The 57,671-nt window shown below is 63.5% G+C and carries 51 protein-coding genes and 1 pseudogene (1 of these 52 running past the window's edge); 31 read left to right on the forward strand and 21 right to left on the reverse strand.

Annotation, left to right across the window (positions count from 1 at the left end):
- Positions 1-68: 68 nt before the first annotated feature.
- From LOC56_RS14810 to murJ, 6 genes are all read left to right on the forward strand, one after another.
- Entirely contained in the window at positions 69-461 is a 393-nt protein-coding gene (locus tag LOC56_RS14810; RefSeq protein ID WP_229953038.1) for a hypothetical protein, read from the forward strand.
- A 53-nt stretch (positions 462-514) separates the two neighbouring features.
- Entirely contained in the window at positions 515-1,537 is a 1,023-nt protein-coding gene (locus tag LOC56_RS14815) for an NADPH:quinone reductase (RefSeq protein ID WP_229953039.1), read from the forward strand.
- Between the two features lie 159 nt (positions 1,538-1,696).
- Entirely contained in the window at positions 1,697-3,235 is a 1,539-nt protein-coding gene (locus LOC56_RS14820) for a sulfatase-like hydrolase/transferase (protein ID WP_229953040.1), read from the forward strand.
- A 101-nt stretch (positions 3,236-3,336) separates the two neighbouring features.
- The gene (locus LOC56_RS14825; protein ID WP_227924133.1) at positions 3,337-3,483 is read left to right on the forward strand and encodes a hypothetical protein; all 147 of its coding nucleotides are present in this window, start codon (positions 3,337-3,339) and stop codon (positions 3,481-3,483) included.
- An 8-nt stretch (positions 3,484-3,491) separates the two neighbouring features.
- The gene (locus LOC56_RS14830; protein ID WP_229953041.1) at positions 3,492-4,640 is read left to right on the forward strand and encodes a N(5)-(carboxyethyl)ornithine synthase; all 1,149 of its coding nucleotides are present in this window, start codon (positions 3,492-3,494) and stop codon (positions 4,638-4,640) included.
- Between the two features lie 45 nt (positions 4,641-4,685).
- Complete coding sequence (murJ, locus tag LOC56_RS14835) at positions 4,686-6,392, forward strand: murein biosynthesis integral membrane protein MurJ (RefSeq protein WP_229953042.1); 1,707 nt, start codon at positions 4,686-4,688, stop codon at positions 6,390-6,392.
- Between the two features lie 69 nt (positions 6,393-6,461).
- Here murJ and LOC56_RS14840 read toward each other — a convergent pair whose 3' ends face one another.
- The 3 genes from LOC56_RS14840 to LOC56_RS14850 all read right to left on the reverse strand — a co-directional run bounded on the left by LOC56_RS14840 (position 6,462) and on the right by LOC56_RS14850 (position 10,388).
- Positions 6,462-7,445 (reverse strand): alpha/beta hydrolase, encoded by a 984-nt coding sequence (locus LOC56_RS14840; RefSeq protein WP_229953043.1) that lies wholly within the window; start codon positions 7,443-7,445, stop codon positions 6,462-6,464.
- Between the two features lie 51 nt (positions 7,446-7,496).
- Positions 7,497-9,173 carry a flavin-containing monooxygenase gene (locus LOC56_RS14845; RefSeq protein ID WP_229953044.1) on the reverse strand — a complete coding sequence of 559 codons (1,677 nt, stop codon included), beginning with the start codon at positions 9,171-9,173 and terminating at the stop codon, positions 7,497-7,499.
- Between the two features lie 123 nt (positions 9,174-9,296).
- Positions 9,297-10,388 carry a PucR family transcriptional regulator gene (locus LOC56_RS14850; RefSeq protein ID WP_229953045.1) on the reverse strand — a complete coding sequence of 364 codons (1,092 nt, stop codon included), beginning with the start codon at positions 10,386-10,388 and terminating at the stop codon, positions 9,297-9,299.
- 136 nt (positions 10,389-10,524) lie between these two features.
- Here LOC56_RS14850 and LOC56_RS14855 point away from each other — a divergent pair, with 136 nt between their 5' ends.
- The 4 genes from LOC56_RS14855 (at position 10,525) to LOC56_RS14870 (ending at position 16,941) form a co-directional block, all read left to right on the forward strand.
- Entirely contained in the window at positions 10,525-11,598 is a 1,074-nt protein-coding gene (locus LOC56_RS14855) for a DNA polymerase IV (RefSeq protein WP_442860111.1), read from the forward strand.
- A 309-nt stretch (positions 11,599-11,907) separates the two neighbouring features.
- Positions 11,908-13,434, forward strand: coding sequence for an amino acid permease (locus tag LOC56_RS14860; protein WP_229953046.1), 1,527 nt, complete (start codon positions 11,908-11,910; stop codon positions 13,432-13,434).
- Between the two features lie 145 nt (positions 13,435-13,579).
- Positions 13,580-15,076 (forward strand): sulfatase-like hydrolase/transferase, encoded by a 1,497-nt coding sequence (locus tag LOC56_RS14865; RefSeq protein WP_229953047.1) that lies wholly within the window; start codon positions 13,580-13,582, stop codon positions 15,074-15,076.
- 182 nt (positions 15,077-15,258) lie between these two features.
- Positions 15,259-16,941, forward strand: a complete 1,683-nt coding sequence (locus LOC56_RS14870; RefSeq protein WP_229953048.1) for an FAD-dependent oxidoreductase — start codon at positions 15,259-15,261, stop codon at positions 16,939-16,941.
- A 90-nt stretch (positions 16,942-17,031) separates the two neighbouring features.
- Here LOC56_RS14870 and LOC56_RS14875 read toward each other — a convergent pair whose 3' ends face one another.
- Together LOC56_RS14875 and LOC56_RS14880 are read right to left on the reverse strand one after the other, a co-directional pair.
- A complete protein-coding gene (locus tag LOC56_RS14875) occupies positions 17,032-17,913 on the reverse strand; it encodes a DUF4352 domain-containing protein (protein WP_229953049.1) in 882 nt (293 codons plus the stop codon).
- A 142-nt stretch (positions 17,914-18,055) separates the two neighbouring features.
- Positions 18,056-18,892 carry a PhzF family phenazine biosynthesis protein gene (locus LOC56_RS14880; protein ID WP_229953050.1) on the reverse strand — a complete coding sequence of 279 codons (837 nt, stop codon included), beginning with the start codon at positions 18,890-18,892 and terminating at the stop codon, positions 18,056-18,058.
- Between the two features lie 249 nt (positions 18,893-19,141).
- Between LOC56_RS14880 and LOC56_RS14885 the strand changes: the two genes are divergently transcribed.
- The 4 genes from LOC56_RS14885 to LOC56_RS14900 all read left to right on the forward strand — a co-directional run bounded on the left by LOC56_RS14885 (position 19,142) and on the right by LOC56_RS14900 (position 22,913).
- Entirely contained in the window at positions 19,142-19,906 is a 765-nt protein-coding gene (locus tag LOC56_RS14885; protein ID WP_229953051.1) for a hypothetical protein, read from the forward strand.
- A gap of 112 nt (positions 19,907-20,018) precedes the next feature.
- The gene (locus LOC56_RS14890) at positions 20,019-21,404 is read left to right on the forward strand and encodes a flavin-containing monooxygenase (protein WP_229953052.1); all 1,386 of its coding nucleotides are present in this window, start codon (positions 20,019-20,021) and stop codon (positions 21,402-21,404) included.
- A gap of 1 nt (position 21,405) precedes the next feature.
- Positions 21,406-22,233, forward strand: a complete 828-nt coding sequence (locus tag LOC56_RS14895; protein WP_229953053.1) for an SDR family oxidoreductase — start codon at positions 21,406-21,408, stop codon at positions 22,231-22,233.
- 92 nt (positions 22,234-22,325) lie between these two features.
- Positions 22,326-22,913, forward strand: a complete 588-nt coding sequence (locus LOC56_RS14900; RefSeq protein ID WP_229953054.1) for a DUF3060 domain-containing protein — start codon at positions 22,326-22,328, stop codon at positions 22,911-22,913.
- A gap of 28 nt (positions 22,914-22,941) precedes the next feature.
- On the opposite strand, the gene LOC56_RS14905 is transcribed toward LOC56_RS14900, so the two are convergent.
- Positions 22,942-23,505: a GrpB family protein gene (locus tag LOC56_RS14905; protein ID WP_229953097.1), complete on the reverse strand. Its 564-nt coding sequence runs from the start codon at positions 23,503-23,505 to the stop codon at positions 22,942-22,944.
- A 117-nt stretch (positions 23,506-23,622) separates the two neighbouring features.
- Positions 23,623-24,723: a fatty acid desaturase family protein gene (locus LOC56_RS14910; RefSeq protein ID WP_229953055.1), complete on the reverse strand. Its 1,101-nt coding sequence runs from the start codon at positions 24,721-24,723 to the stop codon at positions 23,623-23,625.
- A 308-nt stretch (positions 24,724-25,031) separates the two neighbouring features.
- On the opposite strand from LOC56_RS14910, the gene LOC56_RS14915 reads away from it, so the two are divergent.
- Positions 25,032-26,294, forward strand: a complete 1,263-nt coding sequence (locus LOC56_RS14915; protein ID WP_229953056.1) for a DUF3500 domain-containing protein — start codon at positions 25,032-25,034, stop codon at positions 26,292-26,294.
- Here LOC56_RS14915 and LOC56_RS14920 read toward each other — a convergent pair.
- From LOC56_RS14920 to LOC56_RS14930, 3 genes are all read right to left on the reverse strand, one after another.
- Positions 26,291-27,634 (reverse strand): APC family permease, encoded by a 1,344-nt coding sequence (locus LOC56_RS14920; RefSeq protein ID WP_229953057.1) that lies wholly within the window; start codon positions 27,632-27,634, stop codon positions 26,291-26,293. The two genes, LOC56_RS14915 and LOC56_RS14920, sit on opposite strands and share 4 nt — an antisense overlap.
- 142 nt (positions 27,635-27,776) lie before the next feature.
- Positions 27,777-28,199, reverse strand: coding sequence for a nucleoside 2-deoxyribosyltransferase (locus LOC56_RS14925; protein ID WP_229953058.1), 423 nt, complete (start codon positions 28,197-28,199; stop codon positions 27,777-27,779).
- A gap of 101 nt (positions 28,200-28,300) precedes the next feature.
- Entirely contained in the window at positions 28,301-28,792 is a 492-nt protein-coding gene (locus LOC56_RS14930; RefSeq protein ID WP_229953059.1) for a GNAT family N-acetyltransferase, read from the reverse strand.
- A 112-nt stretch (positions 28,793-28,904) separates the two neighbouring features.
- Here LOC56_RS14930 and LOC56_RS14935 point away from each other — a divergent pair, with 112 nt between their 5' ends.
- Positions 28,905-29,606, forward strand: a complete 702-nt coding sequence (locus LOC56_RS14935; RefSeq protein ID WP_229953060.1) for an MSMEG_4193 family putative phosphomutase — start codon at positions 28,905-28,907, stop codon at positions 29,604-29,606.
- A 176-nt stretch (positions 29,607-29,782) separates the two neighbouring features.
- On the opposite strand, the gene LOC56_RS14940 is transcribed toward LOC56_RS14935, so the two are convergent.
- On the reverse strand, positions 29,783-30,430 hold the full coding sequence (locus LOC56_RS14940) for a hypothetical protein (protein ID WP_229953061.1): 648 nt from the start codon (positions 30,428-30,430) through the stop codon (positions 29,783-29,785).
- Positions 30,431-30,499: 69 nt separating this feature from the next.
- On the opposite strand from LOC56_RS14940, the pseudogene LOC56_RS14945 reads away from it, so the two are divergent.
- From LOC56_RS14945 to LOC56_RS14960, 4 genes and pseudogenes are all read left to right on the forward strand, one after another.
- Positions 30,500-30,601, forward strand: a pseudogene (locus LOC56_RS14945) (histidine phosphatase); the annotation flags it as partial.
- A gap of 15 nt (positions 30,602-30,616) precedes the next feature.
- A complete protein-coding gene (locus LOC56_RS14950; protein WP_229953062.1) occupies positions 30,617-31,177 on the forward strand; it encodes a DUF3090 family protein in 561 nt (186 codons plus the stop codon).
- Positions 31,177-31,944 (forward strand): SCO1664 family protein, encoded by a 768-nt coding sequence (locus tag LOC56_RS14955; protein ID WP_229953063.1) that lies wholly within the window; start codon positions 31,177-31,179, stop codon positions 31,942-31,944. The genes LOC56_RS14950 and LOC56_RS14955 overlap by 1 nt, the downstream gene beginning before the upstream one ends.
- A gap of 110 nt (positions 31,945-32,054) precedes the next feature.
- On the forward strand, positions 32,055-32,993 hold the full coding sequence (locus LOC56_RS14960; RefSeq protein ID WP_229953064.1) for a toll/interleukin-1 receptor domain-containing protein: 939 nt from the start codon (positions 32,055-32,057) through the stop codon (positions 32,991-32,993).
- A gap of 54 nt (positions 32,994-33,047) precedes the next feature.
- Here the strand turns inward: LOC56_RS14960 and LOC56_RS14965 are convergent, their stop codons facing one another.
- From LOC56_RS14965 to poxB, 3 genes are all read right to left on the reverse strand, one after another.
- Complete coding sequence (locus LOC56_RS14965) at positions 33,048-33,593, reverse strand: hypothetical protein (RefSeq protein WP_229953065.1); 546 nt, start codon at positions 33,591-33,593, stop codon at positions 33,048-33,050.
- A 376-nt stretch (positions 33,594-33,969) separates the two neighbouring features.
- Complete coding sequence (locus LOC56_RS14970) at positions 33,970-34,245, reverse strand: hypothetical protein (RefSeq protein ID WP_229953066.1); 276 nt, start codon at positions 34,243-34,245, stop codon at positions 33,970-33,972.
- 438 nt (positions 34,246-34,683) lie between these two features.
- Positions 34,684-36,402, reverse strand: coding sequence for a ubiquinone-dependent pyruvate dehydrogenase (poxB, locus tag LOC56_RS14975; RefSeq protein ID WP_229953067.1), 1,719 nt, complete (start codon positions 36,400-36,402; stop codon positions 34,684-34,686).
- 168 nt (positions 36,403-36,570) lie between these two features.
- Between poxB and LOC56_RS16335 the strand changes: the two genes are divergently transcribed.
- The gene (locus LOC56_RS16335; RefSeq protein WP_331460958.1) at positions 36,571-37,161 is read left to right on the forward strand and encodes a DUF3090 family protein; all 591 of its coding nucleotides are present in this window, start codon (positions 36,571-36,573) and stop codon (positions 37,159-37,161) included.
- Between the two features lie 406 nt (positions 37,162-37,567).
- Here LOC56_RS16335 and LOC56_RS14990 read toward each other — a convergent pair whose 3' ends face one another.
- The 5 genes from LOC56_RS14990 to LOC56_RS15010 form a co-directional block, all read right to left on the reverse strand.
- Complete coding sequence (locus tag LOC56_RS14990) at positions 37,568-38,980, reverse strand: pentapeptide repeat-containing protein (protein WP_229953068.1); 1,413 nt, start codon at positions 38,978-38,980, stop codon at positions 37,568-37,570.
- Positions 38,981-39,259: 279 nt separating this feature from the next.
- Complete coding sequence (locus LOC56_RS14995) at positions 39,260-39,784, reverse strand: Pycsar system effector family protein (protein ID WP_229953069.1); 525 nt, start codon at positions 39,782-39,784, stop codon at positions 39,260-39,262.
- Complete coding sequence (locus LOC56_RS15000; RefSeq protein WP_229953070.1) at positions 39,784-40,485, reverse strand: adenylate/guanylate cyclase domain-containing protein; 702 nt, start codon at positions 40,483-40,485, stop codon at positions 39,784-39,786. The genes LOC56_RS14995 and LOC56_RS15000 overlap by 1 nt, the downstream gene beginning before the upstream one ends.
- A gap of 42 nt (positions 40,486-40,527) precedes the next feature.
- The gene (locus LOC56_RS15005) at positions 40,528-41,268 is read right to left on the reverse strand and encodes an adenylate/guanylate cyclase domain-containing protein (protein WP_229953071.1); all 741 of its coding nucleotides are present in this window, start codon (positions 41,266-41,268) and stop codon (positions 40,528-40,530) included.
- A gap of 646 nt (positions 41,269-41,914) precedes the next feature.
- Positions 41,915-43,168 (reverse strand): HEPN-associated N-terminal domain-containing protein, encoded by a 1,254-nt coding sequence (locus LOC56_RS15010; RefSeq protein ID WP_229953072.1) that lies wholly within the window; start codon positions 43,166-43,168, stop codon positions 41,915-41,917.
- Positions 43,169-43,873: 705 nt separating this feature from the next.
- On the opposite strand from LOC56_RS15010, the gene LOC56_RS15015 reads away from it, so the two are divergent.
- From LOC56_RS15015 to LOC56_RS15050, 8 genes are all read left to right on the forward strand, one after another.
- A complete protein-coding gene (locus LOC56_RS15015; RefSeq protein ID WP_229953073.1) occupies positions 43,874-45,343 on the forward strand; it encodes a DUF3375 domain-containing protein in 1,470 nt (489 codons plus the stop codon).
- Positions 45,340-46,107, forward strand: coding sequence for a DUF4194 domain-containing protein (locus LOC56_RS15020; RefSeq protein ID WP_229953074.1), 768 nt, complete (start codon positions 45,340-45,342; stop codon positions 46,105-46,107). The genes LOC56_RS15015 and LOC56_RS15020 overlap by 4 nt, the downstream gene beginning before the upstream one ends.
- A complete protein-coding gene (locus tag LOC56_RS15025) occupies positions 46,104-49,415 on the forward strand; it encodes an ATP-binding protein (RefSeq protein WP_229953075.1) in 3,312 nt (1,103 codons plus the stop codon). The genes LOC56_RS15020 and LOC56_RS15025 overlap by 4 nt, the downstream gene beginning before the upstream one ends.
- A gap of 21 nt (positions 49,416-49,436) precedes the next feature.
- Entirely contained in the window at positions 49,437-49,631 is a 195-nt protein-coding gene (locus tag LOC56_RS15030) for a hypothetical protein (RefSeq protein ID WP_229953076.1), read from the forward strand.
- Between the two features lie 106 nt (positions 49,632-49,737).
- On the forward strand, positions 49,738-50,658 hold the full coding sequence (locus LOC56_RS15035; protein ID WP_229953077.1) for an oxygenase MpaB family protein: 921 nt from the start codon (positions 49,738-49,740) through the stop codon (positions 50,656-50,658).
- A gap of 160 nt (positions 50,659-50,818) precedes the next feature.
- On the forward strand, positions 50,819-52,582 hold the full coding sequence (locus LOC56_RS15040; protein ID WP_229953078.1) for an HNH endonuclease: 1,764 nt from the start codon (positions 50,819-50,821) through the stop codon (positions 52,580-52,582).
- 289 nt (positions 52,583-52,871) lie between these two features.
- Positions 52,872-53,585 (forward strand): VOC family protein, encoded by a 714-nt coding sequence (locus LOC56_RS15045; protein WP_229953098.1) that lies wholly within the window; start codon positions 52,872-52,874, stop codon positions 53,583-53,585.
- A 2-nt stretch (positions 53,586-53,587) separates the two neighbouring features.
- Positions 53,588-54,181, forward strand: coding sequence for a GNAT family N-acetyltransferase (locus tag LOC56_RS15050; RefSeq protein WP_229953079.1), 594 nt, complete (start codon positions 53,588-53,590; stop codon positions 54,179-54,181).
- 17 nt (positions 54,182-54,198) lie between these two features.
- Here the strand turns inward: LOC56_RS15050 and LOC56_RS15055 are convergent, their stop codons facing one another.
- On the reverse strand, positions 54,199-55,092 hold the full coding sequence (locus LOC56_RS15055; protein WP_229953080.1) for a LysR family transcriptional regulator: 894 nt from the start codon (positions 55,090-55,092) through the stop codon (positions 54,199-54,201).
- 208 nt (positions 55,093-55,300) lie between these two features.
- Between LOC56_RS15055 and LOC56_RS15060 the strand changes: the two genes are divergently transcribed.
- Complete coding sequence (locus tag LOC56_RS15060) at positions 55,301-55,999, forward strand: DsbA family protein (RefSeq protein ID WP_229953081.1); 699 nt, start codon at positions 55,301-55,303, stop codon at positions 55,997-55,999.
- Positions 56,000-56,217: 218 nt separating this feature from the next.
- Positions 56,218-57,282, forward strand: a complete 1,065-nt coding sequence (locus tag LOC56_RS15065; RefSeq protein ID WP_229953082.1) for a phosphatase PAP2 family protein — start codon at positions 56,218-56,220, stop codon at positions 57,280-57,282.
- Between the two features lie 35 nt (positions 57,283-57,317).
- Here the strand turns inward: LOC56_RS15065 and LOC56_RS15070 are convergent, their stop codons facing one another.
- Positions 57,318-57,671, reverse strand: the 3' end of a protein-coding gene (locus LOC56_RS15070; RefSeq protein WP_229953083.1) for a beta-ketoacyl-[acyl-carrier-protein] synthase family protein. Its footprint extends 882 nt past the window's final position; the window shows 354 of its 1,236 coding nt (coding positions 883-1,236); its start codon lies beyond the right edge, outside the window; its stop codon occupies positions 57,318-57,320.

Raw genomic sequence — 57,671 nt, forward strand, 5'->3', positions numbered from 1 at the left:
CGGCTCTTTGCAGAACTCGTTGCCGAACCGAGTCAACACCCCCGGGGGTCGGGGGAAATGGGGGAAGAATGTCGCTGAGCACGTCGCGGGTAAGCATCGTTGCGGATCTGCTCTCGTATGGAGAAGACGCCGCTGCACAGTGGGCGTGGGAAGCGCCCCGAGAGGTGCTGGAGGAGGTTCTGACCGTCGCAAGCTGGGTGCTCTACAACGGTCCTGGCCTGGCCGACGGTTCCAGCATGCTGATCAGCAAGGCGGTCGCCCTGGCGGGGGTCTACGTCCACGAATCCCGTCCCCGGGACCTGCACCGCAGGCGAAGGGATTTGAGGCTCTACACTGCCACCGTCGCCAATGACACCCCTTACGCACAGGAGCGCTTCCTCGGCAGCGCTGACTACGATGCCGTCGGCCCGGATGCCCGCAGTTATTGGGGCCAACAGCAGCTGCCGCAGGCGAGCACCTGACCCGATTGTCCGCACCGGGGAATAGAACTCCGCCCGGGTTTCTTGTACCGCCCATGAAAGCAATCGTGTACTCCGCCACAGGCCCCTCGTCCGTCCTCTCCCTCGTTGACCGCGACGCCGCCGCCCCCGGTGCGGGCGAAGTGCGGGTCCGCGTTGCCGTTTCCGGCGTGAACCCCACCGACTGGAAAGCGCGCGCCGGCAGCAGCCTGGCGTTCCCCGAAGTGGTGCCGAACCAGGACGGCGCCGGGATTGTCGACGCCATCGGCGAGGGTGTGATCGATCTGCAGGTGGGCGACCGGGTATGGATTTACCTCGCCGCCCACGGCCGTCCCACCGGGACCGCCCAGGAGTTCACCGTCCTCCCCGCAGACCGGGCCGTACGGCTTCCGGACAGCATCGGTTTCGACGTCGCCGCCAGCCTCGGCGTCCCCGCGATGACCGCGCACCGCGCCCTCACCGTCCACGAGCACGGCCCGTCCCGGCTCGCCCCGGGCGCCCTCGCCGGACGCACCGTCCTGGTTCAGGGCGGCGCCGGAGCCGTGGGCCATGCCGCCATCCAGTTCGCCGCCTGGGCCGGTGCCACGGTGATCGCGACGGTCAGCAGCGACGCGAAGGCCGAGCTCGCCACCGCTGCCGGAGCGCACCACATTGTCCGTTACCCGGACGACGCCGAGGCCGACCGCATCCGGGAAATCGCCCCGGACGGCGTCGACCACATTGTCGAGGTGTCCCCCGCCCAGAACGCAGCCCTTGATGTAGACGTAATCGCGAATCACGGCAGCATCGCCTACTACGCCAACAACAACGGCGAGGAATTCACGGCGCCGATCGTTGCGAGCTTCGCGAAGAATGTCCGCTGGCAGGGCGTCCTTATATATACCGTCGGGACCCAGGCCCAGCACGCTGCGGCAGAGGACATCAACGCAGCACTGCAGGACGGCGCGCTGCCCGTCGGTGAGTCTGCGGGACTCCCCCTCACCTGGTTCCCCCTCGAGGAGACCGCTGCTGCGCACGACGCCGTCGAGGACGGAACCACCGGCAAGATCCTCATCCGCGTTGCCGACGAAACCGCCTAAGTTCGTGCATAACCCACGGAGGTGTCCAGCCCGTTCCTGAGGGATGAACCAAGGTTGAACAGGTAGCATGACGGTACTATTCTTCTTTGGCCCGGAGAGCGGGTTGGATGTCAAGGGTGTTCGGCGAAAAGGCTGGCATCTGGAACGTGAGGTATTTCCATGTCTGGCCAGATTCTTGACGTGACCCGCCGGGTTGGCGTCGTCGTTGGACGCGTCTTGGTCTACGTCCTGATCTGGCTTGGACTTGTGCTGCTTATTGCCGCCCTCGGCATTCGCTTCTTCTGGGGCGAAATCTCCGTCGGGCAGATGCTCCTGAACCTCGTCTCGGTGGAGACCGACGGCGGAGGCGGGGGCATTGTCTGGCTCGGCATCCTCGGGGTCGGCGTCCTGCCTCTGCTTATCACCGGCGGGATCGCCCTGTGGCAGTACTTCCGCCGCCGCAAGCGCCGCAACGGGGAGGACACGAGTCCCCGCCGTTCACCGTGGGTTATGCGCACGGTCTCCACCGTCCTGGTGGGCGCACTGGTCATTGGCGGCACCACGGCCTTCGCCAGCACGGTGGGCATGGCCGACTACATCAAGGCGGCGAACTCCAAGTACAACATCGGCGACTACTACGTGGAGCCAACCGTCACCGGGGCCGAACAGAAGCGCAACCTGGTGCTGATCTACCTCGAGTCCGGCGAGGGCACCCTCGCAGATGACCAGCTCTTCGAAAAGGACGCCTTCGTTCCCCTCAAGGATGCTACCCAGGCCTCCGCCGGCTGGCAGAGCGTGGAGAATTTCCAGCAGTACGAGGGAGGGGGCTGGACCATGGCCGGGCTCGTCTCGACGCAGTGCGGCGTCCCTCTGAAGGGTGTGGGCTCCGCCGAGGAGAGCAATGACGCAAGCAACCTCGACGACGACGGCGACACTTACCTGGCCGGGACAACCTGCCTCGGCGATGTCCTGGAAGAGCAGGGGTACACGAATGTTTTCCTAGGCGGCGCCAATGCCTCGTTCGCTGCGAAGGACACATTCCTGGGCACCCACGGCTACTCCGAGGTGAAGGACCTCTCCGACTGGCGCGACGCCGGGGAACCGGCAGAGAACTTCCGCAAGGACTGGGGCCTGAGCGATGAACGCCTCATGGCCCATGCCAAGGAGGAAGTCGACAGGCTGCACGCCGAGGCGGACGAAACCGGGAAACCGTTCAACCTCTCCATGCTGACGCTGGACACCCACGAACCGGTGCACGTCTACGACTACTGCGACGTGGACACCGAAAACAACGTCACCTCCGTGTTCGCCTGCTCCATGACCGAGGTGGCGGGCTTCGTGGACTACATGGAACAGCAGGGGTACCTCGAGGACACCGCCGTGGTGATCATGGGCGACCACCTCAAGCACATGAGTGCCGGCGACGCTTTCCACGAGCAGCTGGACCATCACACCAACCGCACTATCTTCAACCGGGTCTGGGTTCCGGGCCAGGCAGGCAGCACGCTGCGCCCCGGTGTCGACCAGCTGAACATGTACCCGACCATCCTGGAAGCCGCAGGCCTGACCCTGAAGGATCATGAGGCCGGGCTGGGCGTATCCGCCTTCACCTCAGAGATCCCTGCCAAATCGGCGCAGGCCATGGAGCGCGAGGCCTACGTCGAACTGCTCGAATCGCTTTCCCCGCAGTTCTACACGGAGGCCTGGGCCGGGCGGTAGGGCCCCAGGCAGGCTTGGCCTCTTCGCCTGCCACGGGCCCGGCTGCTGTGCATGTATGGTTCAGAGTCAGGAACCGCTTCGGTTCCGCTACAGGAGCGAACATGTCTGACAAGTCCCCGCGCCAAGCAGCATCGAAAAAGTCCGGAAAGTCCATCAAGGAAAAGCGTGCCGATAAGAAGGCCGCAGCGGCTCCCCCCGCCCTCGACAAGGCCGCCGGCGCCAAACCTGCACCGCCCAAAAAGAAGTGAACCGCCCCGTGGAGCGTCTCACCCTCGGCGTCCTTTCCAGCACACGCAAGCCCGATGAGCGGCGTCTTGCCATCCACCCGCTACATCTGGAACGCATCGCCCCTGAGGTTCGGCGGCAGCTGCTCCTGGAAGAAGGCTACGGAGAAAAGTTCGGCGTTTCGGACATGGACCTGAAGCCGCTCGTTGGCGCTGTGCTCCCGCGGGCACAGATCGTGGCGGAGGCCGACGTCGTCCTCCTCCCCAAGCCGCAGCCCGAGGATCTGGCCGAACTGCGGGACGGGCAGACCCTCTGGGGCTGGCCGCACTGCGTCCAGGACCGCGCCGTCACCCAGCTGGCCATCGACAAAAAGCTCACGCTGATCGCCTTCGAAGCGATGAACCACTGGGCCAGCGACGGCGGTTTCGGCCTGCACGTCTTCCACAAGAACAACGAGCTGGCCGGGTACTGCTCCGTCCTGCATGCCCTCAGCCTGACCGGCTCCACCGGCGCCTACGGCCGGCGGCTCAGCGCCGTCGTCATCGGCTTCGGCGCAACGGCGCGCGGCGCGGTCACTGCCCTGAACGCCCACGGCATCCACGACGTCCAAGTCCTGACCAGCCGCGGCGTCGCGGCGGTTGGGGCTCCCATCCACTCGGCGCGGATTGTTCAGTTCGACCGTGACGACAGCACTCCGTTCCTCAGCGAGGTCATCACCGAAGACGGGCGGGTGCCGCTGGCCCCGTTCCTTGCCGAGAGCGACATCGTGGTCAACTGCACTTTGCAGGATCCCAACGCCCCGCTGACCTACCTGCGCACCGATGACCTGGAGGCTTTCCGGCCCGGCAGCCTGATCGTGGACGTGTCCTGCGACGAAGGCATGGGCTTCGAGTGGGCGAAAACCACCACCTTCACCGACCCGATGTTCGAGGTGGGCGAGCACATCAACTACTACGCCGTCGATCACAGCCCGTCCTACCTTTGGAACTCCGCGAGCTGGGAAATCAGCGAGGCGCTCCTGCCCTTCCTGGAAACGGTCATTGCCGGTCCTGCGGCGTGGACGGAGAACGAAACCATCCGGCGGGCAATCGAAATCCGCGACGGCGCGATCCTCAACCAGGACGTGCTGCAGTTCCAGCAGCGGGAGCCCGCCTACCCGCATGCGGCGCTGGGTTCCTGACCGGGTAGCGCGAAGCCGGCGTCATCATCTGGGACGATGTCCTCCATGAGTACAGCCGCGGCCGCCAGGAACGCCGAAGATGCGGCTTCCGGCGCGCCTTCGCCCCCGGGCCGTGGTTCCGCCGCGCGGGCCAGCGCTGTTATGGCGGCGGGCACCGTCGTGTCCCGGGTGCTCGGCCTCGTCCGGACGGCGCTGCTCGCCACTGCCATTGGCGCCTCGGCCGGGGTCTCGGACCTGTTTTCCTACGCCAACGCCCTGCCGAACTTCATCTACCTGATGCTCGCCGGCGGTGTGTTCAACGCCGTTTTGGTTCCCCAGATCGTGCGGGCCAGCCGGCAACCGGACCGGGGTGCCGACTATGTCAGCAGGATCCTGACCCTCGCCGTGGCGGCGCTGCTGGTCCTCACGGTGCTGGTGACGCTGGCGGCTCCGGTGATTATCGATGCGGCGACGCGTTTCACGGACGGGAACCTCGCCCTGGCCACGGCGTTCGCCTACTGGTGCCTGCCGCAGATCTTTTTCTACGGGTTGTATGCCGTGCTGGGCCAGATCCTGAACGCCAACCGCTCCTTCGGTCCGTACATGTGGGCTCCGGTGGTGAACAACCTGGTGTCCATCGGCGCGCTGGTGGTGTTCCTGTCGCTGATGGGTGCCGAACAGTCAGAAGGGTATAAGCCGGAAACGTGGACGCCGGCGCATACGGTCCTGCTGGCGGGCGGCATGACACTCGGCGTCGCCCTTCAGGCGCTTCTGCTGTTGATCCCGCTTCGACGCCTGAAACTGGGCCTGAAGCCGAAGTTCGGGCTGCGCGGCACGGGACTCGGACGAACCGGACGGCTGGCGTCCGTCACGATCATCACGATGCTCCTCGGCAACGGCCTGTACTTCGTCAATCTCTACGTTGCCACCATCGCCTCCGACGCCCGGCAAGCCCTCACCGATCAGGGCCGGCCGGCCCGGATCGCGGGTCTGGCAAACCTGGACATCGGTGCCATGGTCTACCAGCTGCCGCACGCCGTGATCGCCCTGTCCCTGGCCTCGGTAATGTTCAACCAGCTTTCCGCTGCCTATGCCGGCGGCAACCTTCCGGAGGTACGCGCTGTGCTGTCCCAGGGGCTGCGCATCACCGGTGTGGCCACGGTGTTCGGCGCGGCGGCCCTGCTGGCGTTCGCCGGCCCGCTCGGAATGCTCTTCAGCGAATCACCCGAGGCTGCCACGCTCAACGGAATCATCATCGCCATCCTCGCCGTAGGAGCCCCGTTCCTGAGCGCCAATTTCCTTCTCGGCCGGGTGTTCTATGCCGGCGAGGACGTGAAGACCCCGCTGAAAATCCAGCTGATCCTGTCCGGAGTGGGGGTGGTTCTCGCCGTCTTTGCGGGCGTGCTTGATCCCCGGTTCATTGTGCCGACGCTCGCCGTCGCCTATTCCCTCGGCAACGTGACCGCCGTCGTCGTCAGTCACCTCTTCCTCACGCGGGCGATTGGCCCTTACGGCGCCGGCCACATCTTCGATGCGCACGTCCGGTTCGCGGTTGCCGGCATCGTCGCCGCCCTCGCCGGGACGGCCGTGTCCTGGGCGTTCGGCGGGTACGACGCCGGCGGGTACCTTTGGCAGTCCAAGTTCCATGCCCTTGTGGTGCTCGCCCTGGGTGGCGTTGTGATGGGTGCCGTGTACCTGGGCATGCTGAAACTGCTTCGGGTGGCCGAACTCGGCCAGCTTGCCGGGTCGCTGCGCACGTTGGTCCGCAGATGAGTCGGGCAAAGAGGCAAAGAACTGCGGCGGTCCAGTCGTGCCGGACCGCCGCAGTTCGGGCCGTTAGCCCTAACCCTTCAGTGACCGGGAGAGTCCGCCCAGGAAGTCGCGGAAGTAGCATCCGGTGACCTGAGCCTCCGGGTTCATGTCGTAGGCGTGGTAGGCCCCCGGATACACGTGCAACTCCGTGGGCACGCCCGCCGCGATCAGCCGCTGGGCGTAGTCAATGTCCTCCTCGAGGAACAGATCCAGGGCACCGACGCTGATGAATGCCGCCGGCAGCCCCGCGACAGTTTCTACGCGCGCAGCGGCCGTATACGGTGAGACACCCTCACCCCCGGGCTCGTGTCCGAGGATCGATGCCCAACCGAACCGGTTGTCTCCCGGTGTCCAGAGGAACTCACCGGCGTACGGGTGCGGATCACGGGTGCTGGCCGTCCGGTCATCGAGCATGGGGTAGATGAGCAGCTGGTAGGCGATCGGAAATTCGCCGCGGTCCCGGGCCAGGATCGCCAGACAGGCGGCAAGCCCACCGCCGGCACTGGCACCGCCCACGGCGATGCGGGCTGCGTCGATCCCGAACTCGTCGGTTTTGCCGTGAATCCAGCGGAGTGCCGCATAGCAGTCCTCCACCAGGCCCGGCGCAGTAGTCTCCGGAGCGAGCCGGTAGTCGACCGATGCCACGGCGGCGCCGGTCTCGGCAACAATCCGACGGCAAAGAATCTCGTCTGCGTCCGCTGATCCGATGACGTATCCCCCGCCGTGGATCCAGACCAAGGCCGCAGACGGGGTGGTCGCCTTGTTTTTCGGTTCGTAGTAGAGGACCCGTACATCGGGGTCGCCTTCTGCCCCCGGGACCAGGTACTCGGTAGTGGTCACGTCGGGGAAGAGTTCGACGGGGTCTGGTGCCCCCTCGACCGGCGCGCCCATCATTGCGCGGACAGTCGGAAGTGTCTCCGCCGAGAGGTTCAGGGCCGGAAAGACATCGAGCAGGTCGACAATCTCGGGGTCGATCAGGTGCCGTGAACTGGTGGTGGTGGGTTTCAGGGTCATGGTGTCCTTCATTCGTGAGGTTATCGGGAAGTTTTAGTGCTGTTGCGGATGTCAGGAATCGGCCGGAACGGGGGTTTTGGCGTCAATGTCTCCAGCTGCACTGACGTCGTTCCGCGTGGTGAGGTTGAAGCCGCGGTAGCCGTCGCGCGCAACCTCGTCACACAACGTCCGGTAGGCGCCGACGCCTCCGACATAGGGCATAAAGACTCTGGGCTTGCCCGGGATGTTGGCGCCCATGTACCAGGAGGCTGCCCTGGGATACAGCGTCATGTTGGCCACCTCGTTGACGTGGTCCCCCCAGGTCTCCTCCGCGGCCGGGTCCGCCTCGGTCCGGATAATGCCGTGCTCACGGGCATAGGCAATGTGGTCGGCAACCCAGTCCACGTGCTGCTCGATCGAGACCATCATGTTGCTCAACACAGAAGGGCTCCCGGGTGCGGTGATCATAAAAAGGTTGGGGAACCCCGCACTGGCGATCCCCAGATAGGTGCGGGGGCCGGCTATCCACTTGTCCCGCAGCATCACCCCGTCCACTCCTTGAAGGGCAATCGCATTGAGGGGACCGGTCATCGCGTCGAAGCCGGTGGCGAAGACGATGTCATCCACCTCGTAGAGTTCGCCCGCCACCACAACACCATGCTCGGTGATCCGATCGATCGGTGTCTCCCGGACACTGATGAGGGTCACGTTGTCCCGGTTATATGTCGCGTAGTAGTCGGTATCGACGCAGATCCGCTTCGTTCCGATCGGGTGGTCCCGGGGCATCAGCAGTTCGGCGACTTCGGGGCGGCCAACGATCTCGCGGATCCGGTCGCGCACGTATTCCGCCACGACCTCGTTGGCTTCGGGGTTCACCGCCGTATCGAGGAACGCGGACATGAAGCCCGCCCCGCCGTAATCCCAGCGCTGGTTCATCTCGCGGGTTCGGACCTCGTCTGGCAACTCGAGAACGTGGCCAATGGGGTCTGCGGGGTTCGTTCCGCTGGGCGACATCCGTGCTGCCTGCCGGAGTTGGTCATACTCGCTCTTGGTCTGTTCAATCTCGTCCGCTTTCAGCGGCCGGTTCACCGCCGGCACCGAAAAGTTGGGCGTCCGTTGGAACACCGTGAGATGGGCCGCCTGGGCAGCAATCTGCGGGATGGACTGGATTCCGGAGGACCCGGTTCCGATCACGGCCACCCTGCGGCCGGTGAAGTCGACACTCTCGTGCGGCCATTGGCCGGTATGGTACGTGGGCCCGCGGAAGGTATCCATGCCCTCAAAATCCGGTACCCGTGAGGCTGAAAGGCAGCCAACGGCGGTGATCAGGTACCGCGCGGTACTGACGGCCCCGTCGTCGGTGCTCACGACCCAACACTCCCGGGCCTCGTCATACCGTGCGCTATCGACTGAGGTGGAGAAGGCGATATCAGCACGTAGGTCGAACCGGTCGGCAACGTGGTTTGCGTACCGCAGGATTTCCGGCTGGGTGGGATAGCGCTCGGTCCACTCCCATTCCTGCTGCAGTTCCGGTGAAAACGAATAGGAGTAGAACAGGGACTCAACGTCGCAGCGTGCCCCCGGGTAGCGGTTCCAGTACCAGGTCCCGCCGACCCCCTCCCCCCGTTCAACTACGCGCACCCTCAACCCCAGGTCGTCACGCAGTCGCTTCAACATGTACATGCCGGCGAACCCTGCGCCTACGATCATGGCGTCAAAATCGGTTGCCTGCCCGCCCGATACATTCATCGAGACACTCCGTCCTTTTCCGGCGTCATTGCCGGCCCAGGCCTTCTGGTGCACCTCAGTCTGTACCGTGCCCCGTTCGGCGTCATGGGCCAAGTGGCGCAACAATGTGCGCCATCTGGCGAGTTACCCGTCGGCTGAGTCGCGTACGCGCCGCAGGCACAGGGCGATGAACAGCCGGTTGCGGCCGTAGGGTTCGGTAATGGTGAACCCCAAGGCCTGCTCGGCGCGTTCGACCCGGTAGGCCACTGAATTGTGGTGCAGGTAGACCGAACGGGCTGCCTGCCGTACCGACTCCGTCGCTGCGACCGCCTCGAGGATCCGCAGCATGTCCGCACCGTATGCCACACACAACCTGTCCAGGACGTGAACGTCCTCAACCGTGTCGATCTGTTCCCGCGTCAGGTAAGCCGGCAGCAAGGCATACCCACCCATGGAGGCTGTATCAACGAGCACCGCTTCACTCCTCGAATACGGGGCACTGTCATGAGTGGCAGGAAGCGCGTAGCGCAGCCCGAGCAGTACCAGCCGATGCGCTGCCGGCAGGTCCACGACGTGGACGCCGCTCGCGAATGCCATCCGAACGCCCATCGGCACGGCAAGGCCGGGCAAGACCTCCGGCAGTCCCATGGCGACAAGGATCAGTGCCTTCCCGTCGTCGTATGTACCCAGTACCGAGGCGACTGTCCCGATCCGCGAAACCAGTTCCTTCACCCCACCGTCCGGACCTTTGACAGCAGCAACAGTGAGCAGCTTCGTCCCGGACATCCCCAGCTGCATGGCAGCATTGAGCCGGGCATCCGGGCGCCGGGCCTGATCGAAAACCGCCTCGATGGCTGGCCGGACGGCGCCGGCAGGCCGACGCAGCGCGACCATCAGGGTCACCCCCAGCCGCCGCAGAAGCAGGTTCTCCTCCAGGCCGGGCTGCCCTTCCAGCCAGACCCGCAGGCCGTCCAAGAGACAGCGGGCCCCGGCAGGTACGGTCACCGATTCCCACCGGACCGCCCCATCCGGATCGACGGCGAGCTTCACTCCGTCCGGTGTGCACAAACCGACCCCGCGGCCAAGCACCTTGGCAACACTCTCCAGGACCGTCGATGGATCAGCATCCCGTTCCATGAGCTCGTCAAAGAGATCCCAAATCTCATCCGGTCCGGGCGCTCCGGCACCTTGGCATGGGGGCGCTTCCTCGCGCGGGCTGTCCGAACCGGTCAACATACGCGTCAGGCTAGCCCGTCAGGAGTGTTTCCGCGACGGGTTTTCACCAGGCCGGAATACTTGTACACTACCGAAGCCATGCCGCAAAGAATGTGGGACCGGTGCCTTCTCGAGGCCGGTAGGGCACACTGGTCGCGTGAACGCTATCCCCTGGGTGCTGCACGTCGACCTCGATCAGTTCATCGCCGCCGTCGAAGTGCTCCGGCGGCCCGAGCTGGCCGGCAAACCGATCATTGTCGGCGGCCGGGGCGACCCGACCGAACGTGCAGTGGTGTCCACCGCGTCCTACGAGGCCCGGGCGTTCGGCGTCGGATCGGGCATGCCGCTACGGATTGCAGCCCGGAAGGTGCCCGACGCCGTCATCCTGCCGGTCGATGCCGAGGCCTACCTCGAGGCGTCGGACGCGGTGATGGCCACCCTGCGCGCCCAGCCCGGCGCCGTCGTGCAGGTTTTGGGCTGGGATGAAGCCTTTGTGGGGGTGGTGACGGACGATCCGGAAACCTACGCCCGCCAGCTCCAGACCGACGTCCTGGACCGCACGCAGCTGCACTGCAGCGTGGGCATCGGCGACACCCTGATCCGCGCCAAGAACGCCACGGATTTCGGCAAGCCCGCCGGCATTTTCCGCCTGACCACCGCGAACTGGCTCGACTTCATGGGCGAACGGCCCACCAAGGAGCTGTGGGGCGTCGGGAACAAGATCTCGGGCCGGCTCGCGAAGCTGGGGATTCATACCGTTGCCGAGCTCGCCGCGGCCGATCCACAGGCGCTGGTTCCGGAGTTCGGGCCGAAGATGGGCCCTTGGTACAACGAACTCGGGCGCGGGGACGGCAGCAGCGTTGTGGACGACACCCCATGGGTGGCCCGGGGACACAGCCGGGAAACTACCTTCCAGCAGGACCTCACCGAGCCGGCCCAAGTGGACGACGCCGTGCGGGAGCTGACCGCGCAGGTCCTGAAGGACGTGGCGGCGGAAGGGCGGCCGGTGATCGGGCTGACCCTCAAGGTCCGGTACGCGCCGTTCACCACCAAGACGCATGCGAGGAAGATCCCCGAGACCTACGACCGGGAGGACGTCCTCACCAGGGCCTTGGATCTCGCGGGCGCGATCGAACCCGGCCGACGGATCCGGCTGCTGGGCCTGCGGGCCGAAATGGCGATGCCCGACGACGCCCGGAAGGGTCACACGCCTACGCGCGGCGGGTGGTGAAGGCCGCACGCTCGTTTTGACGCTCCTGTGTGACTGCTGCCATAGTCGACGGGTGAACTTGTCAGGGAGCCGAACAATCGGACAGCATGAGTAAGCACCTGCGAGCGCTCCCCAACTCACTCTGCGGCAATTCAGAAGCTGAGTAGGCGCCTGTACATCCAAGAACTCCCTGCTTTCCCCTGCCCTAGGGCAACCACGCCCTGACCCGGCGTGCGGACCCTGTACCGAACCTGGGCTGTTCACCGCCGAGCAGCCCACCGAACTCTTGAGCCCACGGCACCCGCGCGGCTGAGCAAGCAAAGGACCCCCATGACACAGCCATCACCGGTCACGCAGAGGCCGGCGATCCCGGACTCCGCGAGTGCGGCGAACGCGCCTGAGCCCACCTTCCACCACGAGGAAGAGGGCTACCACAAGGGGCTCAAGCCCCGCCAGGTCCAGATGATCGCCATCGGCGGCGCCATCGGCACCGGGCTGTTTATGGGTGCCGGCGGCCGGCTCGCCACGGCAGGGCCGTCGCTGGTCATCAGCTACGCGGTCTGCGGCTTCTTCGCCTTCATGATTCTGCGGGCCCTCGGCGAACTGGTTATGCACCGGCCCTCCTCCGGCTCGTTCGTTTCCTACGCGCGCGAATTCTTCGGCGAGAAGGCAGCCTTCGTCACCGGCTGGCTGTACTGGCTGAACTGGGCGATGACCGCGATCGTGGACATCACCGCCGTCGCGCTGTACATGAACTTCTTCCGGAAGTACTGGCCGCCCATCGCGGATGTACCGCAGTGGACCTGGGCCCTGGCCGCCCTGATCCTGGTACTTGGATTGAACCTCGTCAGCGTCAAGGTGTTCGGCGAACTTGAGTTCTGGTTCGCGCTGATCAAGGTGGTGGCATTGGTTTCCTTCCTGATCGTGGGCATCTGCTTCGTCATCTTCGGCACCCCGGTGGACGGCCAGCAGGTCGGCTTCAGCCTCATCTCGGACAACGGCGGCATGTTCCCCAACGGCCTGCTGCCCGCCGTCGTCGTAATGCAGGGAGTGGTGTTCGCCTACGCCTCGATCGAGCTCATCGGCACGGCCGCGGGCGAGACCGAGCACCCGGAAAAGATCATGCCCAAGGCCATCAACACGGTGATCGTGCGCATTGCCGTGTTCTACGTCGGCACCCTGGTGCTGCTCTCGCTGCTGCTGCCCTACAGCTCCTACAAGGCCGGCGAAAGCCCGTTCGTCACGTTCTTCGGCTCCATCGGGGTGGACGGTGTGGACGCGATCATGAACCTGGTGGTCCTGACGGCAGCGCTGTCCTCGCTCAATGCGGGCCTGTATTCCACCGGCCGCATCATGCGCTCCATGTCCATTGCCGGCTCAGCTCCGAAGTTCGCCGGGCGGATGAACAGGGCGGGTGTCCCCTACGGCGGTATCGCCTTGACGGCGTTCGTTGCCCTGCTCGGCGTCGTCCTCAACGCCGTTGTCCCCGCCCAGGCCTTCGAGATCGTCCTGAATGTCGCGTCCCTGGGCATCATCAGCACCTGGGCCATGATCGTCCTGTGCCAGATGGAGCTGACGAAGCGGGCCCGGCGCGGCGAACTGTCCCGCCCGTCCTTCCGGATGCCCGGCGCACCCCTGAGCGGCTGGATCACGCTCGCGTTCCTTCTCGCCGTGCTGATCCTGATGGCCTTCGATTCGCCGGTCGGCACCTGGACCATCGCTTCCCTGGTAGTCATCATCCCCGCGCTGATGCTCGGCTGGCGGCTCTGCCGCGACCGCGTCCTGGAACTCGCGGCGGTCCGCGACGGCGACGCCGGGGTGTTCTCTGATTCCAGCCGCCCTGAAGCCACGTATTGATCAGGTAGCCCTCGCGCACTAGTCTTCCGCCGAGAGTTACTCCGCTCAAAAGAACGGTGCGCATGTCGAGATGTTCGCTGAAACGCGGCGACCGCGCGGTGTTGCCGGGCCAGGCCCGGTTCTCCACGCGGCCCGAAAGGCCGGCGTGGTCCTGGGACGGATTCTGTTATACGTCCTAATCTGGGCCGGGCTTGCCCTGCTCATCGCAGCCGCGGGCATCCAATACTATTGGGGCGAGATCTCCGTGAACCAGATGATGCTCAACCTCGTTTCCGTGGAAACGGAAGGCGGAGGTGGAGGCATTGTCTGGGCGGGCATCATGGGCGTCGGTGTTGCACCTGTGGTGATCACCGCCTTGATTGCCCTGTGGCAGTTCTTCCGACGCCGGAAGAGCTGCGGGCAGCCCCGCCGTCCTCGGTGGATTCGGCACACTGTCTCCGCTGTCTTGGTCGCCGCGGTGGTCGTCGGCGGTGTTACGGCTTTTTCCGCCACGGTTGGCGTGGAGAACTACATCAAGGCGGCCAACTCCGAATACGACCTCGTCGACTATTACGTGGAGCCGACCGTCACCAATACCGAGCACAAGCGCAACCTGGTGGTCATCTATCTGGAATCCGGCGAGGCACTGCTGGGGGACGACCAACTCTTCGAAAAGGACGCGTTCGCTCCCCTCAAGGAGGCCACGCCGGCCTCGGACGGCTGGCAGAGCACGGAGGGGCTCGTGGAGTTTGAGGGCGGAGGCTGGACCATGGCCGGCGTTGTCGCCACACAGTGCGGCGTACCGTTGAAGGGCACCGCGCCCAGGGTGGACGGACTCGCGCAGGTAGGTGAAGGAGTCAGTACCTATCTGGGCGGGGTCACCTGCCTCGGCGATGTTCTGGCCAGACACGGCTACACCAGCGTCTTCCTAGGCGGCGCGAATTCCTCCTTCGCCGCAAAGGACATCTTCCTCAGCAGCCATGGCTACTCCGAGCAGAAGGGCCTCGCCGACTGGCGCTCCGCCGGCGAACCGGAGGAGAACTTCCGCAGTGACTGGGGCCTGAGCGACGCACGGCTGATGGCCCATGCCAAGGATAGGATCGACGCGCTGCACGCCGAGGCGGAGGCGACGGGCCAGCCGTTCAACCTCTCCCTGCTGACGCTGGACACCCACAAGCCGGCGCACGTCTTCGACTACTGCAACGTGGATACGCAGTACACGGACATCTCGGTGTTCTCCTGCTCCATGACCCAGGTGGCCGGGTTCGTGGACCATATGAAGGAAAAGGGCTACCTCGACGATACCGCCGTGGTGATCATGGGCGACCACCTCAAATACCTGAGTGCCGACGACGCTTTCCTCGAGCACTTGGACGGCGGCAGCACCCGCTCCATCTTCAATCGGATCTGGATTCCCGGCCGTGACAAGAACAGCGCTCTGCGCTCCGGCCTGGATCAACTCAACATGTACCCCACGCTCCTGGAAGCCGCCGGCCTAACCCTGAAGAATGATGAGGCGGGACTGGGAGTGTCCGCCTTAGCCGAGCGGGTTCCGGGGAGTTCGGCGCAGGCAATGGACCCCAACGCGTATACAGAACTGTTGAATTCTCATTCGCCGAAGTTCTATAGAAAGGCCTGGGCGGGTGAGGCCGCCGTCCGGTAGTACCCGGACCGTTTCCCCTAGCGCCCAGATGCAGGTGCAGCAACCGCAGGCCCACCCGTTGTTCCGGCGGGCCCTCCATTTCCAAGTGCATTCAGGTAGTCTCGCTGCATCCTTGATCCATCGTCCAGCTCCGCGGTGCAAGCCGATTTCCCAGGATGAGCCGTCTCTGTGGAAGGACCAACATGACGGATGTCAGTGAGCACCCCGCCCAGCGAACCGGTGACGTGCCGCGCCTTTCCGACTCCCAGTGGCAGAGACTCCTCGGTATGGCCGCGCCGACCGACGTCAACGCCGGCGACTACGTCTTTCGCGCGGGGGACTTGAACTATCCAATGATCCTCGTGGAATCGGGGGCCGTTGAAATGGTGCGTGACCCGTTGTGGTGGGACGAAGAAACCGTTCTCAGCACTCTGGGGCCACGCTCGTTCGGCGGTGAACTCGGGCTGCTCAACGGACAGTCCGCGCTCCTGTCGGCGCGGGTGAAGGAGTCCGGGCGGATCCGGCGGCTGGCCCGCGAGGACCTCCGGCTGGTTATGAACCAGGACGATGATCTAGGCGGGATTGTTCTCCATACTCTATGGGAACGCCGCGAAGCGCTTCGGCGGGGCCCTGCCGCCATGACGCTGAAGTTCATCGGGACGGAAGCGTCGAGCGAACTGCTGGCTCTTCGACGCTTCGCTGAGCGTCTGGATTTGATTCATACCGTCTTCGTCGTCCCGCCGGACGGCATGGGTGCCCTCGATGGCCACGGCATCGCAGCCGATGATCTGCCGGCAGCGCTGATCCAGGGCAAGCTGATAAAACGTGCGACGCCGGGGACTATCGCGGAGCGGCTCGGGTTGAGTTACCAGCCCCATCAGGAGGGCGCGACGGACCTGCTGGTCGTTGGCGGTGGACCTGCCGGGCTCGCGGCGGCCATCTATGCAGCTTCCGAAGGGCTGAGCACCGTGGTGCTCGACGCCGTCGCGCCCGGCGGGCAGGCGGCGTCGACCTCTCGAATCGAAAACTTCCTTGGTTTCCCCTTTGGAGTGGCCGGCGGAGACCTCATCCGCCAAGCCACACTGCAGGCGATTAAGTTCGGGGTGAGGATCTGGGCACCCTGCGATGCGGTGTCGCTCGAGACTATGAATGATGGCCTCAAGCTCACGCTGGGTGACGGCGCTACCCTCCATACCCGCACCGCCTTGATTACGTCCGGGGCCGCCTACCGAAGTCTCGGAGTGCAGGGGTGGGAGGACTTCGAGGGACGCGGAATCTATTACGCCGCTACCAGCCTCGAGGTGCGCCAAGTCGCAGGTCACCCTGTGGTTGTCGTTGGCGGGGCGAACTCGGCCGGCCAGGCCGCGCTCTATCTCGCATCCCATGGCTGCCCGGTCCATCTGGTGGTGCGGGGAACTGACGTTGGGGCACGGATGTCCTCCTACCTCGTGGACCGCCTGCGGGAGGATTCCCGGATCCATATCCATACCGAGTCGAACATCATCGGCCTGGACGGTGGCTCCGGCCTGGAGTCGGTCCGCATCGACACCGCCGGGCCGGTCGAGGCACGCGGACTGTTCTGCTTCATCGGAGCCGACCCTGCCAGCGCCTGGCTGCCCACCCTGGACAGGGACACTGCGGGATTCATCCGTACAGGAACCGATATTGCCATCCAGTCCCTGGAGCAGTGGCAGCCGCTGGGCCGTGAACCTATGCCTTTTGAAACCTCCACCCCGCGCGTCTTTGCAGCGGGCGACGTCCGTCACGGCTCCATGAAGCGCATCGCGGCAGCGGTGGGCGAAGGGTCCAGCGCCGTCGCCTCCGTGCACAGGGCACTTGGCGACCCTGCCAGTCTCCTCGCCCGCCCGACACGCTATCTCCGGTAAGGACGTGCAGGAAGGCGGGGAACCCGCAGCTTTTTAACATAAGTGAGGCCCCCGATGAATTACCGGGGGCCTCACTTGGTTCAACGGATGTTACTTGACGGCAATGAAGACCTTGTCACCGATAAAGCTTGGCCTCACGGCGAGAACGCCCTCGCCGGCTGTTGCTGTCGGCACCTGGAACGCAACATTTCCTGTTGCGGTGCCATTCGTGTAAAGCGTACTGCTGCTATCGAAAGGCTCGGCCACGGAAGCGTAGTTGTCGTAGCTGTTCACCGTTGTGCCGTCCGCTGTTACATATTCCAAGGACACGAGTCCCGGCATTTCCCCGTTTGGCTCGTCACCCAGATAGGTGGCGGAGTAGTTCACGAGAATATATTCCGATCCTTCAGCCGGGGGCTTGTTGAACTGGTTGGCAGCAAGGACTTCATCCGTTGCCGCAAGAGTGACTGAGTTCACGACGATCCGCCATTCATCGTTTTCAATGACGGAGCCAACCGAATAGGGGTTCGCGCGTGTTCCCTCCTGGCCGGAAGACTCCCCATCCTTGCCAGTTGCTTTTTCGGCACTGTCCGACGATTCGACGACGGTGGTGTCGCCGTTATCCAGCGCCTGATCAACAGAACTTGAAACGACAACGAAGAAGACGATAAATCCGACGATCGTCCCGACGACCGACAGGATCAGGGCGGTGATGCCCATCCACTTGGATTTGCCCTTGAGGAACAAGGACACGAGGCCCATTACAAAGGCGATGGGGAGCAGGATCCAGCCGACAATCAGAACACCTGGAATGCAGGCAAAAATGAAACCGATTACTGCGGCGATGAGCGCGATCAGCCCAACCACATTTGACTGCTTTTCCGACTTGGTTTGTCCGGGCGGCGGCGCCCCCTGCTCGTAATATGTGGGCATTGGTTGCTGAGAGGGTGAGACTTGCTGTGAGCCGCCCCCAGGAAACTCTGGTGTTGTCATCTCCCAATAATGTCAGACGCCGCATTGCATATATTTATGACACGGCGTTATTCTTCACATTCTCTTGCCTTGCGGTCCGATCTTCTCCTGCCTTCGTCGTCCCGGCCAAGCCCCGGGGTTGCAGGACGCGGCCGCCTAATCCCTACAGACGGACGGTCCCCTCAACGCAGCCCGTGACCTGTCCGCCAACCCAGATTTTCCCCTCGCTGAGACTGATGTGCACCCGTCCCTGCCGTCCGAGAACTGTTCCCTGTGATGCCGTATAGGGCGGGACGGCCAGCCCTGTGTCGGTCAGCCAGCGCGCCAGACCCGCGTTCAGGCTGCCGGTCACGGGGTCTTCCCAGACGGGATCTCCCCCAATGAAGGCGCGCACCTCGAACTGGGTTTCCTCCGTGGACCCGTAGGGCCCCACCACACCGATTTCCAGATCGCCTGCCTTTGCCGGGTCGGGCTGCAGGCTCAGGACTTCCTGTGCAGAGGAAAGCCGAATCCCAATCCATCGAGGACCGTTGACCAGCCACGACGCATCAAGAATGTTCTCCCGCGGGATCCCCAGGATTTCCCCTATCCGTTGGACGAGCCGTTCGTCCAGGGGTTCGTAGCGGGTGAGGGGCGGCACCTCGAAGGCCAGCTGCCCCTCCTCCACCCGGATCCGAATCAGCCCTGCCGCGCATTCCTGGATGACCGTTCCGCCGGGCCGTGGTGATCCCCCGGCGTCCAGCCAGGCCTTGGCTGATCCGAGGGTTGGATGACCGGCGAACGGCAGTTCTTCCATGGCGGTGAAGATCCTCACCCGGTAGTCAGCCTCCGGTGTGGTTGGTGACAGGAGGAACGTCGTCTCCGAGAGGTTTGTCCAGTTGGCGAACCGCTGCATCTCTTCGACGCTCAAGCCGTTGGCGTCGTGAACCACCGCCAAGGCATTGCCCCGATACGGCTCAGAGGAGAAGACATCGACTTCGCTGTAGGGGCGCACTTTCATGCCGCTACTGTAACGCCGCCACTGTAACAAGGTGCCTCCGGCGGGCCTGGCGCTGAGGCCCGCGCCAATCCATCCTGGTGTTCAAACCCCCGGGAATTCAACGTCTGGCGCGACGGTTATACAGGGGTAGAACATCTGCTTTTGGTGGCAGCCAAAACCGGGAGCAGAGTCCACAGCCGATGACCAGCGTGTAGTTGTAATCTGGCCGTAGTTGGTGTGGCTCCGCCACTATCCATTCACGAGAGGATCATGATGTCTCGCCTTACCGTGGGGAACATCTTCAAAGTCACCGTCGCGCTCCTCTTCTTTCCTTTTATGCCACTCCTGGTGCTGATGATCGGGGTGCGCAGGAGTAACTGGAAAGTAATCCTTGAGGGTGGCCTGTACGTTGCGCTCGTCCTTGCGGCCGTCGCCCTGCCCGTGAACGCAGCGCAGTTCATCCTCTCGTTCTTTGTGGTTCTCGGGCTCATAGCCGTAGCGGGCATGCGGTCATACATGCTCCGGGACCTGTGGCTGCACCCCAGGACCCGGGGACCGCAGGTTATGCCCCAGTCCCAGCCAGGGACAGCGACAACGCCGCCGGAGGACCTATCCTCCGCTTTGGCCTGGGCTGCCGCCCTCGCCAAACGAAACAGGAGTCGCCTTCCGTCCGAGGCGTACGTCAGCATTCTGGAAACCTGCCAGACGCTGGACGCGGTTATCGACGCCGAAACACGGCAGCCGCTGGGTGATCCCCAGTTTGAGTACGAACTGTCCGCCACGGTGCGTGACTATCTGCCGAGCGTCCTGCAGAGTTACGTGGCCATTCCGCCCAAGATGCTGGAGACCAAACAGGCGAGTGGAAGGACCCCCAACGAGGAACTGGCCGAGCAGCTGCAGCTCCTTGCCGGACAGGCCGAGACGCTGCACGCGAGCCGCCACCGCCGCACCTCCGCGGAACTGACCAACACGGGCAACTTCCTTCGGGAGCGGTTCGGGCACCGTCAGGGCGGCTTCGACTTCGGGATTAAGTAGCCAGCACGACGCCACCTGCCGGGGTGTTGCTAACGCTGGGCGCGGCCGGGTAAGTCTACAGTGACGTAGGTCACAGTATTACCCGGCCTACATCCCCCTGCTTGGAGCGCCAATGACGACAGTCCACAGCACAGCACCCACGGACGAGCTCGGCAGCAGCGAGCGCGAGCGCATATGCGTCATCGGCGCCGGCTGCTCCGGAATCACGGCGGCCAAAGTTCTCCACGAACGGGGACTTGCCTTCGACTGCTTCGAACTGTCGGACCGGGTCGGCGGCAACTGGGTATGGGGCAACAGCAACGGAGTGTCCGCGTCCTACAAGTCCCTGCACATCAACACCTCGCGCAGCCGGATGGAATTCAGCGACTTTCCCATGCCCGCGAACCTGCCCAATTTCGCCCGCCACGATCAGGTCGCGGCGTACTTCGACGCCTACGTCGACCACTTCGGGTTCCGGGACAAAATCACCTTCAACACCGGCGTGGAGCACGTGCGCCCTCTGCCCGGCGGCGGCTTCGAGGTTCGGCTGAGCACCGCGGAGACCCGGCGCTACGGCTCGGTCATAGTGGCCAACGGCCACCACTGGGACCCCCGCATGCCGGAGCCACCCTTCCCCGGCGCCGAAGGTTTCACCGGTGAGCAGATGCACTCCCACGACTACACGGACGAGCAACAGCTCACCGGCAAGCGGATCGTGGTGCTCGGCATGGGCAACTCGGCCATGGATATCTGTACAGATGCCAGCTACCACGCGGCCGAGACCTACCTCTCCCATCGGCGGGGCGTGCACATCATTCCCAAGTACGTCTTCGGCAAGCCCTTCGACGAGATCGGAGCGCACGAGAAGATCCCGTCCCGGGTCCGCTGGGGCGTCGCCCGCGTGGTCATGCGCGCCGCCACCGGCCCGATGTCGCGTTACGGCCTTCAGGAACCCGACCACAAGTTCGCCCAGGCCCACCCGACCGTCTCCAGCCGGATACTCGACAGGCTGGCCCACGGTGACGTGGTCCCGAAGCCCAACATCCAGCGTTTCGACGGTGACAGCGTAGTCTTCACCGACGGCACCCGCGTCGCGGCCGACCTGGTGATCTACTGCACCGGCTACAAGATCTCGTTCCCGTTCTTTGACGCCGGCTTCCTCGACCCCTCCGGAGATAACGAGATCCGGCTCTACCAGCGGATGTTCCACTCGACGGTGCCGGGGCTGTACTTCATCGGACTGGTTCAACCGCTCGGTGCGGTGATGCCGATCGCCGAGCGGCAGTCCGAGCTCGCCGCCGACCATCTTCAGGGCCGTTACGTTCTGCCCGAGCGGGCCGCGATGGACGCCGAGATCGACCGCCACCGCAAGGCGATCACCAAAAGGTACGTCGCCAGCAAGCGGCACACCATCCAGGTGGATTTCGTCGATTACATGCGTGCCCTGCGCAGGGAGCGCGATGCCGGAGCGCGGCGCAGAACCGCTGCGCAGGCCGCAACCGACAGTGTGGGGGCCTAACATGGCCGGGAACGCTGAGCAGCACTCGCGCCGCGTCGCCGTCGTCACCGGCGCCGCCCGCGGTATCGGGCACGCCACCGCGGACCGACTGTTGCGCAATGGATGGAAAGTCGGCGCCTTCGACATCGAAAGCCAGGGCCTCGCCGAACTTAAGGACATCGCTGCCGAGCATGGCACCACGGTGGTCACGGGAACGCTCGATGTCCGGGACCCCCAGCAGTGGCGCGACGCCCTGGCCTCCGTTGGCGAGGACCATTTGGACCTTCTGGTCAACAACGCCGGGCTGCTGGCTGCCGGGCCGTTCGTTGATACAGACCTTGAACGGCACCGGGCGCTCGTGGACGTCAACGTTCTCGGCACCATCAACGGTGCGCATACCGCGTTCCCGTACCTGAAGAACGCTCACAGGCCGGTGCTGCTCAACCTGGGATCCGCCTCAGCCATTTACGGGCAGCCCGATCTTGCCACCTACGGCGCCACGAAGTTCGCGGTCCGCGGCCTGACCGAGGCACTGGAACTGGAATGGGCGGAGCATGGCATTGCCGTGCTCGATCTGTGGCCGCTGTTCGTCAACACCGGGATGGTTAAGGGCGTCAGTATCGGAGCAATCCAGTCGCTCGGCGTGCGGCTGAACGAAACCGACGTTGCCGCAGCTGCTGTCGCCGCCGTGGAACGCAGCATCAGGTCCCGTCGCAACTCGAAGTGGCCCCGCAACGTCCACCACGCCGTCGGACCGCAGGCACGCTTCCTAGTCATGCTCTCCCAGATCACTCCAAATTGGGCCAACCGGCTCATCACCGAGCGTCTCACCCGGCGGCCAGCTGCCTGACCCCCAGCGTTCTGCGGAGTTGCGTGGCCATCCCGTCCATGATGCTGGATGATTAACAGGCAAGCGGAAGAGCCCTAGCTGAGGAGACCCGCATGTACCGAAGCTCCCGCATCACCGCCCCCGTGATCACCGCCGTCGCGGGCCTGGCACTCATCGCCGGATGCTCCGCCGACCCGGCGCCGACGCCCGAGGAGACCGGAACCCCATCATCAACCAGCGTCGGAACACCGGAGAGCACGGCAACGGCCTCCGCGACAGACCCAAGCGCATCAACGGCTTCCGGCGGCTCCGGTGCAACGATCACCCTCAGCCGGGGGCAAGAACATAAAATTACGGAAGCGAACACCAGCGTCAGCATTACCTGCTCCGGCGGCGGGGACATCGACGTAGAGACAAATGGCTCCACGGTGCGGACCTCCGGTCAATGTGAAGACATCGACATCCAGGGCAACAACAACGCAGTCAGCGGCGAGGATGCGGAAAGCCTCGACATTGAGGGCAACAATAATTCAGCCACCCTCAGCAATGTGCCCGACATCGATGTGGACGGAACCGCGAACTCTGTCGGCGTCGAGGAGACCGGTGACATCGACGTCGAAGGGCAGAACAACTCCGTTACCTACGCCTCAGGGGACCCCTTGATCGAAACCGAGGGTACGAACTCCGTCTCGGTCCGATGAACACGAGCGTGGCCACCTGTTTATCTGATTAGCGTCCGCGAGCGGCTCTTGCCCGTGCCTTGATCGCCAGGATGACGCCGGTCTTGGCGTCGGCGTATTCGTTCATGTCGTCCCACTGCCTGCTGAGCAGCGTCCTCTTGGTGCTCTCATAGAGGGCGCGGTCATCCGCATTTGCCCGCAGGTGGTCGCGCAGGATGAGGTATTCGTCCACGGCAGGATCGTCTCGCCCGTACAGGTGCACGTGCACGTCACGGGCCGGTGTGCGTACGAGGCGATGTCCCGGTTCGCGTACCCGCAGTTCGTATCCGGCGGCGATGAGCGGATGGAGGTAGTCCTCTTCGGCGGTGATGTCCTCTACTGCAACCACGATGTCGATGATCGGCTTTGCTGCCAGTCCCGGAACGGACGTCGAGCCGATGTGCTCGATCCCGGCGTGGGCTGTCCCGATGGCACGCTCAATGCGGTGACGGTGAGTGAGATAGATTGCCGGCCACCGGTCGTCGTAGCTGTGGAGGTGAAGTTCGAGCCTCTCGGGCCCCCCGATCAGCTCCAGCGTCGTCACGTCCGGTCGTCGCGGTTTTCGGCTTTTCATCACCGGAACATTCTTGCAGGGCGTCCGCCGCCCCGCGGGCCGCCGTCGCAGTACGGAGCCTGGTTTCCCAGGCAGGGGCGACGCCGGCCCGCGCGCAGGCGCGGCAGGGTTTCCGAACTACACGCGGTGCGTGCTGGCCAGCGGGCATGCCCACGTATCGACCCCGCCGCGGCCCACCCTGTTGATATAGGCGGTGACGTCCTTCAAGGACTGGCCAAACCCGGTTTCGGTGTACCGCACCCCCAGCTGGTCACAGTACTGGCGGACCAGCGGGGCAACTTTTCGCAGATTCGGGCGGGACATGGAGGGAAACAGGTGGTGCTCCACCTGGAAGTTCAGTCCTCCCATAAAGGTGTCCACCCACCGGCCGCCGGTGATGTTACGGCTCATCAATACCTGGCGGCGCAGGAAATCGATGCCCGCTTCCCGGGGCGCTATCGGCATGCCGATGTGGTTCGGGGCGAAGGAAATACCCATGTACAGCCCGAAGACGGCGAGCTGGACGCCGATGAACGCTGCGCCCTTGGCGGGTGAAAGCACCAGGAAGACCAGCGCCACATAACTGACCAGGCGCACAGTGATGAAGCTAAGTTCCACCCACCGCCGCTTGATCCGGCCCCGTCCCAGTACCCGCTTGATGCCCTGCACATGCAGGTTGACTCCCTCGAGCAGGAGCAGCGGGAAGAAAAAGTAACCCTGTTTGGTGGCAAGCCAGCGCGTGAAACGGTTCTTGCGCGCTTCGGCCGCCTCGGGGGTGAAGGCGAGGACGCCGGGAGCGATGTCCGGGTCCGTGCCGATCTTGTTTGGTGCAGCATGATGTTTGCTGTGTTTTGAATTCCACCAGCCGAGGCCCATGCCGGCAAAGAGATTAACCACGATCAGCGAGACCCACTCATTCCACTTCGGCGACACGAAGATCTGCCGGTGTGCGGCGTCGTGCCCCAGGAACGCAATCTGCGTCATCAGTAACGCCAGCACCACCGCAGTCACCATCTGCCACCACGTGTCCCCCAGCAGGATGAAAGCCACGGCCAGCACCAGCCCAATCAGGGTTACCCCGATCAGCTTGGCCCAGTAGTAGCCGTAGTTCCGGCGCATATAACCGGCTTCCTGGATCTGCCGGGTCAAAGCCGTGAAGTCGCTGAGGTGCCGCTGGCGGGCCGGGCCAGCTGGCCGGCGTTTGCCTTCTCCACTCGAATCCACACTGGTACCCGTCATAACGGCGTCTTCCATAATTCACTTTCATATCGGCGGACGTAGTCCATGTCATGTTAACCAACAGCACCGGATCCGCCCCGTTTGGCCGGGGTGGAGGTCCGCTGCTGTGTGCATTTCCGGCTGGCCGCCGTCAAAGCTAAGTTTGCTTATCGTATATGGAAGACGTCTTCTCCGTTTCATTTCAGGGGCGGAACGTTGCGCCGTGTTGGTGCACAAGTCGGTCCGTCTCCGGATACTCGACACACGGTTTCAGGAGGCTCTCAGCAACTCGGAAGCGACCGGTAAGCGGCTTTTTCTACTGTGTTCACATGAGGTCATCCAGAACCACCGATACCCTGCCCACGGCGTCGTCGTTGGTACGACGGCGCGCCCTGCGGGCCGTCTCGCTCCTCCTGGCAGGCGGCCTCGCCCTGACCGGCTGCGCGGCCGACGTCGCGTCCACCTCCGGCACGGCATCCCCCTCTGCTGCGAGTGATTCGAGCAGCAGCACGGCCGCGGACCCGAAAATGACGTCGTCTACAACGACCGAGGAGACGATTTCCTCGACGACGGCTGCCGCTGAGGCATTCCTGGCGACGCTGAGCGATGAGCAACGCGGGACAGTCCTGTATGACTACGACGACGCGGCGAAGACGACATCCTGGTCGAACTTTCCCGTGACGTTCGTCCAGCGTGCCGGCCTGAATCTCGCCGACCTGACCGACGAGCAGAAGACCGCAGCATTGGCGGTCCTGCAGGCGCTGCTTAGCGACGAAGCGTACGACACGGTGTCCGGAATTATGGGTGGCGACGAGTACCTGCAGCAGAACAGCAGCAGCACCGAGCAGTCCCTCGGCCAGTACTACATCGCCTTCTTCGGCGACCCGTCTGACACCGGTGCCTTCGAAGTGCAGTTCGGCGGCCACCACCTCGGTATCAACGCCACTCTCGACGGCGCGACGGACGCGATCACGTTCGCTCCCACCCACCTCGGTGTGCAGCCTGCCGTTTATACCGACGCCGACGGCAAGGAAGTGCGGCCGTTCGACGGCATCTACACCGATGCGTTCGCATTCTTTGACAGCTTGACGGGGGAACAGCAGGCGACGCTCACGTCGGGCGACGTCAGCATGTGTGCGCCTGGCGATGCCTGTGATTTCGACGCCGGAGCCGGCCTCACCGGCGCCGATCTGACCGACGCGCAGAAGCAGTTACTCCTCGATCTCATCGCGAACTGGTCAGGCATGGCTGACGAGCAGACCACAGCCGACTCCCGGGCGAAGATCGAGGCCACCCTCGATGACACCGTCATCGCGTGGTCCGGGGAGACCACATACGACATGAGCTCCGGGGACGGTATCTCGTTCTCGATCTCTGGGCCGAACGTTTATGTCGCCTTCCAGGCGCAGCAGGGCTCGGCAGGCGCGGATGTCGAAGGCGTATCCACTTCCGGCTGGGGACACGTCCACACCATTTACCGCGACCCTACGAACGACTATGCCAACAGCGTGACGCAGCAAGGCGCCTCCGGTATGGGCGGCGGCGCCGGTCCCGCCGGCGGGACCCCTCCCAACGGTGGCCCACCTCGTTAGCTACTAGCGTTCACGCGTTCCTGGCGTTTGCGCCCGGCCCTGGCAGCGAGGAACAACAAGGATCCGACCACTGCGTAGGCAGCGGCGCCGAGCCAGACGATCCCGCTTTGTTGTGTGAGGAGTGCGATGCTCGCAATGATCGCGAGAATCGGCATGATTCGTGGGGCTGAGAAGTGGTCGTGGTCCACTTTGTCCTTTTTGAGGACGAGGACGCTGACGTTGGCAGAAAGGAACACCAGGAGCAGGAGTAGGACGGTGGTTTCCGCCAATGTGGCGACATTACCGAGGAGGGTAAGGACGATCGTCAGTCCGGCAACGACAACAATGGAGACCCAGGGAGTGCGACGGCCTGGCAGCACCCGAGCGAAGGCGTGAGGGAGCAGTTCTGCTTCTGCCAATCCGTAGCCGACACGGCTGGCCATGACCATGAACAGCAGTGCTCCGTTGGCAATGGCGATCAGGGCGATGATGCTGAATAGTCCGGGCGGGATTCCGACGCCGCTGGCGGCGACGACGTCGAGCAGAGGACCGGTGGAGTCGGCCAGTTCGGCCGGGGGCATAACAATGACCGCACCGAGAGCGATGAGGAGGTAGACCACCCCAGCGGTGCAGATGGCGCCGAACAGTGCGCGAGGGTAGGCTTTGGATGGGTTACGTACTTCCTCGGCCATGTTTGCTGCGGCCTCGAAGCCCAGGAAAGAGAAAAACGCGACGATCGATGCGGCGAAGGCACCTTGGAAGGGCGGTACGTCCGGTGCGAACTCGAGGAGCCGGGATGGTTCCCCGTTGCCGGAGGCGAGGACGATGGCGGCGACGACGATGACGAGGACGAGGCCGGATACCTCGATTACAGAAGCTACGAGGTTCGCGGCGAGGGACTCCCGGACGCCGCGAAGGTTGATCAAGGTCAGCAAGATGATGAACACCACCGCTGCGGGGGCGGCCGGCACGTCAATGAGCGCGGTGAGGTAATCGCCCGCGAAGGCGTTCGCGAGGGCAGCAGCTGTGGTGATTCCTGAGGCCATCATCAGGAAGCCAACGATGAATGACACGTAGGGGATGCCAAAAGCCCGGTCTGCGTAGCGCGCGGCTCCTCCAGCGTGCGGGTACTTGGTGATCAGTTCCGCGTATGTCGCGGCAGTGAGTAACGCGACCACCAGTGCTATCAGGAGGGGTATCCAGATCGCGCCACCGACATCGGCGGCCATCGTACCCACGAGGGTGTAGATGCCTGCACCGAGGGTGTCGCCCACGATAAATGCGAACAGCAGCGGCACACCGATTGCCCGCTTCAGCCCGGGCTGTGTGTCTGATGTGGTCGTGCCGGGATCCTTCGTCATGGGGCTATTGGATTCTGTTTGTCGTCCCTGCGCAACTACCTGAGCGAAATCCAGTGCACCAAAAGCGTTGAGGCAGGTAGTCGAGCACTATTATCGGAACTTCGGTGCCGGATAGCCGGTTCCTCACTGCGGCAGAATTGAGTCAGACCGAGGCGACGGGCACTTCCCGGCCGACGATCATGGCCAGGAGGTCGTCCAGAGTTCCGTGGCACTTCTCCACCTCAGGTAGGTGGTAAAACGTGCTGGTGGTCTCAGGGTTATTGATGTCCTCGTCCGCCGCATGCAGGATTATTCTTCTGCCTTGAGCGATTGCGATGCCAAGCTCAACATGCGTACCCTTCCCGCCTGGAAGCAGGATAACGACGACGTCGGCCCCCATCACTGCATCTCTCTCCTGCTGCCCGATAGAGCGCAGATCATCGAGGGTGACTGTGCCCGCATCGCGCGCTGACGCGTTCTGGGTCCAGTCGTACGCGTTGACGTAGCCCTTGCTTTCCAGGGTTTGCGCGACGTACCGGACGTTGGCGATATTTCTGAAGCTCGACGCAACATAGAACCTTTTCAAGGCTTCTCCCTCCTGATTGGAACTACGACTATTCCGGTCAATTCCTCAGCATGGCTCATTGCTCCAGTCCCATATGGGGATGCTCTAGTGCAGTTCGTGTACTACGTTTCGCCGCTTATCTCCTTGAAGTAGCGAGCAACAGGCCACCGCTCGAACCCGGACCCCTCGTAGAGCTGACGGGCCGGCGCATGTCCAGGGTCATCGCCTGTTTCGACCATCACCATTCGCATGCCCCGTGATCGAGCTCGGCTGATTGAACTCTGCATGAGTGCCCGACCGAGTCCTTTCCCTTGGTGCGTGGGGTCGACAGCAAGAACATAGACCTCACCCATGCTGTCCTCGGGATGAAGCCGCGTGCAGACCCACCCGGCAGGTGCGTTGTCGATGAGAGCGACGTCGATATTCTCCGGCTCGCCGTCGAGGGTCGCTTTTAGATCGTCGGTTTGCCGGCTACGCCAACCTTCGGGGTAGAACGACTCATAGACGAAGGCAGAGACAGCTGGTTTGAGTAACTGGAACACTGGTTCCCATGCCCGCAACGAGAGGGCCAGTAGTGGCTCGCGGTGTTCGGCGGAATACGGGACAATTTCCATGCGCCAACCATAGCTATAACCGGGGCGGCGCCTGCCCGCGCGGTACAGACAGCTCACACCAGCACGTTCAGCCCGCCGTCGGGCGACTTCACGCCCGGACTACGCTGGGGAGATGGCAACAGTAATCCTCGTGCGGCACGGCCGCACCACAGCGAACGCCACCGGAGTGCTGGCCGGCCGGACCCCCGGCGTCGAACTCGACCAGGTGGGCCTCGACCAGGCCGCCGCGACCGGCGACCGGCTCGCCGTCGTACCCGTCGTCGGCGTCGTGTCGAGCCCGCTCGAGCGCTGCCGGCAGACCGCTCTGTTCATCCTCGACCGCCAGTCCGGCACACCGCACGCACCGGTCGACGTCGACCTCACCGAGTGCGATTACGGCTCCTGGCAGGGCCGCACGCTCGAGGAGCTCGCGAAGGAGAAGCTATGGGCGACGGTGCAGTCGCAGCCCTCCGCTGTCACCTTTCCCGGCGGCGAGTCCATGGCCGCGATGCAGGCCCGCTCGGTGGCGGCGATCCGGCGCCACGATGCAGCCTTCGAGGCCGAGCACGGGCCGGGGGCGGTGTGGGTGGCGGTGAGCCACGGGGACATCATCAAGTCGGTCCTCGCCGACGCGCTCGGCATGCACCTGGACATGTTCCAGCGCCTCAACGTGGGCCCGGCCTCCGTGTCGATCGTGCACTACGGCACGGGGCGCCCCACCGTCCTCGCCACCAACACCGATGCCGGGGACCTGTCCTGGCTGGCGGCCAGGCCGACGTCGGACGATGCCCCGGTGGGCGGTGGTGCAGGTCACGCGGCACCGCCGGCCCGATGAGCCTAGAGTAGTTCTATGCCTACGGGCACTCCACGCGGCTGGAACTCGCCCGCCCGCAGGACCTCCTAGCGCTGCTAGATGCCACATCTTTGAGCATTCCTGGTGCGAGGAAAGCTGACGGCTGCGTGCGCTGACACAGGCCTCGACACTATGCAGCGTGTCCTTACCACGCTTGGTCAGTGTGTGGGGCGGGGCGTCCGATACATCACCTGCGTCATCGGATCAGTGACAGGAGCCGCGAGGCCATCGAATTCAGCCCGGAAGTCCAGGCCTTGGGCGGTTTCCACCGTAGAAATTTCGGTCAGCACTCCAATACTGCTGCCACCGGCGAGGCTGAAAGTCTTGCCGAAGTGCTTCGCTTTCAAGCTCCCGGCCTTCAAAAGGGTCCAGCCGCGAACACCCTGGCGCTTGTCCGAATGGTCAAGGGTTGGTGCGCACATCGGGCATGTCTTATACGCCTTCAGATCTTCCACCTGGGCGCGGGTCCGCAGGACCGGCATTGAGGGGTACGTATCCCCACTCCAATCCCGCACGCGCTCCAAATCGCGTAGATAGGGCGCCCAGGCTGCCTCACGATCCATGAACTGGCGCATGCTCGAGCATTGCGGCAAATGGACTTTCCCGGCAGATGAGAGAACGAAACAATCCCCTGAATCCAGCCAGCTCTCGACTATGGCCTTCTCCCTCCGGATTCCAGCCAGCAGGTTTTCGGTCAGCTCCTCATCACTGAGGTAATCCTGGCGCCGGAGGAAATTCTCCTGCTCGTTGAGGGCTTTCGACGCCTCTTGTTCCCGCTCCTGCGCCATGCGTGTCTCCTCGTGCACGATCTTCCTTTCGTAGCCTCTTTTTGATCAGCATAAGAGTGAGCACTGACGCTCCAGGAGAGTTCTCCCAACACCGACGCCGGGGACCTGTCCTGGCTGGCGGCCAGGCCGACGTCGGACGATGCCCCGGTGGGCGGTGGTGCAGGTCACGCGGCACCGCCGGCCCGATGAGCCTAGAGTAGTTCTATGCCTACAACCGTTCACGATTTCGACTGGCCGGACCGCGTCGTCGTCGGCACTGTCGGCGTTCCGGGCCAGCGCACGTTCTACCTGCAGGTGCGCGCCGGGAAGCAGATTGTCAGCATTGCCCTGGAGAAGCTGCAGTCTGCCCAGCTCGCCGAGAAGATCGACGAGATCCTCGACCAGCTCATGACCGTCGACGGCAACCCCTTCCACGTTCCCGCGAGCACTCCCCTGGAGCTCGTGGACAATGACGATCTCGAGGCGGTTCAGGAACAGTTCCGCGCCGGCGTGATGAGCCTCGGCTGGGACCCGACGACGGCGCAGGTCGTCATCGAGGCCTACCCTCTCGACGAGGTGGATGAGGACGACGACGGCTTCCTTGAGGATGACGACGACGAGACCGACGACGTCGAAGAGGTGCTGCGGGTGCGGATGCCGGTCGGTACGGCCCGGGCCTTCGCCAAGCGCACGCGGGAGGTGGTGGGCGCCGGGCGTCCCATCTGCGTGATCTGCGGTCAGCCGATGGACGCCGACGGGCACACCTGCACCTTCCCCGAGGCCTGATGCCCGCGCCGGACCTGGGCACCGCCGAGCTGACGCTCACCGGCCGGCTCACGACGGCGTCGAACGCCACCTTCCTGGGCAGCATCGGCGACGCGGCCGTCGTGTACAAACCGATCGCGGGCGAGAAGCCGCTGTGGGACTTTCCCGACGGGTGCCTGGCGCACCGGGAGGTGGCCGCGTATCTGGTGTCGGAGGTGCTGGGCTGGAATATCGTGCCGCGTACCTGGCTGCGTGACGGGCGGTTCGGTGAAGGCATGGTCCAGCTCTGGCAGGAGACAGATCCTGAGCAGACCGCGGTGGACCTGGTGCCGGAGGATGACGTTCCGGACAGCGGCTGGAAAGAGGTCCTTCAGGGCCAGGACGAAAACGGGCGGATCGTTTCCCTTATTCATGAGGACACTCCGGCGCTCCGGCGGATGGCCGTGTTCGACATTCTGGTGAACAATGCCGACCGCAAGGGCGACCACGTCCTCGCCATGGCCAGCGGGCACCGGTACGGCGTGGACCACGGGCTCACCTTCCATAGCGAGCACAAGCTGCGGACCGTGTTGTGGGGCTGGATCGGCGTCGAGTTGAGTGCCGAGGAACTCCAGGGTGTTGACCGGGTTCTCTCGGGGCTCGAGGGCGAGTTGGGCTCGCAGCTGGCCAAGCTGCTCACCGCCGAGGAGATTGAGGCGTTTGCCGCGCGTTGCGCCCGGCTGCGCTCAGCAGGGAAGTTCCCCGCGCCGAGCGGCGACATGCCCGCGGTGCCTTGGCCGCTGTTTTAACGTGATTCCCCCCTGCCTCAAGGGTCGGGCAACAGTGGGCCACGTGAAGCAGCCCCAAAAACACATACATCTCAAAGAGATTGTCGGCACCCCCCGATAAGCTCAGATACATGACATCTGCACCAAAGGCATTCATCAGCCACGCGACCGAAGACAAAGGATTTGTAATCCCATTTGCCACCATGCTCCGTGAAAAAGGTGTTGAGGCCTGGGTTGACCAGTGGGAAATCAAGGCCGGTGAGTCCCTTGTGGACCGTATCTTCGAGTCCGGCATCAAAGAAGCCTCGGTCTTCATTGTCGTTTTGTCCTCAACTAGCGTGACAAAGCCTTGGGTGCGGGACGAACTTGATGCAGGGGTGATGAGGCGGATATCGGGACAAGCCAAGGTCATTCCCATCGTCCTAGATGACGTAGAAGTACCGGTCTCCCTCCGGCACACGCTATATCTCTCGGTTCCCGAGAACGGCCTCGACAAGGTAGTTGAAAAGGCTCTCCAATCGATCTTTGAGCTGGACAGCAGACCCCCACTGGGAGTCCCTCCCGTCTATGCAACTGCCACCTCGCTTCCGCGAGTGCTGCCCGACCCAATCGACAACATCGTCTTCAATGCCATCATCGATCTGCATCTGCATGACTCTGCGACGGCCATCAGCGACCGGTCCCTTCTGCAACGCATCGATGAAACTGAGGTTTCTGCTGATGCAATGAATGAAAGCGTAGAGATTTTCGAGTCGGAAGGACGGCTCGAACGCCAGAAGATGTTGAGCGGCAATTGGTTTATTACGAGGATTGCGACCAGCTCGCTCCTGGCAGCACTGGCCTCTCGGGGGCTGGACGTCAAGGGGCTCCAGATGCGGCTACTGGCCGCGATTGTTAACAATCCCCGCCAAGCCATTACGTCCTTCGAGGACGAGTCGCAAGTAGTCACGCGAGCTCTCATAGACTCCCTGGAATCTCAGGGACTGGTCAAAACCCAAATGGTACTGAGCGGTCAAGTTCACATCGTCGGCGTCTCTGCTGAAGCCACTCGCAGGGTCCGCCGCGCCTAGCTGCTCTCGTTCTTGTGATGGCCGAACAAGCAGGCCTCCCTGTTCCGGATGCCATCAGCACCAGCCGTCCTGTATCTCATCAATGGGCTGTTCCATTGCGGAAGCGCGCCAGTCTTCGTCAATCTGCTGGATCTGCAGGGCCCAATCCGTGGGCAGCAATTCCAGAAGCTCCCAACGCATGGCAGCCAATTCTGCGTCCAAGACAGTGATGTAAGTTTCCACGTTAGGCGGCGAATCATCGCTGACAAGCAGGTCATTGAGCGCGAGGATCAGCTCTACGCGGTCCGCCAGAACGGATAGCGGGGTTCCGCGGACACCATACAAGTTGCACAGACATGCCCAGGCGGTGAGCAGCTTGGTGCGTCCGTCGGAGAAGGGCGGAATTTCCGGTCCGAAGCGGCAGATTTCGAGGACGCTGAGCATCGTCATTATCGGCAGACCTTTACCGCGACGATAACCGTCAATGTATTGCTCAATGAGGGGTCCAACAGTGGCAATGCCGCGACTCAGCTGGGAGGAGTCATTATCGCCAGCGACGCGGCCGAGGTGGGATGCCCAGAGGAACAGCGAGGGGTCCGAGGGCAGGGATGAGGGAGACATGGGGTAGTCCTTTCATTGCACGTTAAATAAAAAACCCCTTGCCTTGACGAAGGCGGGGCAAAGGTGGGAGCTGGTTATTGGCGCTGCGAGGTATGCCTCCTCCAGTGACCGCGGTGTTTCCGAAGCATTGTGCTTCGTCATATGTGGCGTGGAAGGTACTAGTCGACAAGCACAGCCCTCGGTCCAGTACTCGGATTGTGCTGAGGTACCTGCTGCCCGCAATTCTCCGAGTGAGCGGTAACACTGCTGAGTGGAGGACGTCCATCCATTGGGGAAAGTGCAGGTCTATCCGCGCCAAGGCTTCCTCGTAGCCGGGGGCCAACCAATCGTCGTCGAGCCGCCAACGACTGGTTGTGGGCGGGCGTTTCGACTACCACTAACTTTCGACTACCAGTAACAGGGCCTTCCAGACAGCGATGAGTGAGGACTTAAGATCCGCAGTGTTGACGGTTCTTTCCGCACGAGCAATCAGGCCGCAAAGTCCATTGATGGTACGCGGCGAGGACAGCCGGGCCCGATCTGCCAGCAGCCTGACTGCAGAGTCCATGACCACCTCGAACGGACTCCGGCCATCTACGCCGATGCCTGCTTTTGATGGCGTGATGGACCTGCGGTAGAGGCTGTCGACGGGACGGGCAAAGAGAGTGGACATTTTGGTTCCTTCCTAATTTTGGGCATAAAAAAAGGCCCCGTGAGGGCCTGGTCTTCGAACAGAAGACAGTTCAAGGACTATCTGGACATCTCGCTAGAGAAGTGACTCCGGCTATTTTTCTGTAGAGAGTGGAACTCCTTTCTACATATTTAACGATACTTACACTTCCGGGACACCACCAACTTCGCTTGAGAGCGAGAGTAGTGGGACATCAAGCCGCAAAAAGTGCTTCCTTGCTCCTATTATCCCAAAAACTTCCGTTACACGACAACTTTTCAAAATCACATAGATTCTCCAAGTGTTTATCGCGTCTCGCCTCTGACGGGCATGTACTTCCGGCGTACCTCACCCTCAGTTCCCGACTTCGAGCTGCGCGATGCCGGCGGCGCCCTGGCCACTGGGCGATGAAGAAGCACCGCACACCAGGCCGTCCAAGGCTCAGAGCAGCTGGCGCGCGTTTGCCCGGGCGAGATCGATGAGCTCGCGACCGTTGCCGGCGAGCACCGTGCGCATCGCGTAGACCGCAAAACCCGTGGCCTGCTTCGCGTCGATCTTTGGTGGCATGGAGAGCTCCTGCCGCTCCACCGCGACTGAGACGAGCGCGGGGCCGTTGTACGCGAACGCACGGCGCAGGGCGCCCTCGATGTCCTCCGGGCGCGTTACGCTCTCGCCGTGCATCCCCACCGCCTGCGCGACCGCACCGAAGTCCGGGTTCTCGAGCCCGGTGCCGAAGTTGACGATGCCGGCGGCCTTCATCTCCACCTCCACGAAGCTGAGCGCCGCGTTGTCGAACACGACGATCTTGATCGGCAGCCGATGCTGCACCACCGTCAGCAGCTCACCGAGCATCATCGCGAGGCCGCCGTCGCCGGCGAGGACCACGACCTGCCGGTTCCGGTCCACCGCCTGGGCGCCCATGCCGAGCGGGGTCGCCGCCGCCATGGTGCCATGCCAGAAGGAGCCGATCAGCCGCCGTCGCGCGCCGATGTGCAGGTGCCGGGACGCCCAGATCACGGGAGTGCCGACGTCGGGCAGGAAGACCGCGTCGTCGGCCGCGAGCTTGTCGATCAGGTGGGCGAGGTGCTGCGGGTGGATGGTGCCCGGGCCCTGCTTCTCGAGGTCGTCGAGCTGTGCGCGGGTGCGGCGGTAGTGGTCCAGGGACTTCTCGAGGTGGGTGCGGTTCGACTTCCGCTCGAGCAGCGGCAGCAGCGCCGCCGCCGTCTCCCGCACTCCGCCGACCATGCCCTGGGTGAGCGGCACGCGGCGGCCGAGCTGCTCGCCCCGGATGTCGACCTGCAGGATCTTCGCCTTCTTCGGGTAGAACTGCTGGTACGGGAAGTCGGTGCCGAGCATCAGCAGCGCGTCGCAGTCCTCCATCGCCCGGTATCCCGACGCGAAGCCCAGGAGCCCGGTCATGCCGACGTCGAACGGGTTGTCGTGTTCGATGATCTCCTTGCCGCGGAGGGCATGCACGATCGGCGCGCCCAGTGCATCGGCAAGGGCGAGGACCTCGTCGCGCGCCCCTTCCACGCCGGCGCCCGCCAGGATGGTCACGTTCCCGCAGGAGTTCAGCGTGGTGGCTGCCTCCTGAAGCTCCGCCGGGGAGGGCACGATGGCCGGGTCGGTGCGGCGGACCGTGAAGACGCGCTCGTCCGCGGCATCTTCAAGCGCTGTGTCGCCGGCCATCACGAGCACGGCGACGCCCCTCTTCTCGATGGCCGTCCGCATCGCGATCTCCAGCAGCCGTGGCATCTGCTCGGGGCTCAAGACCATCTCGCAGAAGACCGTGCAGTCACGGAATAGCTCGGTGGGCCGGGTCTCCTGGAAGTACTGGCTGCCGATCTCGTCGCTCGGAATGTGCGAGGCGATCGCGAGCACGGGAACCCGGCTTCGGTGCGCGTCGTAGAGCCCGTTGATCAGGTGCATGTTGCCGGGGCCGCAGCTGCCCGCGCACACCGCGAGCTCGCCCGTCAGCGCCGCCTCCCCGGCGGCAGCGAACGCGGCTTCCTCCTCGTGCCGGGTGAGCATCCACTCGATGCCCTTCTCCCGGCGGATTGCCTCGGTCACCGCGTTCAGGGAGTCGCCGGGAACTCCCCAGATCCGCTGGATCCCATTGGCGGCGAGGTTGTGGACAACGGTCTCGGCGATCGTGGGCATGCTGCTCCTCCGTTCGGCGCGCTCAGACGGCCCCGTCAGTCTAGGCGGCGGGATCGGACTGTGCCAGAGGTCTGGCGGGTGCGTGGTTGGCTCCACAGGAGAGTCCGTGCCATCGAGGCTTACCCTCTCGAGGACGTGGTTCAGGACGACGATGCTGACGCCGGCGAGGTGCTACGGGCGCTGATGCCGTTGGGCACCGCCCGGGCATTCGCGAAGCACACGCGGGAGGTGTTGGGCGCCGGGCGTCCGATCCCCGTGTTCTGCGGTCAACCCATCGACGCCGACGAGCGCATCTGTTCCTTCCCCGAAGGTTCCCTGGTCCACCGGGAGGTGACCGCCTACCTGGTCTCGGAGGTTCTGGGCGGAGCATCGTGCCGCGCACTCGGCTGCGGGACGGTCCGCTGGGTGAGGGAATGGTGCAACTCCTGCAAGAGACAGGCCGCGAGTAGCGCGCGGTGGGCCTGGTGCCGCCCGATGGGGTGCCCGAGACGGGCTGGAAACAGGTTCTCGAGGGTGAGGACGAAAGCGGCCGGATCATCGCCCGAAGTCGCTGCGCTAGGCGCGGGCGCTGCGCCCGGCAGCGCCGGACAAGGACGTTTCCCGCTCCGGGTGGAGATATGTCGCCCTTTCCCTAGCCGTTGTTCTGAGGCGTTGCAGTTCTCTGCCAAAGAAGTTCCTGTGCCTTTTTTCGGGAAACAGTGCTCGATTCCGGTGGCCAGCTTAGAACCCATTCTCTGTGGCAGCACCGAATTAGTATAAAACAACGCGATAAGCCTCAGGCAATATCAACGCAACAGCTCTTACGGTCTTACGGTCTTACGGTCTTACGGTCTTACGGTCTTACCACAATTGTGCAGGGACAGTTTTCCGAAACACAATGTTTTTCATTCGGGAAGAGATTTACTTAGCTGACAACTTCTAGACGGTTTGAGCACCAGTCAGCGTTAAACGGCGCTTGTATTCGGGACCCTCAACCGATCCTTCGAAAACGCCGTACTTCACAGACCCGGGGCTGAAAAACAACCGCTGGCCTACACAGTGGCCCACAATGTTTCCCTCATGCACATAAATAACCGTTGGACAAACTACACGGTTCAGCCCTTAATGACATCAGACTTCTGCTCATTGCCACCGGAAAACGTAGCTGGCGGGCTGGCTGCGGCGATTACAACGATGGGAGAACCCATGTAGGAGAAGAGCCTTGCGCCCAAGAAAATTTTGGTGGATATTCCCAGGAAGCCACATTTTCAAAGCTAACTACCGCTGGCCCACTGCCTTGTGCCTTCAGAAAGCTAACGGTTGCTCCGTCGAACTCTGCGCTATCGAAGGAGACGCGTCCCCCGGTGAACGCGGCCGCCTCGAAGGAGACGGATCCACTGACGAACTTTGACTTGGCAAAGGAGGCAACGCCACCAATAAACTTCGCCTTAGCAAAGGTGGCTGACGCAGTAGCGAATGTTGCACCATTAAAATTGACTATCCCGCTACTGAACGCTGCACTACCGAAGCTGATGCCGCCTTTAGTGAACTTTGCTCTACTGAAGGTGACATTTCCGCCGGTGAACTTTGCATTGCTGAAGGTGATATTTCCGCCAGTAAAGTTTGTATCAGTGAAAATGATGGAGCTTCCTCGGACCTCTGACCGACTGAAGTTGACGAGGCCACTGATGAAGGCTGCTTTAAAGAAACTGACAGTACCATCCGCAAAATGGGCGTTGCTAAAATTAACGTTCCCGCCGTTGAACTCCGCCGCATCGAAGGTCACATTCCCGCCAATGAACTCAGCACCGGTGAAATTAACTTCCCCCCCAGAGAACCTCGCATTGCGGAAATCAACGTTCCCCCCGCTGAACTCTGCCGCGTCGAAGGCGACGCTTCCGCCGATAAACGCGGCAGCGGTGAAATTGACGTCTCCGCCGGTAAACTTTGCGCCAGAAAAGTCGCCGCCGTCGAAAACCGCTCCGGTGAAATCCAGACTTATGTCACACCATGACATGGTATTGGATGGGTCCAAAAGGTGATTAGCAATCACCTTGATGACAGTCTGGCGAACCTCTTTTTCGCCGGTCTTAGCCCCTTCCGGCTCGGGTACATACTCCATGCGGAGATAGGCGCAGAGAACATCGATGCAAATTCTGCGCTGTTCATCTTCTTCGGCGGAGTGCCAATCGTCTGCCAAGGCTGCCATAGCATATACACCAGCGAGACGAACTGCAGGTTTTTCATGGCCGAGTTGTTCAGCGGCGGTGGTGTATCGCGCCCGCAGGTCTGCCTTGTCTTCTGCTCCCTGTTTACGTTCATCAAGACTGTGCTGTCGCTCGGTAGTATGTTGACGGCGGTAAGCCAACAAGGCTGCACCTCCCACACCAAAAATACCGACCGTCGTGATTGTGCTGCGCGAGACATCGAACCATGTAGTTGAATCAAGGTTCAGACCTTCCCAGATCCAGGCACCTGCTGCCATTTGGGCAAATACGATCTCAACGATCAACCCAAGACCGATTCCAATAGAACTCCACAGCAAGAGAGCCCAGAAGATAGGCATTGGGTCTTTAGAAGAGGAATTGGGTTCGACCATGAGCAGAGCTTACGTCGGATTTCCTTTAACAATTTGCACGTTGCTCCCGGAGTGCCACGCTTCAGTTAACAGCAACCGTTTGACGATCGGCTTGTTGTTCGCGTCGTTGGCGAGATAGCCAGCGTCTGGAGGGTCACAACAAGGGTCACGCAGTTCTTCATGGACTTCATCGACCGAATCGCACCAGAGATGAACCGTGACCCAATTCGATGATGAAAAGATGATCTTGCTAGATCGACAGGTCACCTACCAGGATTCCGATGCATAGGGCCGTCTTCCCTAGAACCTCTGGATCAGTCCACAGGCGACAAGCAGTGCGCCCCCGACGCCGCCGAGCGACATCGACAGCTGGACCCACCTGTGCTTCTGCCATGCGATGTCCGCCATGACTACGATCTGCCTAGTGATCACCGGGAGGATATCGCGTTCTTTTAGCGCCTGGGCAAGATCGCCACTTTCCCAATACTGCGCATGCCCGAAGTAGATGAAGTTGTCTTCTGCCATTTTCTTGACGACGTCAGCCTTGAGACGCGGTCTGACGACGACTAGGGCGAAGAAGGCACCAGCTAGCAGGGATAAAACTCCGATCCAGTACAACGTTTCGTCAAGCCAACCACTGATATTTGAAAAAAGCCGTCCGTTGGCGGACAGCGCCACAGTGGTTGCAATGATGGCCGATTCAACGGCAAATGCGAAGGACGCCTTGGCATCTACTTTGCCTGTCCACTCGGCTTGGGCAGCATGGATCTTCCACGCTTGCTCTATTGCTTTGTCGTTTGATGGCGGCTGCTTCCGAAAAATCATCAGATAGCCCAGCTGTACTGCGATCGGAAAAGGGTGTCCAAGGTGCCGATATCGTTTCTGATTTGCTGCTTTTGCCACATCAGCACATTGATGTCTGTGTAGGCGACGTCAGCCGACATGGCATTGAACACTGGACCAGTAATCGTGAGAGGAAACGTGTCTCGCTTCTCGCTGAGCTTAGCAGCACGATTAGGAGCCTGGCCTATTGAAATCAGATCGTTGTTGTCGCGCACACCACCACGGACGATCAGGGCTTCGCCGGTATCGATACCGATTCCGTGGGCGATTTTGGAGATGTTCTTACCGTCAGACCAAGACCGTTCTATGGCTGGACGGATGACCTCAACCACGGCCCAGTTGATTGCCAGGGCGGCACGCACCGCCCTCGTTTCCTTGTCATCCCCCATGAAGATTGCCATGACTCGATCCCCGTCGAAGCTGCGGATCTCGCCGCCTTGATGCCGCAGGATACGAGAGGCGCTATTGATGTAAGCCCTTATGATCTTGGCGGTAGTTTCCTTGAACAGAGAGTCTGCCATTTTCGATGATCCTGCAAGGTCGGCATAGAGATAGGTCGCGTCTACGAGCCTGCCACCGTTCTTCATCACGACATCTTCAGTTTTCGGAACCTTGGTTCCGTTGGTGATGTTCCAGGTAGCGCCGAAGATTTCGGAGACGGAACTTTCAATCGATGGATACATACGTCGTCCTATCTTTGTCGAGTGGCGGATGGCGGGGGACGTTCATAGACCCCTCCGCCACCCGCTCTGTCGTACGCTCACCGTGTGGGGCCCCGCGATAATATTCCTAGCGTCTCGCCACATGTGCTCCTTCGACGTACCGCCAAATTTTTGCGCGTCCTTCAGATACTGGTAGACCCGGGACGTAATGGTGATCGGACCCCGCTCAGACCCTCGAAGTCCGCTCAGTTTGGCAGCGATGTTTGGCGCCTCTCCAATGGAAATCAAGTCGTTGTGATTGTGTTCCCCTGATCGGTTGTGAACGCCACCTCGTGCCATGAAGGCGGACCCAGAATCGATCCCGATGCCGTGCGTCACGACCCACAGCGTGCTATTAGAGGCTTGGAGCCGCCGCTTGATAATCGGGTTCATCATCTGATCAACCATGTGATTAATCTTCAACGCGGCGTTCACCGCATCGTTTCGCATACTTTTACCAACAAAGATGCCCATGACCCGGTCACCATCGAAGCTCTTAATGCTGCCTCCAAGTTCTCGGATCACTTCCGAGGCACCGGCTAGATACATTCGTACCACTTTGGCGGCGAACTCTGGCTTGTAGCGCTTCTGCAAAAGGGTAGACTCCGCCAGATCAGCGTATAAATACGTGGCTTCTAGCTTGACCGCTCCATTCTTGAGCGCGACGTCTTCTGTCTTCGGAACGACCTGCCCGTCCCTGATTGACCAGGCAACCGACATCAAATCGTCGAGCCTCCCTTGGACTTTGTCACCGAACGCTGACACACTTCCCCCTTAGTTTTGACCAACTCAGTTACTTTACCGGGCAGCTCCTTCAGTGATGCCTCACTGAATTTGGACTCAGTGGTGCAATAAATAGGGGTGCATATGCCAGATGACTTTTATGGCGAGTGGCGCAGGAGGGACTGTTCGGCTCTCTCCCTTGACGGCACCGGCTACGAAATCGATCTGCTAGCCGGAGCGCGGCCGAACTGCGCGAGGCGCTGGCACGGTTTGTTTCGTGTGGCCGACGCGGCGGCAGGGCTTCGACCTCCTCGTGGTCTTAACTGAACTGTCCGTGTCGGCCAGACCCACTGTCCTCAGCGGACTCTAGGGAGTGCCCGGGCATGGCGGGCACTCTGTCCCGAACGGTCCTATTGACGCGGTGTGGACGGACAACGGCGGAAGCAGCCGGATTAACCTGAGCTGCTCCGTGGAGTGTGCCGTGGCGCCGTCAGTCTCATGAGTCGCCTGCATGGTCAGTAGGCCACTTGAAGCCGTCGTACTCACCAGGCTGCAGCTGGAAGCTCCTAGCAATCCCTACAGCGCACGGTCAGATCACATTCGGAAAGATCAACTAATCGGACAAGCAAGGCCACGACGTTGCACGTTCTCAACGCCGATGGCCAGCCACAGCTCATCCTCCGCGCAGCTACGGCCCCGCAGTTATCGGATCTTCTTTCACCCAAGCCGAGGTATCGGTGAGGGCACCTCGTTGCAGGCTTCCAGGCACGAGTCCCAGCGACGATGCCGCCTGCCCTGTCCACTCCTCCGTCTGCTCCACGCAGCCCATGTTGTCCACGAACAGCACACAGTTAGTCACCGTCAGGTCCATGGCTGATCGCCAGAGAACTCCCATCGCCGGATTCCGGTCGTCATCCTGAATTAGGTGTCGGAAATACTCGGCGACAATTTGGGTGGGAACGTAGTCTAGGTGCTCCTTATCATCTGGCTTGGCGGGCCGACGAACGTCTGCGGCGAAGCCATGCAGGAAGAGTAGATCTGATCGCCGATGACGCTGGTCCGGATCGAAAAGTGATGGAACGGCCGGAAGATCAACAAGGTCAATTACGAGCATGGGACGAGCAGTTGCCCAGGTCCCGACAGTGGCGTAGTCATCTACGGTGTACCAGGTAACTTCTGCTAGTGCTCCAGCGTGGGTCGTCGCACCGTAGAACGCGCTGATACCACCGGCAGTCATCCTGTTGGACTTGGCAGCTTTTGGCGGCGGGCTACCAAGATCCTTTGCCGTTACGAAATGCTCTGCTGAGCTGTGCGGACGTGAGCGCACCCAGCGAGTTCCCTCAGGTAGAACACGGGTTAGGTTGCCGTTTTTGATGGTCTGCGCCAGGGTCATGAGCATGTCGTGCGGGGGGATTTCACCATCCTTCCGCTGCTGGTCGGCGTCGGGTGATGGAAGGTGGAACATGTAGCGCGAGACGTGGGTAACGTAGTCGCGAAAGCCGGCCCAACCCAAAGATAACGCCTCTGCAGGCGATGATCGGTACGGGTTTCGCTGGCACCATGGACCCTCGATGGCATTGGAGAGGTCGGCGTGCAAGTTCCGGTCATTGGTTACATCGAGGTCATCGAGTAATTCCCAAGTGTCGGTAACTGTCATCATGTATCCACCCTCACTGGACACATACATCACGCCTTCGTTGTCCGGGTGCCCGTATTCTGTCCGTAGGCCCTTTGTAATGGCGTCGAGGAGGACATCGACCGGCGCCGCGATCGGAGCGCCATTGCCATGTTGACCGCAGTAGTCACAGTCGAAAAATTCGGCGGCACTCTGAACTGAAGTGGCCAACGCTTCATCGTTCAGACAGTCGGCGCACACCCGCTTGTCGACGGAGGACCAGCCCTGATCCCACTCTGTAATCTGCTGATTCTTATACCCACCCATTACTCGAGCCTAAGGTATCCGCTTCGCGGTTGATTGCTCTTTGAGCGCTCACTACTCGTCCCAACGGTTTAGGCTTCGGTGTCGGGAAATAGTGGGGAACGATGAACGACCAGTCGTGCCAGCCATTTGTGAGGACGAAGGTGAATTTGTCGGTGCGAAGGTTCGGTGGTGGCCATGACTGCCCGTGGGCACTGGCGCCGGCGCGCATTCACAACGGCCAATGCCACGCGGTTCGTTGCGGGGGCTTGTGAAATTGGGAGACATCTGGATAACTAAGGGGCCGGTATGTCATGTACAGACCGTTTTTCTCGTGTGGCACATCTGGAAGGCAGCCGCCATCTCACAGATGTTAGCCTATCCGCAGAACGCTCGTCCTCGGTCGGCCCGGGGCTCTATGCCCTACGGTGGAGTACCAGCATTGACCATCGTTCAGCCGAAAATTTACGTGCCCCCAGCTATTGAACTAGGCCTTCTCGTGGGCGAATACGTTCGTAAAGGCAGCGTCGTCCGTGAAGCAGTGTCCAAACAGATCGTCAAACACCTGAAGGAGATTAAGCGGGCGGCGAGCTAGACCCCATGTTCTGCACCTAGGTGCCGTGCGACGACTCCCCCACCGCGCACGCCCCCCCTGCCCCACCCCGCTCCTCCACCCGGCTAAAATCGAGGAGGCCCGTTTTTCCCCACTGCACGGGCGGAAAGCGCAGAATGTCCTTCATCGAGAACGCCGTTGCCCGCTGGGCCGAACTACAGCGGCTCCAGGCCTCCCCCGGCTGGAAACTGACCAACGCCAACGCCTGGGTCCCGGCGCTCTTCCGCGAGGCCTTCACCCGCACCCGGCCGCGGGTTCCGCTGGACGACTTCCACGCCATGACGGACTCCTTCCTGAACCGCCTCCGCATGGACGGCGTGCAGCTGCGCGAAGACTGGACCGGACGGAACTACGCCGATGACTGGGTGGCCCGCCGGTTCCTGGCCCGGCCCCGCGCGGACGGGAAGTTCGTCTACGAACTCACCGAATCCTCCGCCCGCTTCCTCTCCTACCTGGACGGCTACACCAGCGACAAAACGTCCCTGAACTCGTCCCGTCTGGCCACCCTGCTGGACCGGGTGGAGAACCTCGCGCAGGAATCCAACCCGGACCCGGCCGCCCGCATCGCCGTCCTTAAAGAAGAGGTCGCCCGCCGCGAGGAAATGATCCGCGCCCTGGAATCCGGGGAGGCTCCCCCGCCCCTGCCGGACGACACCGCCGTCGAAGCCGCCCGCGACATCCTCGACCTGGCCGCCGCCCTGCCCGCCGACTTCAAACGGATGCGCGACGGCCTGGAAAAGATGCTGCATGACCTGCGCCAGGAAATGGTGGAATCGAACGCCGCCAAGGGCCTGACCATGGGCGAAATCCTCGAAGCGGACAAGAAGCTGCGCAGCACCGCCGAAGGCCGCACCTACGAGGGCTTTACCGCCTTCCTGAACGACGCCGACCAGCAGGCCCGCTTCCGCGCCGCCATCGCGGAGGTGCTGGAACGGGACTTCGCCGACGACATGAGCCCCGAGGACCGGCAGAGCCTGTACCGGCTGATCAGCGACATGCGCGACCAGGCCACCGAAATCCACCGCATCTACGGCCGGCTCTCCGAATCCATGCACACCTACGTGCAGAGCGACGAGTACCGCGAATCCGTGCAGCTGCGCCAGCTCATCCGCGCCGCCGAAACCGCGATCCACAAGGCTCCGCGCGGACGCCGCCGGGCCGCCGTCGTGCCCGCGCCGCAGCTGCACGGTTCGGGCTTTGAATCCCTGAGCATGGTCCGGGTCTACAACCCCGAGGACCACGCCGCCCCGCGCACCCTGCCCGAACCGCCGCAGTTCACCGCGGCGGACATCCACCGCTCGGTCCGCACCCCGCGCGCGGACCGGCGGGTACTGGCCGACGCCGTCTCCCGGGCGACGGCGACCCGCGCCAGCGCCACCGTGGCCCAGGTGTTCGAGCAGCTGCCGCCCGAACACCGGCACCTGAACAGCATCCGCGCCCTGCTCGGATCAGGTTTCTCAGCCGGTTCAGCTGCCGGGCCTGAAACTACACCGACGCTTGAATCCGTCACCTTTACCCAGATCGACGGCAGCGAGCGCACCGCGCTGCTGCCCGCCGTCGCCGTCGCGAAAGCCCCCGAAAAATGAGCGAGACCACCGCAGAACTGTCCGAAGCGCCGGAGGACTTCGACCCGGAGCTGGAAGAAGAGCAGCCCGCCCCGCGCGACCTCCTCGTCGACGGCCCCGAACTGTTCCCCGGCGACACCGGCACCCTGCCGCTGAAGCTGCGCCAGGCCCTGATCCGGCTGCTGCGCGGCCCGTACCTGGACGCCAACTCGAGTGACAACGTGTACGAGACCGTGGTGGACAATCAGGAGCAGCTGCGCGTCCGGCTGAGCGAATTGTTCCTTTCCCTGGTCATTGACGAGGACCGCAAGGTCGCCCTGCTGCGCCCGGTGGAAATGGCCGAGCCGCACACCTCCGCCCTGCAGCGCCAGCGCGAAATGACCCGCGAGGAAACCCTGCTGCTGCTGCGCATGCGGCTGATTCTCGACCGCCACACCGGCACCGGGAACGAGGCCACCGTCGCCCGGCAGGACATCATCGAGGTGCTCGAGGGCTACGTGGATCCGGGCCAGCGCGACGCGAAGTCCGTGGAGGATCTGGCCGACGCCGCAATCCGCAAGCTCGTGCAGGACCGCCGGCTGCTGCTCCCCACCGAGCTGGACAACGTCTGGGTCATTTCCAACGCCCTGCCGCTGGCCCTGCCATACAGCCAGATCGGCGACATCATCACCTTTATGCAGACCCTCGGCGGGGACGACGACGCCGTCCCCGCCCTGGACCTGGACAGCGCCAACGACACCGGCACCCCCGCTGACGAAGAGAACGACGGCGAGGAGCCGGCATGAGCATCGAAACCACCCTCCCCATGGGAGACCTGATCAACCCCGGCCAGAACCGGCTCACCTCCGTGCAGATCGTCAATTGGGGAACCTTCGACGGCGCGCACACCATCAAGGTGGACCGTGCCGGCACGCTGCTCACCGGTGATTCCGGCGTCGGCAAATCCACCATCTTCGACGCCATGCTCCAGGTCATGGACGCCCGCCCCCGGATGAACGAGGCCGCGCAGAACAACTCCGGCACCAACGCCGAGGAAAAGCGCAACGCGTTCTCCTACATGCGCGGACGCCTGGGCACCCAGGGGACCGACGACGGCGCGGGCACCGCCTACCAGCGCCCCGGCGCCACCTGGTCCGCGGTCTGCCTGACGTTCGACAACGGTCTGGGGCAGATCACCAGCCTCTCCGTGGTTATGGACCTGCCCGCCACCGGCACCGAGCACAACCTGGGCCGCTACTACCTGGTGCACAATCGCCCGCTGGACCTCAAGGCCCTGCAGGCCGGTATGCGCGGCCGCTTCACCAAGGGAAGCCTGGAATCCCTGCTGCCCGGTGCCGCCGTGTTCGATTCGCACAAGATGTTCGCCGAACGCTACCGGCACGCCCTGGGTGTGGAGGACGAGAAAGCCTTCAACCTGCTGCGCATCCTGCAGACCGGCAAGGGCCTGGGCGGCACGGTCAACGACTTCTTCCGCAACAACGTGCTGGACACCCCGCGCACCCTGACCGCCGCCGAAGAGGCCGTGGAGGACTTCAGCCACCTGCGCAGCATCCGCCGCCAGCTCGAACGCGCCCGGCAGCAGCGCGACCACCTGCAGTCCGTCCCCGAACTGCACACCCGCTACCGCGAAGCGGCCGACGCGCTGGCGCACAACCGCGCCCTGGCCAAGGAAGGCCTGCCCGCCTACCGGCAGCGCCTCGCCCTCGAAGGCGCTCAGCGCACCGCCGAGAAGCTGGAGCAGGCCGCAACGGCGGCCCGCTCCGAGCTGTCCGCCGCCGAAACCCGCCGGGCCACGCTGAAGGACCAGCGCGACGCGCTCAGCACCCGGTACACCGAAGAGGGCGGCGGAGCCATCGCCACCCTGGAACGGGAACTCGCCGCCGCCTCCGCGCAGCTGCGTTCCCGGGAAACCGTGGAAAACGCCGCCAAGGACGAGCTCGCCGCCGCGGGGATCGACGTCGACTTCTCCCCGGCCGGCCTGGTCACCGCCCGCAGCCGCGCCGCGGAGCTGGTGAAGTCGCTCGGCACCGAGCTCGACGCCGCCCGCGAGCGCAGCAGCAACGCGCACGGCGAGGCGTGGTCCCTCAAGGGGCAGATCGCGAAGCTGGAAAACGAGATCGGCTCCTTCCGCCGCCGCACCTCCAACATCCGGCAGGACTCCCTGGACCAGCGGGCCCGGATCTGCGCCGCCACCGGCATCGACGAAACGGACATGCCGTTCGCCGGCGAACTGATCGACCTGCCCAACGAGCACGCGCAGTGGCGCCCGGCCGCCGAGCGCACCCTGCGTTCCCTCGCCACCGCCCTGCTGGTGCCCGGCGAGCACATGGCCGCCGTCACCCGCTACCTCAGCGAAAACGACATGCACGGCTACGTCCGCTGCATCGACGTCTCCGTTCCCGTGGACGGCCCCACCGAACCGGGCCCCGATGACCTGATCACCAAGCTGCTCACCCACGACTCGGAAATGGGCGAGTGGGTCCGCCACAAGATCATCGCGCACTACGACTTCGTCTGCGTGGAGGACCCTGCCGGGCTCGCCGGCGTCGCCAAGGGTGTGAGCCTCGGCGGTGCGGTCAAGCGCAACCGCAGCACCACGGAAAAGGATGACCGGCACACCAAGGCCTCGGACAACGTCCTGGGCTTTGACAACAAGGACACCGTTGCGGCGCTCGGCAACGAGTTGCTGGCCCTGCGCGGTGTCTTCGAGGAAGCAGACAACCTCTCCCGGCAGCACGCACAGGAACAGGACGAGCTGGTCCGCCGGCTCGCCGCCGTGCGCGCCATCGCTGCCGACGAGCGGACCTGGGAGGACCTGTCGGCCGACGCCGCACGGGCCGCCGTCGCCGTCGCCAATGACCGACTGGAGTCGGCCCGGGATGCCAACGCCGATCTGGAGCAGATCCGCTTCGAACTCGACACCGCCGAGCTGGACCTCACCGCAGCCACCGAGAAGGTCGGCGTGCTCAAGGGCGATGCCGCGAGGCTCGACGCCGACCTTGCCGCCGCCGTCGAGCGCCGCACCGCGCTCTCGGCGAAGGCCCCCGAGGCGCTGTCCGAGGGGCTGCGTTCCGCGCTGGCCGAACTGTTCGAACCGTTCGGGGAACTGACCGACCCGGCCCGCCTGAAGGAGGCCGCCGGCGAGGTGGAACGCTCCCTGATCACCGAGCAGGCCCGGCTGGAAAAGACCCTGCTGGAAACCCGCGCGAAGCTGGAACGCACGTTCGAGACCTTCAGCGACAAGTGGGGTTCGGACTTCGGCACCTCGGTGGAATCCGCCGGTGCCTACGAGGACCGCTTCGAGGACATCATTTCCGAGGGCCTGCCGCAGCGCGAAGCCGAGTTCCGCGAATACTTCAACAACCGCACCTACGAACGCTTCAGCGACCTGCTGCAGCTCCTCGACGAGGAACGCCGCAGCATCTCCTCGCGCCTGCTGCCGCTGAACTCCGTGCTGCGCCGGGTGGAATACTCCGCCGGCAGCCACCTGGAGATCGAGGTCGCCACCACCGTTCCCGACGCCGCGCACAAGTTCCGTACCGAGCTGAAGAACGCGCTGCCCATGATGGGCTCGCGGCAGGATAAGGCGGACATGGACGCCCGGTACGCCGCGCTCGAGGGCCTGGTGGACCGGCTGAAGGATCCCGAGGAGAAGCGCTGGCGGGCCGAGGTGCTCGATGTCCGTTCGCACGTGACCATCACCTGCACGCACCGCCTTGCCAGCGGGCACACCTTCACCAACCTGCAGGCATCGCTGATGTCCGGCGGCGAGGGCCAGCGGTTCACCGCGTTCATCATGGCCTCCGCGCTGGCCTACCAGCTGGGCATTGTGTCCCAGGGCTTCAGCACGTATGGAACCGTGATGATGGACGAGGCGTTTGTTAAGTCGTCCCTGTCCTTTGCCGAGGCGTCCATCAACGCGCTGCACGAGTTCGGCTTCCAGCTGCTGCTCGCCGCACCGGAGGACAAGGTGGACCTCTCCCGGTTCCTGGGCTCGGTAACGGAAATCCTGCGCGACGACGTCACCAACCGTTCCGGCGTGATGGAACGGGCCATGGGCAACTCCCGGTCGGTGGACATCCTGCTGCGCTAGGCGTGTATGAAAGGTAATGACATGAAAGACAAGTACGCGGTAACCGCCGTGATGCTAGCCGGCGTTGCCTGCATTCTTCTTGCCACGTTAGGGCCGCTGGGGAACATTGCGGGCATTCTGTGGCTCGCTGCGCTGCTGTTCTTCGCAGCGGCCCCGGTACTGGCCTTCCAGCGGCACCAGCGTGACGAAGGACCGGATTACGGCTCGCGCCCGTAGCCTGCGGGCCGGCAGTACCGACCACCCAGCGGTCACAAGGGGCACCAGGCACTAGGGGCGCTAGGGGCACTAGGCAAGCGATCCGGACGGATGGACACTGGGGAAGATGAGCGTCTTTTCTCCTCCCCGGTCGATCGCGTCGTGGCGCCGCCAGCTGATCGGCACGTTCAGCAACAACGCCGCCGAGATTCCGCAGTGGGAGCTTGAGCTGGCAAAGGGCGACGACGTCGGACACTTCGGTCCGGACTCCGCGGTCTGGGCGGTGCACGGGTCCATGACGCCCGTCATCGCCGGTATCCGGGCCCTGCTGCTCCAGGCGCTGCATCCCGGAGCGATGGCCGGGGTGCATGATTTCTCCGATTATCGGTCGGATCCGCTGGGCCGGCTTGCCGGGACCATCCGGTGGATCTTCACCGTCACATACGGAGACACGGCCGCTGCGAAGTCCGGCTCGGACTGGGTGCTGCGGCTGCATGAACGAGTGCACGGTACGTACGTTGACGCCGACGGCAAGGTGCAGCCGTATTCTGCCAACGATCCCGAGATTGCCCGCTGGGTCCATCTGGCCTTCACCGACGCATTCCTGTCCTCGCACCAGCGCTACGGCGGTCCGATTCCGGGCGGGGCCGATGCCTATGTGGCGGAGTGGGCGGTGGCCGGGGAGCTGATGGGCATTCCGGATCCGCCGCGTTCCGAAGCCGAACTGCGCAAGCAGATGGCCGGCTACGATACCCAGCTGCGCAACAGCGACTACGTGCGGGAGGCGCTGGGGTTCCTCCGCCGTCCTCCCCTGCCAGGAAGCCAGCGGTTCGGGTATCGGGTGCTGTTTGCCGGCGCTGTAGCCAGCCTGGAGCCGAAGCATCGGGAGCTGTTGGGGCTGCGGGCTCCGCACTTGGGTCCGGTTCCGGTGCCGATGAAGTTTCCCGTGAAACTTGTTTTGGGTGTTATCCGGTTCGGGCTCGGTCCGCAGGGGCCCAGCGAACGTTCGGCGCGCAAGCGGATTGGGCGGCTTTCCGCCGTGCAGTAGGGTCTGCCGGGCAGTCCGAGCTGCCGTGCGGTCGGCCTGCCGGCCGTCGGTGTGCCAGCAGGTAATTGCGTTCGAAAGACGGGTATTTGAGGTTTCCCCGAGCTCCGTTTTCGGCCTGTTTTTGGGCCTGGAATGTCAGTGCCGGATGAAATCCTGAGGTATGGATCAGCTCGGAAACACCGAACGGATAACCGAAGAGCCAGGCAGTGAGAACCAGCAGCCGGATGGGCAGGCTGGCGGGGCCGAGCCGCCGCGCCCGCCCTGCACCGTGTCGGTTTACCGGGCGGAACTTGCCGCTGAGCCTGCCTACGCCGCTGACGCGGATACCTCTACTTCTGCTGACACTCCAGAGAACGACGCCGAGGCCGCACCTGCAGAGCCTGCCGGGCCAGCTGAGCCTGCTGAGCCTGCCGCCGATGGTTCCACTCCTGTCGGAAGCCCTGCCTATCCGGACGGCTTTACCGGGACACTGGCGCTGCAGAACCTTGAAGCCTTCGATGAGCACATGGTGGGCGATGCCCTGTCCCGGATGGCGCATTTGATGTCCTGGGTGCAGGCATTGGAGGCACGTTTGATGGTCCGGATGCAGGAGATCTTCCGGGACAGCTTCCACGCCGCTTCGGGGCGGGACGAACCCGGGATGGCGTTCAGCCTGGCAGCGTCCGAGTGCGCCGCCATTTTGAACATTCCGCAGGTCACCGCCCAGCGCATGATGAGCGAGGCACTCAACCTGTGCAGCACCCATACCGCCACCCTGACCGCCTTGGAAGAAGGACAGCTGAGTTACCAGCACGCGCAGGTGGTACTGGACCAGTGCCAAAACGTGCCGGCGGCGAAACTGCCCGGGTTTGAAGCCGACCTACTGGCAGCTGCGGAGGGCCAGACCCGGGCCCAGTTCTCCTACAAGGCCAGGCGGCTGCGTGAAAGGAAGTTTCCGGACACTGTCAGCAAACAACACCAGTCCGCGTTCGAGCAGCGCAAGGTCACTCTCGACCGGGAAGAGGACGGCATGTCCTGCCTGTCCGCCCACCTGCGTGCGGCGGAAGCGCAGCAGATTTACACGGCCCTGAGTACCGCGGCACGTGGCGAACAAGCAGCCGGGGATTCCCGGACCACGGACCAACTGCGCGCAGACATTCTCGCGCAGCTGCTGATGGGCGGCAGACTTTTCGCCGCGACCGGAACCCGGCGCGGGACCGGAACCAACGGCGGAGGTAGGCACGATGGCGGAAGTGGGCACGACAGCGAGCAAGACGGCGGGTCCAAACACCCAGGAGTAGTCACCGGGAACGACAGCGGCGTGGGGTTTTCCGGCGGTGAGCGCCTCGGAGACGAGTCTGGACCAGACGAAGGGATTGTCCCGCGGGCGGAAATCATGGTCCTGATCAACGCCGAAACCCTCTTCGGCGCCAACGACCAGTCCGCCGAACTGCACGGCTACGGACCCATCAGCGCAGAAGCAGCCCGGAGGCTGGCCCGCAATGCCCTCGGCTGGACTGGACTCGCCCAAAACCCGCAGACAGGAGAAATCCTCGGCGTAGGACGGCGTCGAAAAGTCCCGGCAGGCCTCAGACGCTGGCTCCGCGCAAGGGACGGAACCTGTAGGTTCCCCGGTTGCCGGGTCAGCACCGCGAACGCGGACATTGACCACACGGTCGACTGGGCACGCGGCGGTCCGACCGACCACGGGAACCTGGAACACCTCTGCCGGCGGCACCACCGGTTCAAGACCCTGGGTTTCTGGAAAGCGCGCCAGCCCGAACCCGGAGTAATCGAGTGGACTTCGCCGACCGGACGTACTTACCGCACCGAGCCCTTCTTGGAACTGGGGCCACCGGATGCGGTGCCGGAGCTACGAGCAGAGCATGAGCTGAGGGAACCTCTGCACGAATCGGCGCCGCAGGAACAGGCACCGCCGTTCTAAGCAGGCCCCGGCCCGTGCCGGGACAACTTGAACGTGCACCGCAGAGCCTGCGGCGTGAACACCTCCGTGATCTCCGTCGTCGTGCGGGCACCTCCGCAGTAAGGCGGGCTCCTTCGCGGTAAGGCGGGCACCTTCGCTGTAAGAGGGCTGGAACTCTCCCAATGAACCGGAGGCTGATTTTCCTTGTAGATGCCTTCGACGTCGGATTTACTGTTCGCACACGTACAGGAGGCACTCAAAAATGACGAGCTCAAACGCCGCAGCTGAATCCCAGATCGGGCGTCGGAACATGGACATGCTGTCGGGTGAGGCGATCGCCGAGGCCAAGCTGACCGACTGGCGCAAGTTGGCCCAAGGACTGCACGCCCGCTACCTGGTCGATGACTTCGGCACCGGCGCACGGTTCGTAACAGCGGTAGGCGAGGCGGGCGATACGCTAGGACACCACCCGAGCGTGTCGATCGGCACCGGGTACGTCGACCTCAAATTGGTCAGCGCTGACGCCATCTACCGCGCCGGTGAAGGCGTCGAACACGTCGTCGAGTGGGTCACCCAGCAGGATGTCGACCTCGCGAGGCTGATCACCGAGATCGCCGCCGACCACCAGCTCGACGCCGACCCGGCCTCGGTCAGCGTCCTCGAACTCGGCCTCGACACGGCCCGCTCAGCAACGATCGCCCCGGTGTGGGCAGCCCTGCTGACAGGCAACGCGGACGCGCAGGGGCACGGGTCGCCCAGCGACGAGATCCGGGATGCCACGGGGCGGATACCAAACCTGTGGTTCGGAGACGCGGACGAGCTCAAGGCCCCGAATCAACGGTTCCACATCGAGGTCTATGTGGCGCCCGAGGCGGCCGAGCAGCGAATCATCGCTGCAGTCGCTGCAGGGGGAACCGTCGTGGATGACAGCGGTTCACCGTCACTCACTGTGATTGCGGACCAGGACGGCAATAGAGCGGTCCTGTGCGTTGCCGAGACGCCGGCAACGAAGGCTGAATCTTGACCATGCCGCATGTAATCCAGCCGCTTACTCCGGCAACGTTTCCGGCGTGGCTTGCACTCGCACAGAAGCACAACGGGGTCTGGGGCGGGTGCTATTGCTCGTATTTCCACGGAGACACCGAGGGCACCGTCAAAAGCGAGTACGACGGGCCGACCTTCAAGCAGCGACTCGTGGCGGAAGGCGCAGCACACGCCGCACTCGTTTTCGACGGCGACGACGCAATTGCATGGTGCCAGTACGGCAGTCCGCTCGAGCTGCCGGGGATCTACCACCGCAAGCAGTACGACGCCGGCGAGACCCAGCCGGCGCCGTGGCGCATCACCTGCTTCTTCGTCGACCGCGACCATCGACGTTCCGGCGTGGCTCGGGAGGCACTGGACGGTGCGCTCGAACTGATCGCACAGGCAGGCGGAGGCGAGGTGGTCTCATTCCCCAACGAACTCACCCCGGGCAAGCGAACATCGTCCTCATTCCTTCACAACGGCACACGGGCCATGTTCGAGAAGGCGGGATTCACGTTCGAGCGCCACATCGGCAAGAACAAGACAGTGATGCGTAAGACCATTCGACCGGCCCTGCGGCTGATGCCGGATTGAACCTAGCCGGATTGAACCTATGTTCGACCGGCAGCCACGGCCACCAGTGCGGCCGCGACTCCGGTCAACCGACGCGGACCGGACCAGATGGCAGTCAGGGGTCGGCTGATTCCCTCACCTTCGAAAGGAACCCGCAGCAGCTCCCCGCTGGCAAGCTGGTCGCGGACCACCAGCTCACTCAACACAGCAGGTCCGGCTCCGGCAGCAACAGCAACCCGCACCGCAGCATTGCTGCTGAGTACCTGGGCCGGCTCTACGACGTCGTACCCGGAAAGGACTTCCTGCAGCGCTTCGCGGGTACCAGACCCGGGCTCCCGAACAACCAGAGGTGTTTCCGCCAGTTCCTGCAAACCGATCCGGGTCCGGTTGGCCCATTCGTGATCCGGACCAACAACCACCACCAGCTCGTCCTCACGGACCACCAGGGCATTCAGCCGCACCGGCAGATTCGGAGTCTCCACAAACCCCAGCTGGAGGGTGCCCCGCTGCACCTCCTCGATGACCTGCGCCGAGTTCTCCACCCGCACATCAATGCGGGCCTCCGGCAGCCGGCGCTTCAGCTCGGCAAGCCAGGCCGGCAACAGCATGTCTGCGATGGTGTGACTGGCACCCACACGGAGTTCCATCGTCTCGCCGCTTCGGCCGGAACGCACCACACTGTTGAAGCGCCGCGCCGCCTCCAACAGTTCCCGGGCCGAGTCCGCCAGCAGGAGTCCCGCCGCCGTAGGCGCCGAACCGCGCGGGCTGCGTTCAAGCAGAGGAGTCTTCAGATCCGCTTCCAGCTCGGCAATAGACCGGCTCGCATTGGACTGGGCCATACCCAGTTTCCGCGCCCCGGAAGCCACGCTGCCCTCGTCCACCACGGCAACGAACAGTTCCAGCACCTGAAGGTTCGGCCACGCATGAGCCATATCAAAAGCATATAAACCCATGCTGGATTGCAGGCTACCGGACGGTCCGATCCGGTGGGAGCATCGAAAATAGTGGGCGCAGCCTGGGCCTCACGGGTGGATATCGCCCCGTGACGGACATCGCCTTACGGGCGGATGCCGCCGTCGGAGGCCCGCAGAGCGCGCCGAACCGCGAACCGCGAACCCTGATACTTCACTGGAAGGAACTATGCGCAAGAGCATCCTCGCCCTGCTGATTGCCTGGCTGCTCGCAGTCGGCACCTTGGTTTCCTGTGCGGCGTCGGATTCCGAATCGTCGGGAGGCTCCGCCACGGCAGAAGCATCGGCCAGCCCGTCGGCGGAAACTTCCATCCCGGCTGACCGCATGGACCAGGTGGCTCCTGCGGATGCAAGGGCAATCACCGACCCCGCAGACCCCAAAGCCACCCTGGTGCTGTTTACCGACTACCAGTGCCCCTACTGCGCTCAGATGGACACGCTGATCCAGCAGGCCAAAGACGACTACGGGGATGAAGTCCGCATCCTCGTGCGGAACTACCCCCTGCCCAAGCATCAGAACGCAGCGCCGGCTGCCCGCGCCGTGGAAGCCGCAGCAGAACAGGGCGCCCTGGAGGAGATGGCTGCGTCCGTCTTCGAGCACCAGGAGGACTGGAAGGCCCTGAGCACGGAGGAGGCCGACGACATCTTCCTCTCCTACGCGGAGGACCTGGGTCTGGACACGGAGAAGTTCCAGGCCGACTACAAGTCGGACGCCATTAAGGACCGGGTGGCCCGGGACCTGGAGGACGCCCAGGACCTCCAGCTTCGCGGCACCCCTTCGCTGATCCTCGATAACGAGATGCTGGAGCTGGACTCCGTTGACTACGGCGCCATCCAGGAACAGCTGGACGCGGCCCTGAACAAGTAAGGACTGCATCCCGCACCGGGGAACAGGCCGGACTGCCCGCCCAGCGGCAGCGGTCCGGCCTACCGCCGGATGCCAGCGGGCAGCGACCAGCTCCGGCTTCCGGCCAGGCTTCCGGCCATGAGGACGGCGGAAACAGGCCGCCAGCGTGATCGAAAGCATACTGAGGGTGGAGGTCCCTCGATAACAGGTTTATGACAATTGTGGGATAAAAATATCTCATGACTATCGAAGCCGGCTCCGTCCGCCCTGCCTGGCGCCGCCTCTTCGGCGTCCCCCTGACCATCTCCGTGGCCTTCACCCTGTTGATGGTCGCTACGGCCGCATGGGGCGACCTTCCCATCCGTGATCCTGACGGCTTCCTCGGCCCCAGCTACATCCGCCTGCCGCTGATTGTGCTCCTGATGATCGCCGCCGACGTCGTGCCCCGGGTACTCGCTCGACGCCGCGAGCTGGGCGGCGCGGGAGCCGCCACGTCCCATGTGCTGCGGACGCGCTGGTCCGGACCCCGCCTGGCCGTGGCCGTGGCGGGACTGATCACCTTCTACTTGGCGTACATGTCCTACCGGAACCTCAAGAGCTTCCTGCCCTTCCTGCAGGAACACCTGACGGACCCCTTGCTGGAGGACTCGGACAAATGGCTGGCCGGCGGAAACTATCCCGGCGATGTCCTGCATAACCTGCTGGGTACCGGTTTCAGCGCGGATCTGCTCTCCGGCGTCTACATGCTTTTTATGGTTTTCGTTCCGGTCTCCCTCGCCGCGGCGCTGGTGTGGTCCAACAACCTGCAGCGCGGCGCCTGGTACGCCACGGCCCTGTCCTTCAACTGGATCCTCGGCACGGTCAGCTACTACGCCCTGCCGTCCATGGGCCCGGTCTACTACGACGCCGCCCCCTTTGCCGACCTGCCGGAAACCGCAGTCTCGGGCCTGCAGGACAGCCTGTATGAGAACCGGATCGAGGTGCTGGCTGATCCGTTTGCCACGGACAACGTGCACGGCATTGCGGCCTTCGCGTCCCTGCACACATCCATCGTCTTCACTGCAGCGCTGGTGGCGCACCTGACCCGCCTGCCCAAGGCGGCGCAATGGATTATGTGGATCTACGTGGTCCTGACGACCCTGGCTACGGTCTACTTCGGCTGGCACTACGTCCTGGACGTGGTCGCAGGACTTGCCCTCGGCGCCGTGTCCGTGTGGCTGGCCGCGAAGGCTGTGGGGGCCGGACGGGCAGAGAAGGAAGCAACGCCCGACGTCGAACCGGAGCTTGCCTCGGCCGTGCGGTAGGTAGATCCAGTCGACCCCTTCCGGTGTCCGGAACGTCAGGTCACAGGACCGAAAGCCGCCACCGCGTTTTGGCCGCCGAAACCGAACGCGTTGGTAAGCGCATAGCGGACGGAAGCTTCGCGGGCCGATCCAGGGACGTAGTCGAGGTCGCACTCCGGATCCGGTGTGACGTAGTTCAGGGTGGGCGGGATGACGCCCTCTCGGATAGCCATGACGCTGACCAGGGATCCGAGAGTGCCCGCAGCGCCGATGAGATGTCCGGTCATGGACTTGGGTGCCGTGACCGCAAGCGACGGCGCGTGCTCGCCGAAGGCGGTGTGCAGGGCTCTGGTTTCGGTCCGGTCATTGGCCTGGGTGGAGGTTCCGTGGGCACAGATCAGGTGCACGTC

Source organism: Arthrobacter sp. zg-Y179, from assembly GCF_020907345.1.
Lineage (GTDB): Bacteria > Actinomycetota > Actinomycetes > Actinomycetales > Micrococcaceae > Arthrobacter_B > Arthrobacter_B jinronghuae.

Bases quoted from the DNA above. Each gene is read 5' to 3' on its own strand.
- LOC56_RS14810 (WP_229953038.1), top strand. From the start codon at position 69: ATGTCGCTGAGCACGTCGCGGGTAAGCATCGTTGCGGATCTGCTCTCG.
- LOC56_RS14815 (WP_229953039.1), top strand. From the start codon at position 515: ATGAAAGCAATCGTGTACTCCGCCACAGGCCCCTCGTCCGTCCTCTCC.
- LOC56_RS14820 (WP_229953040.1), top strand. From the start codon at position 1,697: ATGTCTGGCCAGATTCTTGACGTGACCCGCCGGGTTGGCGTCGTCGTT.
- LOC56_RS14825 (WP_227924133.1), top strand. From the start codon at position 3,337: ATGTCTGACAAGTCCCCGCGCCAAGCAGCATCGAAAAAGTCCGGAAAG.
- murJ (WP_229953042.1), top strand. From the start codon at position 4,686: ATGAGTACAGCCGCGGCCGCCAGGAACGCCGAAGATGCGGCTTCCGGC.
- LOC56_RS14840 (WP_229953043.1), bottom strand. From the start codon at position 7,445: ATGACCCTGAAACCCACCACCACCAGTTCACGGCACCTGATCGACCCC.
- LOC56_RS14845 (WP_229953044.1), bottom strand. From the start codon at position 9,173: ATGAATGTATCGGGCGGGCAGGCAACCGATTTTGACGCCATGATCGTA.
- LOC56_RS14850 (WP_229953045.1), bottom strand. From the start codon at position 10,388: ATGTTGACCGGTTCGGACAGCCCGCGCGAGGAAGCGCCCCCATGCCAA.
- LOC56_RS14860 (WP_229953046.1), top strand. From the start codon at position 11,908: ATGACACAGCCATCACCGGTCACGCAGAGGCCGGCGATCCCGGACTCC.
- LOC56_RS14870 (WP_229953048.1), top strand. From the start codon at position 15,259: ATGACGGATGTCAGTGAGCACCCCGCCCAGCGAACCGGTGACGTGCCG.
- LOC56_RS14875 (WP_229953049.1), bottom strand. From the start codon at position 17,913: ATGACAACACCAGAGTTTCCTGGGGGCGGCTCACAGCAAGTCTCACCC.
- LOC56_RS14880 (WP_229953050.1), bottom strand. From the start codon at position 18,892: ATGAAAGTGCGCCCCTACAGCGAAGTCGATGTCTTCTCCTCTGAGCCG.
- LOC56_RS14885 (WP_229953051.1), top strand. From the start codon at position 19,142: ATGATGTCTCGCCTTACCGTGGGGAACATCTTCAAAGTCACCGTCGCG.
- LOC56_RS14890 (WP_229953052.1), top strand. From the start codon at position 20,019: ATGACGACAGTCCACAGCACAGCACCCACGGACGAGCTCGGCAGCAGC.
- LOC56_RS14895 (WP_229953053.1), top strand. From the start codon at position 21,406: ATGGCCGGGAACGCTGAGCAGCACTCGCGCCGCGTCGCCGTCGTCACC.
- LOC56_RS14900 (WP_229953054.1), top strand. From the start codon at position 22,326: ATGTACCGAAGCTCCCGCATCACCGCCCCCGTGATCACCGCCGTCGCG.
- LOC56_RS14905 (WP_229953097.1), bottom strand. From the start codon at position 23,505: ATGAAAAGCCGAAAACCGCGACGACCGGACGTGACGACGCTGGAGCTG.
- LOC56_RS14910 (WP_229953055.1), bottom strand. From the start codon at position 24,723: ATGACGGGTACCAGTGTGGATTCGAGTGGAGAAGGCAAACGCCGGCCA.
- LOC56_RS14915 (WP_229953056.1), top strand. From the start codon at position 25,032: ATGAGGTCATCCAGAACCACCGATACCCTGCCCACGGCGTCGTCGTTG.
- LOC56_RS14920 (WP_229953057.1), bottom strand. From the start codon at position 27,634: ATGACGAAGGATCCCGGCACGACCACATCAGACACACAGCCCGGGCTG.
- LOC56_RS14930 (WP_229953059.1), bottom strand. From the start codon at position 28,792: ATGGAAATTGTCCCGTATTCCGCCGAACACCGCGAGCCACTACTGGCC.
- LOC56_RS14935 (WP_229953060.1), top strand. From the start codon at position 28,905: ATGGCAACAGTAATCCTCGTGCGGCACGGCCGCACCACAGCGAACGCC.
- LOC56_RS14950 (WP_229953062.1), top strand. From the start codon at position 30,617: ATGCCTACAACCGTTCACGATTTCGACTGGCCGGACCGCGTCGTCGTC.
- LOC56_RS14955 (WP_229953063.1), top strand. From the start codon at position 31,177: ATGCCCGCGCCGGACCTGGGCACCGCCGAGCTGACGCTCACCGGCCGG.
- LOC56_RS14960 (WP_229953064.1), top strand. From the start codon at position 32,055: ATGACATCTGCACCAAAGGCATTCATCAGCCACGCGACCGAAGACAAA.
- LOC56_RS14965 (WP_229953065.1), bottom strand. From the start codon at position 33,593: ATGTCTCCCTCATCCCTGCCCTCGGACCCCTCGCTGTTCCTCTGGGCA.
- LOC56_RS14970 (WP_229953066.1), bottom strand. From the start codon at position 34,245: ATGTCCACTCTCTTTGCCCGTCCCGTCGACAGCCTCTACCGCAGGTCC.
- poxB (WP_229953067.1), bottom strand. From the start codon at position 36,402: ATGCCCACGATCGCCGAGACCGTTGTCCACAACCTCGCCGCCAATGGG.
- LOC56_RS14990 (WP_229953068.1), bottom strand. From the start codon at position 38,980: ATGGTCGAACCCAATTCCTCTTCTAAAGACCCAATGCCTATCTTCTGG.
- LOC56_RS14995 (WP_229953069.1), bottom strand. From the start codon at position 39,784: ATGATTTTTCGGAAGCAGCCGCCATCAAACGACAAAGCAATAGAGCAA.
- LOC56_RS15000 (WP_229953070.1), bottom strand. From the start codon at position 40,485: ATGTATCCATCGATTGAAAGTTCCGTCTCCGAAATCTTCGGCGCTACC.
- LOC56_RS15010 (WP_229953072.1), bottom strand. From the start codon at position 43,168: ATGGGTGGGTATAAGAATCAGCAGATTACAGAGTGGGATCAGGGCTGG.
- LOC56_RS15015 (WP_229953073.1), top strand. From the start codon at position 43,874: ATGTCCTTCATCGAGAACGCCGTTGCCCGCTGGGCCGAACTACAGCGG.
- LOC56_RS15020 (WP_229953074.1), top strand. From the start codon at position 45,340: ATGAGCGAGACCACCGCAGAACTGTCCGAAGCGCCGGAGGACTTCGAC.
- LOC56_RS15025 (WP_229953075.1), top strand. From the start codon at position 46,104: ATGAGCATCGAAACCACCCTCCCCATGGGAGACCTGATCAACCCCGGC.
- LOC56_RS15030 (WP_229953076.1), top strand. From the start codon at position 49,437: ATGAAAGACAAGTACGCGGTAACCGCCGTGATGCTAGCCGGCGTTGCC.
- LOC56_RS15035 (WP_229953077.1), top strand. From the start codon at position 49,738: ATGAGCGTCTTTTCTCCTCCCCGGTCGATCGCGTCGTGGCGCCGCCAG.
- LOC56_RS15040 (WP_229953078.1), top strand. From the start codon at position 50,819: ATGGATCAGCTCGGAAACACCGAACGGATAACCGAAGAGCCAGGCAGT.
- LOC56_RS15045 (WP_229953098.1), top strand. From the start codon at position 52,872: ATGGACATGCTGTCGGGTGAGGCGATCGCCGAGGCCAAGCTGACCGAC.
- LOC56_RS15050 (WP_229953079.1), top strand. From the start codon at position 53,588: ATGCCGCATGTAATCCAGCCGCTTACTCCGGCAACGTTTCCGGCGTGG.
- LOC56_RS15055 (WP_229953080.1), bottom strand. From the start codon at position 55,092: ATGGCTCATGCGTGGCCGAACCTTCAGGTGCTGGAACTGTTCGTTGCC.
- LOC56_RS15060 (WP_229953081.1), top strand. From the start codon at position 55,301: ATGCGCAAGAGCATCCTCGCCCTGCTGATTGCCTGGCTGCTCGCAGTC.
- LOC56_RS15065 (WP_229953082.1), top strand. From the start codon at position 56,218: ATGACTATCGAAGCCGGCTCCGTCCGCCCTGCCTGGCGCCGCCTCTTC.